The sequence below is a fragment of the Halocatena salina genome (assembly GCF_023115355.1).
GTDB classification, from domain to species: Archaea; Halobacteriota; Halobacteria; order Halobacteriales; family Haloarculaceae; genus Halocatena; species Halocatena salina.
Genome location: NZ_CP096019.1, coordinates 1538894 through 1596564, shown reverse-complemented (window position 1 = coordinate 1596564; position 57671 = coordinate 1538894). Strand labels below are relative to the sequence as shown.

The 57671-nt window shown below is 58.3% G+C and carries 57 protein-coding genes (2 of these 57 running past the window's edge); 21 read left to right on the top strand and 36 right to left on the bottom strand.

The annotated features are described in order from the left end of the window. Positions 1-30 carry the end of a PIN domain-containing protein gene (locus MW046_RS08190; protein WP_247992628.1) on the top strand. It extends 459 nt beyond the left edge of the window, so the window shows 30 of its 489 coding nt (coding positions 460-489); its start codon lies off the left edge, out of view; the stop codon is at positions 28-30. A gap of 71 nt (positions 31-101) precedes the next feature. On the opposite strand, the gene MW046_RS08185 is transcribed toward MW046_RS08190, so the two are convergent. Together MW046_RS08185 and MW046_RS08180 are read right to left on the bottom strand one after the other, a co-directional pair. After that, on the bottom strand, positions 102-314 hold the full coding sequence (locus tag MW046_RS08185) for a hypothetical protein (RefSeq protein WP_247992627.1): 213 nt from the start codon (positions 312-314) through the stop codon (positions 102-104). Between the two features lie 397 nt (positions 315-711). Next, positions 712-1668, bottom strand: coding sequence for a succinylglutamate desuccinylase/aspartoacylase family protein (locus tag MW046_RS08180; RefSeq protein WP_247992626.1), 957 nt, complete (start codon positions 1666-1668; stop codon positions 712-714). Positions 1669-1804: 136 nt separating this feature from the next. Here MW046_RS08180 and MW046_RS08175 point away from each other — a divergent pair, with 136 nt between their 5' ends. Beyond that, entirely contained in the window at positions 1805-2098 is a 294-nt protein-coding gene (locus tag MW046_RS08175) for a DUF7536 family protein (protein ID WP_247992625.1), read from the top strand. A 3-nt stretch (positions 2099-2101) separates the two neighbouring features. Here MW046_RS08175 and MW046_RS08170 read toward each other — a convergent pair whose 3' ends face one another. Further along, positions 2102-3490: a bifunctional metallophosphatase/5'-nucleotidase gene (locus tag MW046_RS08170; protein ID WP_247992624.1), complete on the bottom strand. Its 1389-nt coding sequence runs from the start codon at positions 3488-3490 to the stop codon at positions 2102-2104. A gap of 87 nt (positions 3491-3577) precedes the next feature. On the opposite strand from MW046_RS08170, the gene MW046_RS08165 reads away from it, so the two are divergent. Further along, positions 3578-4048: a hypothetical protein gene (locus tag MW046_RS08165; RefSeq protein WP_247992623.1), complete on the top strand. Its 471-nt coding sequence runs from the start codon at positions 3578-3580 to the stop codon at positions 4046-4048. Positions 4049-4068: 20 nt separating this feature from the next. Here the strand turns inward: MW046_RS08165 and MW046_RS08160 are convergent, their stop codons facing one another. From MW046_RS08160 to MW046_RS08130, 7 genes are all read right to left on the bottom strand, one after another. Continuing rightward, on the bottom strand, positions 4069-4533 hold the full coding sequence (locus MW046_RS08160) for a VanZ family protein (protein WP_247992622.1): 465 nt from the start codon (positions 4531-4533) through the stop codon (positions 4069-4071). Positions 4534-4593: 60 nt separating this feature from the next. Next, entirely contained in the window at positions 4594-5829 is a 1236-nt protein-coding gene (locus MW046_RS08155; RefSeq protein WP_247992621.1) for a potassium channel family protein, read from the bottom strand. An 82-nt stretch (positions 5830-5911) separates the two neighbouring features. Then, complete coding sequence (gene nadC / locus MW046_RS08150; RefSeq protein WP_247992620.1) at positions 5912-6733, bottom strand: carboxylating nicotinate-nucleotide diphosphorylase; 822 nt, start codon at positions 6731-6733, stop codon at positions 5912-5914. Next, positions 6723-8219, bottom strand: coding sequence for an L-aspartate oxidase (locus MW046_RS08145; RefSeq protein WP_247992619.1), 1497 nt, complete (start codon positions 8217-8219; stop codon positions 6723-6725). Before MW046_RS08145 ends, nadC begins: the two co-directional genes overlap by 11 nt. A 6-nt stretch (positions 8220-8225) precedes the next feature. Beyond that, complete coding sequence (gene nadA / locus MW046_RS08140) at positions 8226-9362, bottom strand: quinolinate synthase NadA (protein ID WP_368411321.1); 1137 nt, start codon at positions 9360-9362, stop codon at positions 8226-8228. Positions 9363-9654: 292 nt separating this feature from the next. Continuing rightward, a complete protein-coding gene (locus tag MW046_RS08135) occupies positions 9655-10203 on the bottom strand; it encodes a hypothetical protein (RefSeq protein ID WP_247992618.1) in 549 nt (182 codons plus the stop codon). Positions 10204-10264: 61 nt separating this feature from the next. Then, the gene (locus tag MW046_RS08130) at positions 10265-11791 is read right to left on the bottom strand and encodes an amidohydrolase (protein WP_247992617.1); all 1527 of its coding nucleotides are present in this window, start codon (positions 11789-11791) and stop codon (positions 10265-10267) included. Between the two features lie 197 nt (positions 11792-11988). On the opposite strand from MW046_RS08130, the gene hmgA reads away from it, so the two are divergent. Beyond that, positions 11989-13200 (top strand): hydroxymethylglutaryl-CoA reductase (NADPH), encoded by a 1212-nt coding sequence (gene hmgA, locus MW046_RS08125; protein WP_247992616.1) that lies wholly within the window; start codon positions 11989-11991, stop codon positions 13198-13200. Positions 13201-13219: 19 nt separating this feature from the next. Here hmgA and MW046_RS08120 read toward each other — a convergent pair whose 3' ends face one another. Genes MW046_RS08120 through MW046_RS08110 form a run of 3 tightly spaced genes read right to left on the bottom strand, consistent with a single transcriptional unit; the run spans position 13220 to position 14835 of the window. Further along, entirely contained in the window at positions 13220-13945 is a 726-nt protein-coding gene (locus MW046_RS08120; RefSeq protein ID WP_368411320.1) for a methyltransferase domain-containing protein, read from the bottom strand. Continuing rightward, positions 13942-14301: a nascent polypeptide-associated complex protein gene (locus MW046_RS08115; protein WP_247992615.1), complete on the bottom strand. Its 360-nt coding sequence runs from the start codon at positions 14299-14301 to the stop codon at positions 13942-13944. The genes MW046_RS08120 and MW046_RS08115 overlap by 4 nt, the downstream gene beginning before the upstream one ends. Positions 14302-14340: 39 nt before the next feature. Further along, complete coding sequence (locus MW046_RS08110; RefSeq protein ID WP_247992614.1) at positions 14341-14835, bottom strand: PUA domain-containing protein; 495 nt, start codon at positions 14833-14835, stop codon at positions 14341-14343. A gap of 125 nt (positions 14836-14960) precedes the next feature. Here MW046_RS08110 and MW046_RS08105 point away from each other — a divergent pair, with 125 nt between their 5' ends. After that, a complete protein-coding gene (locus tag MW046_RS08105) occupies positions 14961-15140 on the top strand; it encodes a hypothetical protein (protein ID WP_247992613.1) in 180 nt (59 codons plus the stop codon). 16 nt (positions 15141-15156) lie between these two features. Here the strand turns inward: MW046_RS08105 and glnA2 are convergent, their stop codons facing one another. Further along, on the bottom strand, positions 15157-16488 hold the full coding sequence (gene glnA2 / locus MW046_RS08100; RefSeq protein WP_247992612.1) for a gamma-glutamylputrescine synthetase: 1332 nt from the start codon (positions 16486-16488) through the stop codon (positions 15157-15159). A 114-nt stretch (positions 16489-16602) separates the two neighbouring features. Here glnA2 and MW046_RS08095 point away from each other — a divergent pair, with 114 nt between their 5' ends. After that, complete coding sequence (locus MW046_RS08095; RefSeq protein WP_247992611.1) at positions 16603-18450, top strand: IucA/IucC family protein; 1848 nt, start codon at positions 16603-16605, stop codon at positions 18448-18450. On the opposite strand, the gene MW046_RS08090 is transcribed toward MW046_RS08095, so the two are convergent. The 3 genes from MW046_RS08090 to MW046_RS08080 all read right to left on the bottom strand — a co-directional run bounded on the left by MW046_RS08090 (position 18447) and on the right by MW046_RS08080 (position 21008). Further along, positions 18447-18632, bottom strand: a complete 186-nt coding sequence (locus MW046_RS08090) for a DUF7333 family protein (protein ID WP_247992610.1) — start codon at positions 18630-18632, stop codon at positions 18447-18449. The two genes, MW046_RS08095 and MW046_RS08090, sit on opposite strands and share 4 nt — an antisense overlap. Before the next feature lie 41 nt (positions 18633-18673). Beyond that, a complete protein-coding gene (locus MW046_RS08085) occupies positions 18674-19513 on the bottom strand; it encodes an aldo/keto reductase (protein ID WP_247992609.1) in 840 nt (279 codons plus the stop codon). A gap of 121 nt (positions 19514-19634) precedes the next feature. Beyond that, entirely contained in the window at positions 19635-21008 is a 1374-nt protein-coding gene (locus tag MW046_RS08080; protein ID WP_247992608.1) for a geranylgeranyl reductase family protein, read from the bottom strand. Positions 21009-21387: 379 nt separating this feature from the next. Here MW046_RS08080 and MW046_RS08075 point away from each other — a divergent pair, with 379 nt between their 5' ends. The 6 genes from MW046_RS08075 to MW046_RS08050 all read left to right on the top strand — a co-directional run bounded on the left by MW046_RS08075 (position 21388) and on the right by MW046_RS08050 (position 27316). Beyond that, a complete protein-coding gene (locus MW046_RS08075) occupies positions 21388-21675 on the top strand; it encodes a hypothetical protein (protein ID WP_247992607.1) in 288 nt (95 codons plus the stop codon). A 408-nt stretch (positions 21676-22083) separates the two neighbouring features. Next, complete coding sequence (locus MW046_RS08070; protein ID WP_247992606.1) at positions 22084-23244, top strand: DUF7973 family transport facilitator; 1161 nt, start codon at positions 22084-22086, stop codon at positions 23242-23244. A gap of 39 nt (positions 23245-23283) precedes the next feature. Continuing rightward, a complete protein-coding gene (locus MW046_RS08065) occupies positions 23284-23430 on the top strand; it encodes a hypothetical protein (protein ID WP_247992605.1) in 147 nt (48 codons plus the stop codon). After that, positions 23427-24017, top strand: coding sequence for a DJ-1/PfpI family protein (locus MW046_RS08060; protein ID WP_247992604.1), 591 nt, complete (start codon positions 23427-23429; stop codon positions 24015-24017). The genes MW046_RS08065 and MW046_RS08060 overlap by 4 nt, the downstream gene beginning before the upstream one ends. Positions 24018-24273: 256 nt before the next feature. Continuing rightward, the gene (locus tag MW046_RS08055) at positions 24274-26247 is read left to right on the top strand and encodes a GmrSD restriction endonuclease domain-containing protein (RefSeq protein ID WP_247992603.1); all 1974 of its coding nucleotides are present in this window, start codon (positions 24274-24276) and stop codon (positions 26245-26247) included. A 205-nt stretch (positions 26248-26452) separates the two neighbouring features. After that, complete coding sequence (locus tag MW046_RS08050) at positions 26453-27316, top strand: DUF7351 domain-containing protein (RefSeq protein ID WP_247992602.1); 864 nt, start codon at positions 26453-26455, stop codon at positions 27314-27316. Between the two features lie 11 nt (positions 27317-27327). Here the strand turns inward: MW046_RS08050 and MW046_RS08045 are convergent, their stop codons facing one another. Both MW046_RS08045 and MW046_RS08040 read right to left on the bottom strand, forming a co-directional pair. Next, on the bottom strand, positions 27328-28026 hold the full coding sequence (locus MW046_RS08045) for an archaeal proteasome endopeptidase complex subunit alpha (RefSeq protein ID WP_247992601.1): 699 nt from the start codon (positions 28024-28026) through the stop codon (positions 27328-27330). Further along, the gene (locus MW046_RS08040) at positions 28026-28649 is read right to left on the bottom strand and encodes an Ntn hydrolase family protein (protein WP_247992600.1); all 624 of its coding nucleotides are present in this window, start codon (positions 28647-28649) and stop codon (positions 28026-28028) included. Before MW046_RS08040 ends, MW046_RS08045 begins: the two co-directional genes overlap by 1 nt. 180 nt (positions 28650-28829) lie before the next feature. On the opposite strand from MW046_RS08040, the gene MW046_RS08035 reads away from it, so the two are divergent. The 4 genes from MW046_RS08035 to MW046_RS08020 are packed head-to-tail and all read left to right on the top strand — an operon-like array spanning position 28830 to position 31956. Further along, the gene (locus tag MW046_RS08035; RefSeq protein ID WP_247992599.1) at positions 28830-29378 is read left to right on the top strand and encodes a hypothetical protein; all 549 of its coding nucleotides are present in this window, start codon (positions 28830-28832) and stop codon (positions 29376-29378) included. Between the two features lie 51 nt (positions 29379-29429). Then, positions 29430-30248, top strand: a complete 819-nt coding sequence (locus tag MW046_RS08030) for a lipoate--protein ligase family protein (protein ID WP_247992598.1) — start codon at positions 29430-29432, stop codon at positions 30246-30248. A 48-nt stretch (positions 30249-30296) separates the two neighbouring features. Beyond that, entirely contained in the window at positions 30297-31127 is an 831-nt protein-coding gene (locus MW046_RS08025; RefSeq protein WP_247992597.1) for a deoxyribonuclease IV, read from the top strand. 4 nt (positions 31128-31131) lie between these two features. Next, positions 31132-31956, top strand: a complete 825-nt coding sequence (locus tag MW046_RS08020; protein ID WP_247992596.1) for a class I SAM-dependent methyltransferase — start codon at positions 31132-31134, stop codon at positions 31954-31956. On the opposite strand, the gene MW046_RS08015 is transcribed toward MW046_RS08020, so the two are convergent. Both MW046_RS08015 and MW046_RS08010 read right to left on the bottom strand, forming a co-directional pair. Continuing rightward, positions 31957-33720, bottom strand: coding sequence for a cbb3-type cytochrome c oxidase subunit I (locus tag MW046_RS08015; protein ID WP_368411319.1), 1764 nt, complete (start codon positions 33718-33720; stop codon positions 31957-31959). A gap of 152 nt (positions 33721-33872) precedes the next feature. Further along, positions 33873-34289 carry a DUF6789 family protein gene (locus tag MW046_RS08010; protein WP_247992595.1) on the bottom strand — a complete coding sequence of 139 codons (417 nt, stop codon included), beginning with the start codon at positions 34287-34289 and terminating at the stop codon, positions 33873-33875. Between the two features lie 107 nt (positions 34290-34396). On the opposite strand from MW046_RS08010, the gene MW046_RS08005 reads away from it, so the two are divergent. Then, complete coding sequence (locus MW046_RS08005) at positions 34397-35035, top strand: rubrerythrin family protein (protein WP_247992594.1); 639 nt, start codon at positions 34397-34399, stop codon at positions 35033-35035. A gap of 142 nt (positions 35036-35177) precedes the next feature. Here the strand turns inward: MW046_RS08005 and MW046_RS08000 are convergent, their stop codons facing one another. The 8 genes from MW046_RS08000 to MW046_RS07965 form a co-directional block, all read right to left on the bottom strand. After that, positions 35178-35729 carry a hypothetical protein gene (locus MW046_RS08000; protein WP_247992593.1) on the bottom strand — a complete coding sequence of 184 codons (552 nt, stop codon included), beginning with the start codon at positions 35727-35729 and terminating at the stop codon, positions 35178-35180. Beyond that, complete coding sequence (locus tag MW046_RS07995; RefSeq protein WP_247992592.1) at positions 35726-35989, bottom strand: hypothetical protein; 264 nt, start codon at positions 35987-35989, stop codon at positions 35726-35728. The genes MW046_RS08000 and MW046_RS07995 overlap by 4 nt, the downstream gene beginning before the upstream one ends. Before the next feature lie 245 nt (positions 35990-36234). Continuing rightward, positions 36235-37302, bottom strand: a complete 1068-nt coding sequence (locus MW046_RS07990; protein WP_247992591.1) for a DUF8203 domain-containing protein — start codon at positions 37300-37302, stop codon at positions 36235-36237. 466 nt (positions 37303-37768) lie between these two features. After that, positions 37769-38347, bottom strand: a complete 579-nt coding sequence (locus tag MW046_RS07985; protein WP_247992590.1) for a DUF7090 family protein — start codon at positions 38345-38347, stop codon at positions 37769-37771. 93 nt (positions 38348-38440) lie between these two features. Further along, positions 38441-39220 (bottom strand): DUF7089 family protein, encoded by a 780-nt coding sequence (locus tag MW046_RS07980; RefSeq protein ID WP_247994746.1) that lies wholly within the window; start codon positions 39218-39220, stop codon positions 38441-38443. A gap of 694 nt (positions 39221-39914) precedes the next feature. Continuing rightward, entirely contained in the window at positions 39915-41456 is a 1542-nt protein-coding gene (locus tag MW046_RS07975; protein WP_247992589.1) for a tryptophan--tRNA ligase, read from the bottom strand. Continuing rightward, a complete protein-coding gene (gene endA, locus MW046_RS07970) occupies positions 41453-42487 on the bottom strand; it encodes a tRNA-intron lyase (protein ID WP_247992588.1) in 1035 nt (344 codons plus the stop codon). The genes MW046_RS07975 and endA overlap by 4 nt, the downstream gene beginning before the upstream one ends. Positions 42488-42544: 57 nt before the next feature. Next, positions 42545-43042, bottom strand: coding sequence for an endonuclease NucS domain-containing protein (locus MW046_RS07965; RefSeq protein WP_247992587.1), 498 nt, complete (start codon positions 43040-43042; stop codon positions 42545-42547). A 108-nt stretch (positions 43043-43150) separates the two neighbouring features. On the opposite strand from MW046_RS07965, the gene MW046_RS07960 reads away from it, so the two are divergent. Then, on the top strand, positions 43151-44722 hold the full coding sequence (locus MW046_RS07960) for a right-handed parallel beta-helix repeat-containing protein (RefSeq protein WP_247992586.1): 1572 nt from the start codon (positions 43151-43153) through the stop codon (positions 44720-44722). Between the two features lie 15 nt (positions 44723-44737). On the opposite strand, the gene MW046_RS07955 is transcribed toward MW046_RS07960, so the two are convergent. The 3 genes from MW046_RS07955 to MW046_RS07945 form a co-directional block, all read right to left on the bottom strand. Beyond that, complete coding sequence (locus tag MW046_RS07955; protein WP_247992585.1) at positions 44738-47071, bottom strand: DEAD/DEAH box helicase; 2334 nt, start codon at positions 47069-47071, stop codon at positions 44738-44740. Between the two features lie 73 nt (positions 47072-47144). Further along, positions 47145-48110, bottom strand: a complete 966-nt coding sequence (locus MW046_RS07950) for a hypothetical protein (RefSeq protein WP_247992584.1) — start codon at positions 48108-48110, stop codon at positions 47145-47147. Positions 48111-48201: 91 nt separating this feature from the next. After that, entirely contained in the window at positions 48202-49677 is a 1476-nt protein-coding gene (locus MW046_RS07945) for an MATE family efflux transporter (RefSeq protein ID WP_247992583.1), read from the bottom strand. 90 nt (positions 49678-49767) lie between these two features. Here MW046_RS07945 and lipA point away from each other — a divergent pair, with 90 nt between their 5' ends. Further along, positions 49768-50712, top strand: a complete 945-nt coding sequence (lipA, locus tag MW046_RS07940; RefSeq protein WP_368411318.1) for a lipoyl synthase — start codon at positions 49768-49770, stop codon at positions 50710-50712. A gap of 3 nt (positions 50713-50715) precedes the next feature. Here lipA and MW046_RS07935 read toward each other — a convergent pair whose 3' ends face one another. Both MW046_RS07935 and MW046_RS07930 read right to left on the bottom strand, forming a co-directional pair. Further along, entirely contained in the window at positions 50716-52227 is a 1512-nt protein-coding gene (locus MW046_RS07935) for a flippase (protein WP_247992581.1), read from the bottom strand. 87 nt (positions 52228-52314) lie between these two features. After that, the gene (locus MW046_RS07930; RefSeq protein WP_247992580.1) at positions 52315-53268 is read right to left on the bottom strand and encodes an alkaline phosphatase family protein; all 954 of its coding nucleotides are present in this window, start codon (positions 53266-53268) and stop codon (positions 52315-52317) included. Positions 53269-53493: 225 nt separating this feature from the next. Here MW046_RS07930 and MW046_RS07925 point away from each other — a divergent pair, with 225 nt between their 5' ends. Together MW046_RS07925 and MW046_RS07920 are read left to right on the top strand one after the other, a co-directional pair. Further along, the gene (locus MW046_RS07925) at positions 53494-54246 is read left to right on the top strand and encodes a phosphocholine cytidylyltransferase family protein (RefSeq protein WP_247992579.1); all 753 of its coding nucleotides are present in this window, start codon (positions 53494-53496) and stop codon (positions 54244-54246) included. A 39-nt stretch (positions 54247-54285) separates the two neighbouring features. Continuing rightward, a complete protein-coding gene (locus MW046_RS07920) occupies positions 54286-55455 on the top strand; it encodes a CDP-glycerol glycerophosphotransferase family protein (protein ID WP_247992578.1) in 1170 nt (389 codons plus the stop codon). 29 nt (positions 55456-55484) lie between these two features. Here the strand turns inward: MW046_RS07920 and MW046_RS07915 are convergent, their stop codons facing one another. Further along, entirely contained in the window at positions 55485-56480 is a 996-nt protein-coding gene (locus MW046_RS07915) for a glycosyltransferase family 4 protein (protein ID WP_247992577.1), read from the bottom strand. 141 nt (positions 56481-56621) lie between these two features. Further along, positions 56622-57671, bottom strand: partial view of an O-antigen ligase family protein gene (locus MW046_RS07910; RefSeq protein ID WP_247992576.1) — the 3' portion only. 552 nt of this gene lie beyond the right edge of the window; 1050 of the gene's 1602 nt are visible here — the last part of the coding sequence; its start codon lies beyond the right edge, outside the window; its stop codon occupies positions 56622-56624.

The following is a 57671-nucleotide window of genomic DNA, read 5'->3' as shown; positions in this document are numbered from 1 at the left end:
CACCGCTATGCACGATCGCTCTTCGAGTGAGAGCGATGACCGCATCGATCGTATCAAGGAATTGAAAACGATTAGAACGCCTGACACGATTCCGACCGGTGTTACTTTTTCAATCTGCTGCCAGTGAGGGGAACGACGACATCGTCGTCAGGACCAAACACGCCTCGCTCGCGGTACCGGTCGAGCGCGGTGGGGGCGATAGCGTACGTCGGTTCGACGTAAAAGCCGTGATGACCGAGGGCATTGCGTTCGGTTGCGACCGCCTCCGCACCGAGCGCGATACAGTCGCCGTCGGGCGTCTCGATCACTTCCATGAGCTACTCCTTTCTGACCGGCTTTCGGATGTGATACCGTCGGCAGCCTCGTTCGTGTCGCCGTCAGCCGCGCCACGCAGTTCGCGCGCAATGGGGTCGTAGCCAACGGCTTGCACGCCGAGCAGCCGCGGGGTGATCGATCAGATCCATCTGAGCGAGCCGTCGAAAGCCCCGGTACGCGCCCAAAAACAGCGTGCCGTGGCCCTGTGACATGAGGAGTGCGTCGGGAGCCGACCAGTTCCAGCGGGCGACGATCTCGTAGGTGATGGTCGCAATGCCCTCAAAAAAGAACAGGTTCCACGCGTGGCCCGCGTACCATCCCTCATTCCGTTCGACCGCCTCGATGCAACGCGTCGGTCACGTCGTAGCGTGATCCCTCGGATCAGGGTCTAGGTGGTCAGTACTCATCGAGATTGGTGCCGAGCGAACAGACGTACTCACCGGTTGCGACTTGGGGGAGCCGTCGCGTGCGCCAGAACACGCCGGTCGAATCGGCGGTCACGGTGGATTTGACTCGACCGAACGGATCGGTCACGTCGAAGAGAGGATCACCACTCTCGACACGGTCGCCGAGACCGGGATAAAACGTCACCAGCCCTCCCTTGGGTGAGCCGTACTGTTCGAACCCGTTTGCCCGTGTCTGGGGGTTGATATCGATCGAGCCGTCTAAAAACCCGTAGTATTTGAGCACCCGATACACGCCCCGAAGGCCGCGCTCGATACTGCTGTGATCCCATCCAACAGAGCCACCGAGTTCGGGATCGATCGTGGGCACCCCTTCGTTGGGTGCTGTCCGCGCGAGCTGTCCGTCAGGACCTTTCTGATCCAGGATGTACCCACAATCGAACACCTTGGCGAGTTCGAGACACTCCGTGTGGAGCCGGTGGCGCGATCCACACCTGACGCGGGTCTCATCGATCATGCGGCTGGTCGAGCCTTGGTGGAGATCGAGCGCGAGATCGGCCCGCGTCACGGTGTCGAAGGTGGCATGGGCGATGCGCTCGGTCGACATCCCGTTGGGATCGCCCGGATACGCCCGGTTCAGTTTCGTATCGTCGATCGGGTTGCGGTGTTCAGCGACGTGAAAGCCGTGGTAGTTAACGATCCCTACGACGAGGATCCGTCCGGAAACCTCGCTCGGATCGAGTTGGGGCACCAGCCGTTGGATGACCCCAAGACCGTTGAGTTCGTCGCCGTCGCTCACTGCCTGAATGTACAGGGTTTTGCCGTCATCCGCACCGTTGATCACCGCAACCGGTAGGCCGATGTCGCTGCCATCACGGGCCTCTCCGACAGACAGCCGTCCCGTTGCGATTTCGTTGGGACACGCGGTTGCGGTGCCGAGCGTCGTCATTGTGTATATTCGGTAAATCCATACCCTTAGACCGTTCGATTCAAAGGCGATTTTCGCGCTCCGTCGGGGGAATTACCACGCGGCATACCACGTACCGTTGCGAAGACGATTTCTATTCGCTCGTCCAACCATCGATGTGGACGACAGTATCGACGAGTCCGTGACAGCCGACCGTTCGGGAACGGCGGCGTTTTTCGATGCGCTTCGCGTCGCCCGAAACGGCAAGATCGGTGTAGCGGTGGGTGTCGTGTTCGGCGTGCTGATGTACGTCGTCCGGGTGTTCGAACTGCGCGGCCCAGCTCCGGACGGCGTCGGTGGACCGCTCCTCTTTCTCGCGCTGGCGTTCGTCCTCGCCTTTGGCACCGCTGTACTCGTCACGATCATACTCACAGTGATCTCGGCGTATCAGGCCGTCCGGCGGGTGGAGTGATCGTTATTCCGCCGGGAGGTGCACTGTTTCGAGACCGTGGCGCGTGATGCGGTCCTCGCGCGTCGGCCTAATCCCCTGTGCTCGGGCGTATTCAGCGAGCAGTTCGTACTGTAGCCCGACCGATTCGGTCTCCGCTTCGATGTTGAACGAGCGCACGAGGTTTTCGGGTGCGGCAACGCAGTAGAACGCCGACGAATCGATCGGCTCACTATCCACGGTGGCCGCGGCTAGCTCCCGTGTTTCATAATCGAACGTCACCGACCCACCACTCAGGTGGATATGCCAGAACGCGGGCTGTGCGGGATACACGATCTCTCCACCGGAGGTGAGCACGTCACGAAGTGTCGTTCCCGTGATAGTCGTTGTCACAACCTCCATGTCGAACGGGACGATGCTGATGAGATCCGCAACCGTCACGTCGCCGGACAGGGCCGGGCCGCCTCGCATTCCTGCGCTGTGCTGGAGACCGATCGTCGCGCCGGTGGCCCACCGGTAGGCGTCGGTCACGAAGTTTCCGAGCCGAGATTCGCCGTGAAACCGGTCCGACAGCGATCGATCGATCGGTTCGTCGACCGTGGCAACGGTCTCGTCCACCCCGGCTGTGGTTCGCAGCTCTCGAAAGGTCCGTTCGATATCCGGCTTTGGCGGGAACTCCGCGACAGCGTGGTGGGTGGCCGTCCATCCTTCATCGTACCGCAGTTCGGCGATATCCATCCCCTCGCCAGACGTTCGCACCACCAACGTGCCGTCAACGCGATCGATTCGGGGCTGATCGTGTGTGTGGCCGTCACAGATCACGTCGATGTCGACTGCCACTGCAAGATCGTCCACTTCTCCTAAACCGTGATCCTCTGACTCACCGAGATGGGAGAGACAAACGACGTGATCGACGGACTGCTCCCGTAGCCGCTCAACCGCGTCGACGGCGGCACTGATCGGATCCGTTACCGACAACGATCGCGCTCCAGGTGATTTCTCCGCCGTCTTGGGATGGGCAAGCCCGAACAACCCAACGCGGTGGCCAGCCCGTTCGATCACCGTCCACGGAATGATCCCAGTCTCGTGGCCGAACCGTTCCTCGTCAGCCATCACGTTCGCACACAGCCATGTCTGTGGCGACTGGCGAACTACCGACAACAGCGTCTCCTGTCCGTAGTCAAAATCGTGATTGCCCAGCGTATCGACGTCCGGCTCGATCGTGTCGAAAAACGCGAGTGCCTGCTGGCCCTCGGTACGGAGCGCGAGCGCACCGGGTGCGACGTTGTCGCCAGCACCGAGGAGAAGGGTGGTCTCGTCCCGAAGCGAGGCGATCGCATCCCCCAAACGGGCGATCCGCTCTGGATCGTCGTACGTCGCCTCGATGTCAGCGTAATGAACCACACGAAGCGTCATCGCTACCGTCTGCTAACGATACGACGATAAGTCGTTTGGTCGACCGATCTCCCAAACATATTTATCATTTATTGATAATATGATCGCATGGATCGACGGACGATGCTCGGCGTCGTATCCGGGGTGGTACTACCGATCACGGGCTGTCTGTCGACGTTCGAATCGGAGGCTGAAACGGGAGTCGTCCTGTCGGAACTGTTAGTCGAGAACGCGAGCGACACGGCGCGAACGGTGACGGTGGTGGTGCTGTACGACGGGACCACGGTCCACTCACAAGAGTACGACGTAGGTCCAAAGGAGGGGACGGTGCTCGGTGGGACGGTGATCGACATCCGGCCTCCGGAACAGCCGGTCGATCTCGAAATCCGAGCGGCGATGGGCGAGCAGATCCGACTGTTCGAGCCGGCCGAACCGGACGATACGACGTGTATCAAGGTGCACGTCTGGATCGAACGCAGCGGGAGATTGACGTTCCTATCAAGCAGCGAAGAGGCGAACTGTCTGGATCCTACTCCGACGAAAACGGAACCGGGGGTGTTTCCGGGCGTTCGTGAGTAACACCGTCGAACCGCCAGCGATCACTCGGTTCGAGGGACGAACTCGGCGACGTCGGTCAGCCACCACCAGCAAAGCCCCATCAACGACGCGCCGATCGTGTTCGCCAAAAAATCGACGGTTTCCACGCTGCGACTGGCGACATTCCCTTGGAGGAGTTCAAGCACTGTCCCATACACGACGGCAACGACGACACACCCGACGAGTCGCCGCTGGCTCTCGCTGTCGGTCGGTGCGACGACCGCGTACGCCAACGACGCGGTCAAACCTCCGTACGCCATCCCGTGGGCGTACGTGGCCGTTTCGAACCATCCGAGCGGGCCGATATCGATGCCGAACGGCCCGTGTGAGACCGGTCCTCCGTCCGCCTCCAGTCCGACCGTCGCTGCGTCGGCCACCGTAAACACACAGATGGTAACGGCGATCACTACCACCAACCCGTACCGAACCCACGACGACGCGAGAGGTAACTGTCGCTTTTTACTCATATACCTGTACTATCATAATTAGATAAATATTTTTTGTGTTCAACTGATTATGGTTAGTTGTCACTCGCTCGTCATCGCTTCGAGCCGATCGCTTCCGGCCCGGGTCCCCTTTGCGATGATCACGTCGCCAGCTTTGAGCCGCGTGTCGGGACCGGGCGAAACGATCCACTCGGCGTTCTCGCCGGTGCCGCGCCGCACGGCGATCACCCGCATTCCGGTTTTGGTGCTCACCAACTGGTCGCCGAGCGTTTCGTCGTCGAGCGTGCTGTCGGGATCGATCTCCAGCCGAGTGATGATCTCGACGCTCTCCTCGACGGCGGCAGTAACCACGGGATGGGTGTCCAATCCCCGGAGCACACCGTCGCTGATTTCGAGGGCAGCGTCGGAGATGACTTCCGAAGATTGGGCGAGATGCACCAGCCCACGGAGGCTGACGGTGTCATCGACACGGCTCGCCGCCCGGAGCGTCCACGCCTCGAACCGCGATTGGAGCGCGTCCACTTCGATTTCGAGCTCTCGGACTTCCCGAGCGACCGCCCGGTTGTCGAACAGCACGGCTCCGTAGGCCAGATCGACCGCGAGTTCACTCATGTTCTTCATGAGGACGATAGAATCGACGGCACGCCCGACGTCCTCGATCTCCATCTTGGGAGGATCAGGAGTAGGATACTCCCGGCCAGTCACTTCGGTGTACACCGTATCGATTCCCTCCTCGGGACCCCGAAGCAACAGCACGTCACCGGCTTTAGGCTCCGTTTGTCGGTCGGGGTTCAACAACCACTCCCCCTGACGACGGAGCGCGATGACCCGCACGCCGGTTTCGGTTTCGAGGTTACGGTCACCGAGGGTCCGGCCGACGAGATCCGAGTTCTCGGCGAGTTCGATGCTTACCAACGTCTCGAGCGCTTCGGGCAGCGCCCCACGAACGGCGTCGGGCAGCCCGATTTCCTCGGTAACGATCTTTGCGATGTCCCCTGCCGCGTCGCTGATCTTCTCGGTCGCCGCTACGACGCCGAGCACCGGTGCGAGTGCCTCGGCATCGGAAGGGTTTCGAGCCGCCATCAAGAGGCTCATCCGTGCTTTCAGTTGGAGCACGTCCATCCGCTGTTCGAGCGTCAGCACCTCTTGGGCGACCGACTGACTCCCGAACAACACCGACGAGTACGACAGATCAATCAGCAGTTCTGCCGTGTCCTTCATCTCCGAGAGGAGATGCTTCACCCCCACCGGCTCGTACTCGACCGCACCCGGCTCGACGCCGGTTCGATCCCCGTTTTCGTCCCGATCATCCTCCATGCATGTAGTTCTCTCGGCCGATGCGAAAAAGGATACTGACGAGACGGTCAGCGAAGCGAGATCATCAGGATGACCGATCAGTTCATGACTGCTCGGTCCGGAACGAGAAATCACGGGCTGGCGCGCTGTGGGTCAGCGAACCCATGGAGATGATGTCGACACCTGTCGCTGCGTACGCGGGCACGTCGTCGATCGTGATCCCACCGCTGGTCTCGCTTATCACGTCGTCCGGCAGCGTCGAAACCCCTTGTTCGACTTCCTCGGGAGCCATGTTGTCGAACAGGACGACGTCAGCCCCGGCGTCTGCGGCGCGTGCGCCATCGGCTGGCGTTTCGACTTCCACCTCGACTTGTGTTGCGAACGACGCCCGCTGACTCAGCCGGTCGATCGCCCGCTCCAGTCCCAGCTCGGCGATGTGGTTGTCCTTCACCATCACCATATGGGAGAGATCGAGGCGGTGGGTGTCGCCGCCACCGGCAGCGACGGCGCGTTTTTCGAGTCCGCGTAAGCCGGGTGTCGTTTTTCGAGTGCCGGCGATCCGTACCGAAGAGGACACCTCTCGGGCGGCGTCGACAGCTGCACGGGTCCGCGTTGCGACGCCCGAAGCATGGGCCACGACGTTGACGGCGGTGCGCTCGCCTTGGAGCACCGCTGTGGCCGGCCCGGTCACCGTCAACACGGGCGTTCCGGGATCGACGGCCGTTCCGACTTCGACAGTCGATCGGACGGACAGATCGGTATCGAGATGCTCGAACACCGCGGTTGCGGCGTCCAACCCAGCGACGACGGCGGGTTCGGTAGCAACCAGCCGTCCCCTCGTCTCGCCAGGCACGTCGTTCGTCACGTCGTGATGACCGATGTCCTCGGCCAGCCACGCTTCGATCTGGTTTCGTCTAATCAACATTGGCTGTTGGTTCCTCCGCGAGGTAGTGACAGCCGGTCGATGTCGGGTTGTCGGCGGCGGCACGGGCGATGAGCAGCGCGGTCACGCTTTTCCCTCGGAGTTCGTATAAGTCGCGCGACGTTCGAGTCCGGGTGTAGGCGTCGACTTCGCCCTTCAGCCGCCGTAGCGCTGCCGTCGCTCGTTTGAGTCCCGCATGGGTCCGTTCGAGTCCGACGTGTTCGGACATCACCCGATGGAGCCGCACCGATTTCTCCGCTCCGAATCGCTCGGGGAGTGCCGGATCCCGATCAAGCAGATCGGGGACCTCGATGCGCTGAGGATCGAAACCGGTAGCGGCTCGGCCAGCGCGCAATCCCCACACCAACCCCTCGAGTAGACTCGTGCTGGCCAAACGGTTCGCGCCGTGGACACCGGTCCGGGAGCATTCACCCACCGCGAACAGCCGGTCGAGTGAAGTTCGGCCGTCGCTGTCGACAGCGATACCGCCACAGAGGAAGTGTTCGGCAGGAGCGACCGGAATCCCCGCCTGCCAGTCGACACCGTGGGAGTCACACAGCGCCACGAGATCGGGAAACGCCTCCGAGAAGGCGAGTGGCGACACGTCGAGTCTCACACCTCCCGTCTGCTCGCGCTCGCGGGCAACCGCACGCGCGACAACATCTCGTGGCGCGAGTTCGGCGTCGGCGTGGTAGTCGGGCATGAACCGTTCGCCGTCGGCGTTACACAACAGTGCGCCCTCTCCGCGAACGGCCTCGCTCACGAGGAACGGCTCGCCTTCGGTACAGACCGTCGGGTGAAACTGTACGTATTCCATGTCACGCACGTCCGCGCCCGCGAGCGCTGCCATGGCGATCCCATCGCCGGTTGCGCCGTCGGGGTTCGTGGATTCGGGATAGAGCGCACCGATGCCTCCTGTTGCCAGAACGGTGGTTCCCGCGAAGATGGGTTCGACGTCGCCGTCGGATTCGAGATACGCCCCGTGAACGCGTCCTTCGTGAGTGAGTAGGTCGAGCGCGGCCGTATCCTGATGAATAGTGACCGAATCGAGACCTGCGAGATGGGAGAGAAACGGACCGAGGATGTGACGGCCCGTGCTCGCGTCGACGTGAAGGATGCGCCGCTTCGAATGGGCAGCTTCGCGCCCATACTCATAGCCACTTCCGTTGGCATCGAACGGGACGTCGAGCGTCTCGAACAGCACGTCTTCGATGGCACTGCGGGCGTTCTCGACGAGCACATCGACGGCCTCGGGTTCGGCGGTGTCGTCGCTGGCCGTGCGGATGTCTCGTTTGAACGCGGCGGGGTCCGTCCGCGTAACGGCGATTCCGCCTTGGGCCCACCACGACGTCGCTTCCTCCGGTTCGCTGGCCTTCGTGACCAGCGTGACCTGTGCGCCGTTGCGGGCAGCAGCAAGCGCTGTCGCACAGCCCGCGATCCCGCTGCCGACGACCAACACGTCAGTCATCGATTCGATTGACAACGACATCCGCGATCACACCTCCAACATCCGATCGAGTGCGACCTGTGCCAGTTCCGTCTCCTCGGGCGCGACCGAAATGACGTTCCGCTCGTGGCCAGCCACCAACTCTTCGAGCACCCACGTCAGATAGTTGGGGTCGATCTGGCGCATCGCGTTACAGTCCATACACGCATCTCCACACAACGGCAACACGTTCACGTCGGGATGCCACCGCTGGAGGTGGTTGGTGAGGTGGATCTCCGTCCCGATAGCCCACGTCTCGCCGGGGTCAGCGTTGGCAACCGTCTCACAGATCGTCGACGTGCTCCCCGCAACGTCGGCAGCGTCCACGACTTCCCGGCGACATTCGGGGTGAACGATGACATTAGCGTTGGGATAGTCTTCACGCACCGACTCAACGTGGTCGACGCGGAACCGTTCGTGGACTTGACAGTAGCCGTCCCAGAGAACCACGTCGGCCGCTTCGATCTCCGCGTCGGTGGTCGTGTTCTCGGGATCCCACGGGTCCCACTCCACGATGCTGTCCTCTAGTCCGATCCGGTTGGCTGTGTTCTCCCCGAGGTGTTTATCCGGGAGAAACAGCACCTTGTCGCCGCGTTCTAACGCCCACTCGAAGGCGTGATGGGCGTTCGAGGAGGTACACACTAGCCCACCCTGTTCGGCACAGAACGCCTTCAGGTCCGCATACGAGTTCATGTACGTGATCGGAACGATGTCGGCGTCGGGGACCACATCGGTGATCTGTGCCCATGCCGAATCGACTTGTAAGGCCTCTGCCATCCCTGCCATCGGACAGGACGCCTCCATCGACGGCAGGATCACCGTCTGATCGTCGTCAGTGATGATGTCGGCGCTTTCGGCCATGAACGTCACCCCACAGAACACCACGTACGGCGCGTCCGCGTTCGCCGCGCGCTTACTCAGCTCATAGGAGTCACCGATGAAATCGGCGTGTTCGACGATCTCTCGGCGCTGATAGTTGTGCCCGAGAACGATCACGTCATCACCCAGTTCTGAACGAGCTGCCTCGATGCGATCGGTCCGGTCTGCCTCGGACAGATCACGATACGCCGGCGGGAGGCGTTCGAGGTTATCGTATTTGAACAGACTGAGTTCCGTCTCGAACCCCGTAGTTTCCATTTCTGCCATTGGTCGGCACCGAAGTTACTAGTTCAAGGATGGTACGTATTGATAAACTTTTTTCTTCAAAAGCAAGGATCGTAGGCGATCCTTTCCAATATACCTGTTGTTTCAACTGTATAAATCTTCTGTTGTGAGTGCAAACGACGGGCCAGTTGCTCTGTTTGTGACACCGGTAGCTTTGGTGTGAAGCTAACAGCGTGTCCGTCTCGTATCGGAGTCTCAGTCGTTAGAAGGAGGCAGTGGCGAGAGCAATGCTCTCGCCGTCAGCGTCGAACGCTCCACCTCCCTGACCCTACGTTTATGAGTTTATGTGATCGACAGCCCGTCGTGTGCCAGCTCCGATAGCGACACTGACACCTATTCCGAAGGCGACTGTGATGAGTAGTGGCACAAAATCGATTCCAGCTGGGTTATAACTAGGAACTAGATTAAAATAGAGCCAGATACTCAACGAGAGTTTCAGTCCGAGTACGGCCATGACAGGCAGTAGGGCACTCACGAGGAGACCGTCGTTGAGGTAGGCGCTGACGAGTGCTAGGGTGTCTGCCATGATCGGGATAGACGGCACAATCAACAGAAACGTGAATGGAAGACCTTCGTACACCGGAAAGCTCGTGTACACCACAAAACTCGCGAAGAAAATAGCACCAGCGAGGACGAGAAACCGTCGTGTCAGCTGTCGGTCGCGGCCGAAGAGAACTGATGAGTATGCAGTAGCTTCATCCGGCCTCGTTTGACTCAACCTCTTTAAGAAGAAAAGCCGGTTCTGAACGGTCGTCCTCCTCCCCGATGTATTCGATTCGACAGGAGGACGAACCCCGTACATCATAATCTCGCGGTCAGTCACAAAGACCGCTCCCGACACTGGAGCAAAAATACGGTCGAGTTGTCCACGAAACACCCCTGCCTTAGCTGTAGACGACCCGACCGTCCACGATCGTGTGAGTAACCGCAATATCAGCGATCGCGTCGGGAGCGATCTCCCACGGTGACCGGTCGAGTGCGACGAGATCGGCGCAGTTCCCGGGTTCGATGGTGCCCAGCCGATGCTCGTCGAAGCCGGCGTACGCCGCGCCAGCGGTGTACGCCCGGAGGGCTTCGGTGATGGTGAGCCGTTGCTGTTCGGCGGGAGCCGTGACGGTTTGCTCGACGCCAAAGAGCGGATCGAGCGGCATGCAGTCGCTGCCAAACGCCAGCGGAACTCCTGCATCGAGTAGCGCGCGATACTGATTTGTCCGTCGGGTGCGCTCGCGGCCGATGCGGTCCTCGTACAGCCCGTCCTCGCGTGCCCATTTGAGGAAATTCGGCTGAACTGAGGCGACGACACCCATCTCGGCGAACTGTTCGAGCAGCGGCTCCGACAGGAGTTCGGCGTGTTCGATACGGTGGCGGCTGCCGCTGGGATCGTCGGTCGCCTCGTAGCTGTCGAGTACCGTTTCGACGGCTCGGTCACCGATCGCGTGGACACAACACTGGTGGTCTCCTTCATTCGCGCGCGTGACGATCTCTCGGAGCTGCTCGGGACCCGTGACCCACTGACCGGTGGCCCCGTTTTCGTACGGCTCGGCGAGTTGGGCAGTTCGACCGCCGAAACTCCCATCCGTGTAGCTTTTGACACCACCCACACGGACGAACTCGCTGCCGTGGTTCGTGACGGTGCCGAGCTCGTCCAGTGCGTCGAGGTGATCGCTCCAGTAGTTGATACGCACACGGAGTTCGAGTTGGTCTGCCCGATCGAGTTCCCGGTACACCCGTGGGGCGGCCGACCAGCGCACCATGTCATGGACGCCGGTGACGCCGAGTTCGTGGGCGCAATCCCGGGCCGCCGTGATGAGATCGTGCATCCGCTCACGGCCGGGCGCGGTGTCGCGGCGAACGACCGAAAGCGCATCCTCTACGACGACGCCCGTCGGTTCGCCTCCCGACCGCCGAACGTCGTCAACCGGCATGTCGGATCCGTAGCGTTCGAGGGCGACCGAGTTGAGGCTCCCCGTGTGGAGGTCCTCGCGGAACGCGACGACCGGGCGCTCCTCACTCACACGATCGAGATCGTCGCGGCACAACAGTCGGTCCTCATTCCACGCGCTTTCATCGTAGCCGTAGCCGAGCACCCACCCCGTCGCCGTCCGCTCGCGTTCCTCACACAACAGCGCGACAGCCTCCTCGATGGAATCCGCAGCCGAGAGGTCCGCGTGAACGAGTCGGCAGCCGAGCTGCTCCATGTGCGTATGGGCGTCGATGAATCCCGGCAGGAGTACATCGCCATCGAGATCGATGACCGTTGTGTCGATCCCTTCGAGAAAGCCGATCTCATACTGACGCCCGATGCGGACGATTTTCCCGTCGCGGACGGCGAGCGCTTCATGGGTCTCGTCGGGATCGGTGAGCGTGTGGATCTCTGCGTTGGTCACGATCAGGTCTGCGGAATCGGTCATACCACCACGGTGGGGGGAACGAGCAAAAATATGAGGGGCAGTTCACGACAACAGTGTATCTCTTTCGACCAGCTCGATTCGGTATGGACCGAGAGGGAAACGTGATCTCGAACAGGTGTGTCGGTGTGCTTGCTGGGGAACTGCTCGTTCGAAGCGACAACAACGGGTCTTAGTCACTCGGGAGATAGAATTCCGGTATGTCTGCACCAGAAACGCTCGCGGATCGTGTGCTGTCGGGTGACCTCGCGTTACACGAACTCGAAGCCCACGCGGACGCCGACACCGCGGTCGAGGCGCGCCGTCGGCTCATCGCACAAGAGACCGACACTGATCTCTCGGCGCTCGGTGCGTACGCCTTCGACGCCGGTGATGCTCAATCGAACATCGAGAACATGGTCGGCGCGGTACAGATTCCCGTCGGCGTAGCCGGGCCGCTCACCGTTGATGGGTCAAGTGCGAGCGGAACGGCGTATCTCCCGCTCGCCACCACGGAAGGCGCGCTGGTCGCCTCGGTGAACCGGGGCTGTTCGGCGATCCAGGCCGCCGGAGGGGCCAATGCCCGGGTGTTCCAGTCGAAAATGACTCGTGCCCCCGTGTTTCGTGTCGAGAACGTCCACGAAGCCGGGACGGTCGCCTCGTGGGTGCGTGAAAACGAAGCGAAACTTGCGGCGGCGGCGGCCGAGACGACCGACCACGGCGAGCTGCTAGATGTGACGCCGTACGTCGTCGGCGATTCAGTGTTTCTCCGGTTTGGCTACGACACCAAAGACGCGATGGGAATGAACATGGCCACCATCGCAACGGAAGCGGCCTGTGAGCTACTTGAAGAAGAAACTCCCGCAGATCTGGTAGCACTCTCGGGCAACCTCTGCTCAGACAAAAAGCCCGCTGCGATCAACGCGGTCGAGGGTCGGGGCCGCACGGTCGGCGCGGACGTCGTGCTCACCCGCGAGCAGGTCGAAGACCGGTTCGGCACGACGCCGGAAGCGATCGAAGAAGCCAACACCCGCAAAAACCTCGTCGGCAGCGCCAAGGCGGGGAGTTTGGGATTCAACGCCCACGCCGCAAACGTCGTTGCCGCCGTGTTCCTCGCAACCGGACAGGACGCTGCTCAGGTCGTAGAGGGTGGCAACGCCATCACGACCGTCGACGTGCGCGGAGACGAACTGTACGCGAGTGTGACGATCGCCAGCCTCGACGTCGGGACAGTCGGCGGCGGAACGAAGCTACCGACTCAGAACGAAGCACTCGACATCCTCGGCGTGCGCGGTGGCGGGGATCCCCCCGGAACGAACGCCGACGCGTTCGCAGAACGCATTGCTGTGGGCGCGCTCGCGGGTGAGCTCTCGTTGCTCGGCGCGCTCGCCGCCGACAACCTCGCGTCCGCCCACGAACAGCTCGGACGGTAACCACATAACGTGGACTAGTTCAAGCGCGCGCGAACACGAGATACCCGGTGTGGCCGACGCCAGCCGTCGATGGGCGGGTTCCGCGGTCGTCGATATCCATCGTTCGTTGGATCGTCTCGTAGGTTTCGATGTTCTGAAAGCCAGCCGATCGGGCGGTCTCGACGACGTTTCGGGTTCCTTCGACGAAAGGAACGTACGCGGAAACGAATCCTCCCGAGACGAGCAGCTCGGGCGCTCGTCTGATGACGCTGGGTGCGTCGCGGGTGTCGAGTGTGATGAGATCGAACGGATCGCCGGCACACAGATCATCGATCGCCTCGGTCACGTCCCCGGTGCGAACGTCGACGGCGTCCTCGACACCGGCAACCGCCATGTTCTCGCGGGCGACGTCGGCGAAGTCGGGATCCGTTTCGTAGGTGACGACGGTCGCACCCGCCCGGGCGAGGTAGGCGCTCAGCACGCCCGTCCCTGTCCCGGCGTCGAGCACCCGATCGCTGCCACTGACGCCGGTGTGACCCATCACCAATCCGATGTCGCGGGGCATCATCGGAGCCCCGGTGCGCTCGAAATGCGCGAAGAGATCCGGTCCACGGAGTGCGCGTGCCTTAAACGCCGTGCCGAGATGTGTCTCGACGGTGTCGCCGGGCGAGACATCGTCCGGCACCTCCAGGACACCGAGGTCGGTTTCGAGCGTCTCACCCGGTGCGAGGAGGTACTCCCGATCCTCGTAAACGAGGAGGATCACTCCAGTCGGGACACCGCAGCCGCGAGGTCACCGTCCTCGGCTTCGAGTGCCTCACGGGCCTCATCCGTGCTGACGCCCGTCCGCTGGACGACGATCTCGACGTCGTCCTCGGGAATCGCCTCACGACCGTCCTCGGCGGTGTCGTCTGAGGTATCGCGGGTATCGGGTTCACCGACGATCTGGTACGTGGCCTGGCCCTGCGCAGAAATGCGCTGTACCTCCGGCGACGTAAAGACGAGGTCCTCATCCGCCGTTCGAATGATTACCTCTTCAGCGTCGATATCTGACGTGTCGATTCCCATCTGTTCCATCATCTGTTGCATCTTGCGCGGATCGAGACCGCCTCCACCAAACATACGTAGTTCGAACGGCGGAAACGGCAAAAGCGTACTGCTCTATGGTTCCGATCGGATCGCTTGCTCCGAGAAACTATCACGAACCGAAACGGCGACACCGGTGTGAAAATCCGTCATGGCGCTGGCAGACAGTTCAGCCCGACCGACGGCGAGCAGCGTCTCAGCACACGTGATGAGCACCTCATCGCCGGGGCGGACGTCGTCATCGACGTCCCGGACGAACTTCGCAAACGCGTTTTTCCCGTCTGTGACGAACGGAACGCTCTCGTCTCCAACCCGCACGATCGGCCGTCCGAGCGCCGCAAACAGCCGGCGTCCACCCTCGATCCCGAGCGTGAATCGACCGTCCACACCGTAGGAGACGATCCGTCGACCCTCGTGGGGACCCCCGTCACACGTTATCTGTTGGGGCCGCCCGGAAGAGGTTCGGACCACCGACAGCGTCTCAGCAGCCGGAAACAGCGCTCGCCCAGCACCGCTTCCAAACTGGTAGTCGGCAATAGTCCGAAGACGCTCGCGTTCTCCCCCGTCCATACCCACCATCCGACCCGGCGAATGAAAACCCTCTCGACACGAGGAGGGGACGAACATCACGAACGACCCTGTCGTTTCGCTTGGTTTGATGACGCTTATGGGGATGTGGACGATAGTTAGCGGTGATGAAAACGGAGAAACAACGATTAGGAGTTGGGGGACTCCTTCTGGCCGTCAGCACCGCCCTGATCATCGGTATTGCCATGACGAACGCCATCCCGTCGGCGTTCGCGGGCGTCGCTTCGCTCACGATGGCGGCTGGCGCGCTCATCGTGGGCCTTTCCGAAGACGACGCTGGCGTGTGAATCGCCTGTAAACCCCTCAATACACGTTTCTGAGTCGATCGCGCTCCCACGTAGCTGCGCTTTCTGTAAACGCTTCCCAATGGCTCCGTTTCACGTCGAGATACGTTTGGTACAGTTCCGCTCCGAGAGCGTTTCGCAACACGCGATCGTCCGCCAACGCGGTAAGAGCCTCTCGAAGCGTCGTCGGAAGGCGTTCGATCCCCCGTCGATCCCGTTCGTCCACGGATAGATTTCCGGGATCACTGTCAAGCGGTTCGGGCGGTGATAGCTCGCGCTTGATCCCGTCGAGACCGGCAGCGAGCAGTCCTATCAACGCGATGTATGGATTCGCGGTGTTGTCTGCGGCCCGGTATTCGATGCGGACGGCGTCGGTGGCACCGGCAGCGTGACCCGGGACCCGCACCAACGCCTCTCGGTTACCGTACCCCCAACACGTGAACGCTGTGGCACCGACCTGTGGACGGAGCCGGGCATACGAGTTGACCGTGCCCGCCGTCAACGCCGTCAGCCCGGGAGCGTGTTCGAGTACGCCCGCGATGAACGACGCTGCCGTCTCACTGATCCCGTCCGAACCGGCAAACCGATTGTTCGATCCGTCCCACAGCGAACAGTGGATGTGACAGCCGTTCGTCGAGTGCGTTGCCGGCTTGGGAAGGAACGTGGCTTGATACCCGTGGGTCGCCGCGACGCTCTCGACGGTCTCTTTGAACAACACGTGTTCGTCGGCAGCGGTGAGTGCCGGTCCGTGATCGAGGACGATCTCGTGTTTCCCGGCACCCCATTCGGGGTAATACTTCCCGACGGAGATCCCTTGGTCGGCAAGCGCGTCTCGGACAGCAAGCACGAACTCGTGGGTGTCGCGGGTAGACGCGGTCGCGTACGCGCCGCGTCCGTCCGTCGGAACGAGTTCGTCCTCCTTCTCGGCGAGGAGATGAAACTCGCTTTCGAACGCGACTGATGGGACGAGATCCGCCGACGCTATCGTCTCAATGAGCGAGCTGAGGGTGGTTCGTGGGTCGGCGGCCCATGGACTGTCCGCAAGCGTCCGCACGTCACAGAGCATTCCCCCACACCGATCCGCGTACGGTAACGTCCGGAACGTCGCCGGGTCCGGACGGAGCAACACCTCTCCAGCGGCATCGAACCGGCCGTCTTTCTTTCTAAAGCCGAGTGCGTTGTACGCGTGTACCAGCTTTGACGCTGGAACTCCCTCGTCTATCGCGGTTGCAATGTCGTCCGCAGCGACCGATTGTGCGCGGACCACGCCGTTGGGAGTGACGAACAGCAACCGGACCAGATCGATGTCCTCGGTCTCACACCGCCGTGCGATGTCCGAACTCGTGGGCATGTGACGAACAAACGGGAACGACACGGGAGGGTATTCCGAAACGTACGGGGTATAGCACCGTTCTGGTCGGGCGAGACTCAAGAGCAACCGCGTTCAACACGTTTCATAGATACCATGAACGTACCAGACACGATCCGAGATGAAGACGTGTGGATCACGGTGAACCGTCGGCTGCTCCGGAAAATGCTGTCGGAGTTCATGTACGAGGAGCTGATCGATCCGAAACCGATCGAATCGATCGGGACCGAGTCGGGAGGGACGCGCTACCGGCTATCGTTGCGGGGAGGCGTCGACTACCGATTCGACGCCGAACGACGGCTGTTCGACAGCTACAGGGTGCTTCCCGGCACCGTGTTTCGTCGCGAGAATGGGGCATGGAGCCGTCCGGACGACGCCGTGAAACTGCTGATGGACGCACAGACACACATCGGCGTCTCCGATCGCACGCTGGGGTATCTCGTCCGGGAGTACAACAACACGCTGCTCGCAGACGCTACTCTGGAACGTCGAACCGCCACGCGAGAGGACGACGAACGGATCGTCGACATGGAGTATGCAGCGATCGAAGGGGAGATGACCGGCCATCCGTGGTTCACGTACAACAAAGGGCGGGTCGGATTCAGCTACGAAGAGTATCTCGACTACGCGCCCGAGATGAAACGGCCACAGACGCTGTCGTGGATCGCTGCTCACCGCGACCGCGCGACGTTCTCGGCGCTCGATCCGATCGATCACGAGTCGTTGCTCCGCGCGGAACTCGGCCAACAGTACGCAGTGTTCGCTGATCGACTGCTCGAACAGGGACTCGACCCAGCGAACTACTACTTGTTCCCCGTCCACGACTGGCAGTGGACACACAGCATCGTGCCGTTTTTCGCGGGCGAGATTGCCACTGACGCCATCGTTCCGGTGGGCAAGGGACTGGACGAGTATCTCCCACAGCAGTCGATCCGAACCGTGACGAACGTCGACGCACCCGAGAAACATCACGTCAAACTCCCGCTTCGCATTCTAAACACCAACGTCTACCGAGGGATCCTTGGAGAGCAAGCTAGAGCCGCTCCAGAAGTGACGGCGTTCGTCAAAGACGTACGCGATCACGATCGATTCCTTCGCGAGGAGTGTGAGCTGTTGCTCCCGGGGGAAATCGCTAGCGTCTGTTACGACCACCCGGCGCTCTCAAGACTCGACGACGCACCCTATCAGTTCCACGAACTGCTGGGCTGTGTCTGGCGGGAAAGCGTCGAAGGGATGCTCGAACCGACCGAGCGACCAGTGACGCTGGCCGCGTTGTTCCACGAAGACATCGATGGAACGCCGATTCTCACGGAGTTCGTCGAACGCTCGCCGCTCTCGATGGAGTCGTGGCTGGAGGAACTGTTCGAAGTGCTGTTGTTTCCTTTGTGTCATTACCTCTATCGGTACGGAACCGTGTTCATGCCCCATGGGACGAACGTGGTGCTCGTGCTCGAAAACGGCGTTCCGACTCGGATCGCGCTCACAGACTTCGTTGATGAGGTTGCGATCACCGATCGGCCGCTTCCGGAACTGGACGAGCGATTGGACGAGACGCTCCGAGCGGACGATCGGTACAAACACCACATCCTCCATCAGCTCCCACCCGAAGACCTCTGTCAACACATCTTCGGAACCCTGTTCATCTGCGTGCTTAGATACGTCTCGGAGCTACTCGAACGACAAGAAGGATACGACGAACATCGGTTTTGGACGCAGGTCCGGGCGACGATCGAGAGATATCACGCTCGATTCCCCGAACACCGAGCTCGGTTCGAAACGTTCGATCTGTTCAAACCGGAGTTTACGAAACTCTGTCTCAACCGAAACCGAATCCTCGATCACGGCTACGACGATTACACCACGCGCCCGAAAGTGACCGGACACGGAACGGTGTCGAACGCGCTGTACACCGTCGCCGAGCGTGAACGACCAGGCAAGGATTAACGCGTCGCGCGGAACTCCCCGTGTTTGACGCCGATATAGAAGGTGAGAACACCGAAGACGATGAGGCCGACACTGACCATCGCCGAGACGTTGGTCGGCATCGGACTGGTGAACGTCCCACCGAGTAGGACGACCAGTAGTATGACGAACGATCCGATCGCTTTGGGCTGATCGAATTCCATACGAACCGTTCGAACGAGACCGAAATAACGGTTCAGGGTCGTTACCAGCTATCGGGAGCGAACGAAGGATTGATCTGTCGCTCTTTTCGGTCGATGTCGTCGATGGTTTGGACGTCCGCAGGATCGAGATCGAGCGTGGCTGCCCCTAGGTTGTCGCGGAGGTGGTCCGGGCCGGTCGCTTTGGGGATGGCGGTAATCCCGTGTTCGTTCAACCACGCGAGGCTCACTTGGGCTTCGCTGACGCCGTGTTTCCGTGCCACTTCCTCGATTTCGGGAACGTCAAACACGGCTCCACGGGCGAGCGGTGAGTACGCGACGAGTTCGATACCGGCGTCCGCACAGTACTCCCGCAGCCGTTCTTGCTGGAACAGGGGATGACACTCGACCTGAAGGGCGAAGATCGGCACGTCGGAGACCGAACGAGCCTCCTCGATCAGTTCAGGGGTGAAGTTGCTCAGGCCAACCCGTTCGATCGCCCCGGTATCGACGAGTTCAGCGAATCCGTCCATGGTTGCCTCGGCATCGTACGATCCGGCAGGCCAATGGGGGTACAACAGATCGACCGAATCAACACTGAGTCGATCGAGACTAGCTTGGGTCGATTCGACGATGGTATCGCGGTCGAGTTGGTCATACCAGAGTTTCGTTGCAAGGAACACCTCGTCTCGATCGACGGCCGACGATCGAATCCCTTCGCCGACGCTCGTCTCGTTGTCGTAGGCCTGAGCGGTATCGATGTATCGGTAGCCCATCTCTAAGGCCGTACTGACGGTCTCGACACACTGGTCGGGATCGTCGTTCTGCCAGGTGCCCAGTCCGAGCATCGGCATCCCGTTGGTGGTGTCGACGCTCTCGGGGGTGAGATTCGATTCCTCAGACATATACGACTCTTCGACGGACTACTCAAAAGGAGTTGTGGACGCGAATGCATCCACATCCCACGGGACCGATGACCACGAACGGGTCAAACCACCGTACTCGAAACAGCTCGAAACGAGCGGCTCAGTACTTAGACTCGGCACCGGTGATCTCGTACACTTCATCTAGCAACTCATCACGAGTCTGGACCCACTGATCGAAGTCGTCGATGCTCGTAGGATAGTCGTCGTACACCTCTTTGAGTTCGCTACTCTTTCTGTTTACACGCCACAGGTCGTACAACATATCCCAGTGGCCGACCGTCTTTGCAGCGGTTTTGACCTTCGTAACGAGACCCATCGACGTCGAGCCGCTTTTGGCGACCGTTTCAGCGAAGTGGCCAGCCGGAAGTTTCGTGATCACGTCGAGGATCTCGTCCAGATCAGTCGCACCACCCCAGATGTTGTACAGATCCATCGCGGCAAACTTCTTCCCGAAGTCGGTCATGACACGGTGGTTGTACTCCCACAGCGCGTCTTCGTCGTCGGGCACACCATCAGAAATCGCCTCAACGGCTGCTTGTGCAGCCCAGTGACCGGCCTTAGCCGCGCCCGGAATGCCACCACCTGTGATCGGATTGACGTGGCCAGCAGCGTCACCGACCGCAAGATAACCGGGGGCGACCGCCGAATCGTACGGCCGCCGGGTCGGAAGCGCCGCTCCGAGTTTGTCCTTGACGCGGGCACCAGCGAACTCCGCCCGTTCTTTGAGATCCGATTTGAGTACTTCGACGAGCTTCATCGGCGGCTTGTTCATCTGAAAGCCCAGTCCAACGTTGATCTCCGTGGCCGATCGCGGGAAATACCACAGATAGCCGAGCTCTTCTGTCGGTTTGAACACGAGCGTGTCGGTCCACTCAACCGGCTTTTCGAGCTCAATGACCTCGCGGTAGGCCGAACAGAACTGCGAATAATTCACGTTGGTGTCGAACGACGTGTTCGAAAAATCGGCCTTGTCCTGCAGCAACGAGAGAGCACCCGCAGCGTCGATCACGATGTCAGCCTCGTAGTTAGTTACGGAGCCGTTCCGGGTGGCTTTGACGCCCTGAACGACCGAATCCTGAATGACGTCGTGAACGACCGTCTCGTACTGTACGTCCGCGCCGATCCGGGAGGCCTCTTCGAGGAGTACCTCTCCGTAGCGTTTGCGATCAACGACGGCACCCGTTACACCACCGAATCCGATGTCCATCGATTCACCGCTCTGGGGGTTCTCGAACCGAGCTCGGGTGATGCCATCGTTGGTAAACGACTCCTCCCGGAGATACTCCAAGTCGATCGTGTTCGGGAACGAACTTTTTCCCTTTATCGCATCGCCACACGCGATGTGGCCGGCGTCGCCCTCGGATTTGCGTTCTAGCAGTGCAACCGAGTGGCCCTCGTTAGCAACGGCCGCTGCAGCGAACGCACCCGCCGTCCCACCGCCGACGACGACCACGTCGTAGGCTTCCGCAGACATGTATCCCGATTACGGGCCTCTCCATAAAAATCGGTCGTATACAGCCTGTTCGTGGCCCATTACCCAAACTTACGTTCCAAACACATCACCAACGATACAAACCAATCTATTGATATTATGTTATAGGGTGAGCACACTGATCAGTACAGAGGTTATTCTCCGAACGAGCAGCGCGGCGCGAGGGGATGATCCGATCGCTCCGCTCGTATTTCCACTCAGAAAATTTTATAACTAAAGATATGTTTATATAACTGAGAGCTGTCTAAGAGACAGCGTCCCGACCGCCACGAAGCAGAGTGACAGCTGCGCCACCTCAAACGACTACTTCAGCTGTGAGTAAATTATTTCCCCTTGGAGTGCAGAGGGTGATGGTATGTGTGTGCGGGTCAAACTGAACGGTGTGTTAACGTTGCGCGCTGGCGTCGAGGAATCGAGCGTCCACATCTCCGAGCGCGCGACGACCATCGATGTGGTCGAGGCGTTATCACGGGAGTGTGGGCCACAGGTACGGCCAGCGCTGCTCAAAGGCGACCGTCTCCGGTCTGACACCGTCGCTGTTCGTGAATCTTCAGAATCGATACAGCGACTGTCGAGCGATAGCCGCGTTGAGCCGGGCGATACGCTCCGGTTCCAGTTCGAAGATCCCGATCAGCAACTCTACGCGTGATCGATCGTTCGATCAACCGCTTGTTCTGACCGACAGCAGTATTACGCAAACACGAAATTGACATCCTTGTCCTGAGGCTGCGCAGAAGGACGTTTATTAACTGTACTTACGATCGAAGCCCAGAGAGTCGTCATTTCCTCGATATCAAACATTTGTTTGATTCTTCAAAAAAATAAATGCGTGTTCGTTCAACATTCTAACGCAGCACATTCCAGAGACGCCAAAGCGGTACGTATGCGTTAGCGGTGCCGTATCCCACTGCTTGCGCTTTGGCGCTCATTAAGGAAGGACACGCACCTTCAATCGAATGATCGAAACTACGCAACCAGTATGATCGAAACCACACGACGCCACAGAAGACAGCTGGACAGTTCACAACGCGACCTATCGACGACGGAGGTGCCGTAGATGCCACTCGAAGCCATCGGAACGTTGGATCCACCGACCCTACTGCTTCCGTTTCAGGCCCCACCGATCGATCCGTTTGCACCCCCATCGGAGAGCGGATACAGCGCCGTACTCATCGTCGTAATCGCCGTGATCGCCGCGCTAGGTGGTGGTGCCTTCGGGGCGTCGATCGGTGCGCTCCCGGCATTCGCCTTTTGTGGGTTCATGACGATCGCGGGAGCCGTCGCCACAGCGATCGGTCTCGAAGGTGCCTCAGCATCGCTGTACGTCGCGGCGTTCGGTCCGTTGTTCGGACCACACGTAGCGTTCGCCGGGGGTGCAGCAGCACACGCGTACGCGGCAAAATACCACCCAGAACTACAGGAACAAGACGGATGGGGATACCACCCTGCGAAGAACATCCTGATTCCGACGGGGACCAATCCGAAAATACTCGCTGTTGGTGCGCTGTTCGGGGCTGGCGGCCAGCTGTTGAAGATGGGAACGGACTTCGTGACCGGCACGCAGGCAAACCTCGGGTTCGCACACATCGCTTGGGTCGTCGTTTTCTCGGCGTTCGTCCACCGAGCCGTCTTCGGCTATTCACTCGTCGGTGATCGTCAGAAGGTAGCCAGACGCGTCGGGTCGACCGTTGGGGGAACATCGTGGCTCTCGTTCGACATCGATGAAGCAGAGCCACACCTTCCCTGGCAGTTCAACTGGGGAGAGGTACTTTTTATCGGGGGACTCCTCGGTCTCATCAGCGGATACGTCACTGTCATCACACAGAGCCCGTGGGTGATGTTCGGTATTTCTGCGGCGACGTTGCTCTTTCTCTGTAATGACTATGGACTGCGCCCTAATACCGACCGTTCGGGAACGCCTGTGACGCACCATATCACGTTGCCAGCCTCGGTCGCAGCCCACGCCGTGTTCTTTCATATGCAGAGTACACCGGTGAATCCACTCGTGTACGCGACGTTCTGGGCACTCGTATTCGGCGTCGTCGGTGCGTTTTTCCGTGAACTCACGGAACGGCTGTTCTATGCATGGGGTGATACCCACCTCGATCCGCCCGCCTTTAGCATCACCATTACGGTCATTCTCCTCGTGCTCCTCTCGAACCTCGGGATCATCGGCGCACCTAACGCCTACCAGAGCATCCCGTTCCATCCCTTCTGAACTCGAAACAGCCACGTCACGGCGAGACTTCCGTTCGACGTGTCTCGAGTTCACAGAGCTACGCTGGAGACGCTGACTGTCGATCCGCTGGCCATCGGTGATTCGGCGTTGGAGATCGATCGACAGCCATCAGATTTCACGGAGATCCAAAATTATTTCGAGCCACCGACTGACCGACGAATGTGAGTGAGACGAGGATTCAAATCGTTCTCTTCGATGGCTTCGACGAGTTGGATGCGATCGGTCCCTACGAGGTGTTCGACACCGCAGCCCGACTGGGCGCGGCGCTGACAGTGGAACTCGTCACGCTGGCGAACACGGAGACGGTGACAGCCAATCACGGGTTGCGTGTCGAACCAGATAGGACACTCGGGAAGCCAGACCTGTTGCTCATTCCGGGTGGGGGTTGGAACGACGACCGAGGTGGTGTGCGCGAGCAGGTCGCTCGCGGCGAGCTTCCGGAGGTGGTCGCCGAATTGCACGCTGCGGGGACGACAGTGGCGTCGGTTTGTACTGGGAGCATGATTCTGGCCCACGCAGGCGTACTCGATGGTCGGCCCGCGACCACCCACGCGGGAGCGATCGACGAGCTAGACGAATCGTTCGAATCCGTCGAGAGCCGAACGGAACGCGTGGTCGACGATGGATCGGTGCTCACCTGTGGCGGCGTCACGTCGGGGCTTGATCTCTCCTTGCAGCTGGTCGAACGGATCGCGGACGAGGGAACCGCCGACAGAGTGGCAACGAGGATCGAGTACGATCGCTCGGACTGAGCATAATCGCTCGATTGGTATGGGCTGCCCGCAGCCATCTGGATGGTTGGGGACATGAACACGTGTGTGCTCCATGCTGGCGTTCTCATACATCCACTCACAGCGTATACTACAATTCATAATATCAATGAAACACATTATAGATGACGGAAAATATAAAATAGTAATGTAATAATGGAATATAATACTATAGATATAAGATGGGATATGGTAATGATATAGAAAGAAATAAAAAGTTAAGTAGCTAGTCGAGTCTATGGACGGAAATCCCGATGATAATTTCTCTCTTTCGTCTGTTTTTAGTCAATCGTACTTTATTATCCCAGATTATCAGAGAGACTACGCATGGGAGACATCGCATGTTAACGATCTTCTTGAAGACATTGAATTCATATATAAACAAAACCAGAATAATGGAGATGGAGAGAAGGTTAGTCATTATTTTGGTACAGTTGTACTAGAAGAGCGTGAATCAGTCGAACCTACGGATTTTGAAGATTATACTAAATTTGCAATAGTTGATGGTCAACAGAGGCTTGCGACGATTACCATCGTTATCTCAACTATTATAGAGGAGATGAAAAGTATCGTATCGGACGATATTAGTGATAATATGATATCAGATATTAATGAGCGCAGTGACGATATCCGGAATAGTTATGTGGAATATGAAAATATACCGAGACTCAGACTCGGAGGATTAGCTGAAGATGTATACAAGAAAACTATTATAGATGGTCAGAAAATTAATGAGGTATCTCAGAATTCTGACTTGGTAGAGACAGAGAGAAGGATACTCAATACAAAGAAGTCAACTATTTCAAAGATTTCTGAGTGGAAAAACGAAAAATGTAACGGGGGTGAAAATCCTGCATCCTATTACAAATTCCTCAAGAAAATTATAGGTATAATGACAAATAGGTTTGAAGTGAATGTAAAAGTGGTAGAAGACGTGGATGAAGCAGCTAGAATGTTTAAAGTGATAAACAATAGAGGGAGAGGGCTAAACCTACATGACAAGGTTCGTAGTCATCTTGTCTACTGCGCATCCCAGTCCCACGATATCAAGTCCAAACGCATATATACCATATTTAATAATATTATAAGGAATATTACAATACATGATGGTTTTTCTGATGCCGATATTGATAAGCTTGTGAGGCTGCATTGGGCAGTATTCACAAGTGAGCGATCAGATACGCGCTCAAAACGTAAAGGACCAATAAAGATACATAGAAGACTCTCTGATCTAGACGACTACGCAAGTGTCCAGAGAGATAGCTTTGAAAAATTCATAAAGCCATATGTTAAATCATTAGAAAACTTTTCAAAACATTACCCGTATCTGACCGACAGAGATAAATTCGCTGAAAAATATTCCAGCAAATCAAATACGAAAGATAATAGACTGGGAGAAACATCTAAAAAAATACAATTGCTGTTCATGCGTCCGGCACAAACTGGGGTCGCACCTTTACTCATAGCAGCAGCCGAAAAATTCGGTGTTGGTTCAGAAGAATTCGCCAATTTAACATCTGAACTGGAGAAGCTTGTGTTCAGGTACAGTCTTGTAATGTCTAATGGCCATAATAGGTATTCAAATATGCTGCAATCGATAGCTAATGATTTATACTGGTCAGATATAAGTGATAGAAATATAGAGAGAATTTTCGAGTCAGATTCACAAAGATATTGTGGATACCAATCTAAAGAATTAGGAATAACAAAGGCAGTTGATCGTATTGTGAAAAAAAGAGAACGAATGGCATCTATTGATGATGTTATTTCTGAGTATCTCTCGGAGGGGGATATATTAGACGGAGAATTCACATCTGGCTGGGGTGGCATAAGAAATAATGAGGTTGTAAAATATATTATGTATGAATATGAATGGTCACTCAGACAAAAGTCGGGACGATTATCACTATCGCCGTACCATGAATTTCGACGGAACTTTCAAGTGGAGCATTTGGTTCCGAAAAATGCAGAAGTAGGCCACAAGTTAGATAACCACGAGCAGAATAAGAATAGAATTGGCAATTTAGCCATTCTTAGTTCAGAAGAAAATAATGAAAAAAATAACCAGCCATATAAAAATAAATATCATAGCATATATAAAAGATCGTCACTAAAGGTATTGCGAGACCTCAACGAAGACAAATTCACTATAAATAATATCGAGCATAGGGAAGAAAAGATTTTTTCATTTATTCGGAGTAGGTGGGGATAGACACACTAATGTATTAAATTCACACTATACTATATCCATAAAATTTTAATTTTGTTTTGCTTGTATACGAGTACATGGCAGAGTATCTCCAACTGTACGGTGGGGCCCGGAAGCGACTACACCGCCCTCCAAGCAGAACGAATGGTAAGTATGACTACTGATGCAAAAAAGCGGACTTAATTCCTGCCAGCGTCGTAAGGGTGGTATGGCCGACACAGCCCTCCCGAGCGAAGCGTTCCAATCTCTCGGGAACGAGATCCGGACGCGGGTACTCACGGCGTTGTTGGAGGCGGACGGACCGGTGACGCTATCGTTTTCGGAGCTATCCGAGGCAAGCGGCGCTGACACCACGGCGGGATTCGCCTACCACCTCCGGCAGCTCACGGATCACTACCTCCGTGAGACCGAGGCTGGCTATACACTCACCGACGCAGGAATCCGGATCGCCCGCGCGATCGAATCGGGGATGTACACCGAAAGCGTCGACCGCGATCCGATCGAAATCGAAGATCCCTGTCCGTTCTGTGCGGATCACGCGCTCGTCGCCACCGCGAGTGACAACACCGTCACGATGCACTGTCAATCGTGTGAACGGAAAGTACTCCGGCTGCCGTTCCCGCCGAGTGGCCACCGAACTCACCCTGACGAGGTGTTTCCGGACGCGCTAGATCGGCTCTACCGTCATCGTGTTTCCCTGATGAGTGCCGGAAGCTGTCCGGAGTGTGGTGGCAAAACGAACGCTCGGGTCGGATACGCGGACGTCGACGTCGATCCCGAGACCACCGAGCCGGACCGAGCACAGCTCCACCTCGACTGTGCGGGGTGTGGGTACACGCTGGACTGTCCGGTAACGCTGGCCGTGCTCGATCATCCCGCAGTCGTTTCCTTTTATCACACCCATGGTGAGGATGTCCGCGACCGTCCGATCTGGAACGTCGGTCAGGAGTGGCGAGAGACAGTTCTGTCGGACGATCCGTGGTGTGTGAGCGTTTCGGCTGAAATCGACGAGGAGGAGTTAGAACTGCTCGTCGGACGGGATGGAACAGTCGTTTCGGTGTTCGAGCGGTGATCTCGCTTCCCTCACAGGAGATCTTCGATTTCCTCTCGATCAAGCGTTCGGTAGCCGTCGTCGTCGATAACGGCGACAGCGACGGTTTCGGGATCGTCTTCTTCCTCCTCGGTGAGCACCGAAACGGCCAGTGACGACGCCGCATCGAGCGAAATCTCGGGATCGTACTCCGATTCGAGCGTCTCCTCGATCTCGTCACTGTTGCCACCGATCGCGGTCGCTTGCCACTCGTAGGACGTGCCAGACGGATCAGTTTCGAACAGTTGGGGCGTTCCATCGACGTAGCCGCCGACGAGAAGCGCTGCACCGAACGGGCGGGTGTGACCCGCTTGTGTGTACTCTTGGACGTGCTCGCTTACCTCGCCCGTGAGCTGTTCGGGGGTAATCGGCTGATCGTAACTGAGCTGTTCGATCTGAGCGGTCTGACGCGCCTCTTCGACGAGTTGCCGTGCATCGGCGACATGACCGGCGCTGGCGACGCCGTTGTGCTCGTCGATCTGATGCAGTTTCTCGATGCTTCGGGCTTCGAGCAACGACGATCGGATTCGTCGTTCCGCGACGAGCACGACACCGTCGGTCGCTCGCACACCGACGCTCGCACCACCGCGTTTGACCGCCTCGCGTGCGTACTCGACTTGATACAGCCGACCATCGGGGGAGAACAGACTCGTCCCACGATCGTACGCCTGACGGTCGTCTTGTCCCCGCATCAGTGCACCTCCTCGCTGGTACTGTCTATATCGATCATCACGTCCTCGGAAGTAATACGCGCAACTGTGATACCATTACCGCTTGCGGTATCGCGCTCGATCGCGCTCTCGACCGCTTGCGTGGCGACCGACACACCTTCTGAGAGGGTGAGTTCCTCCTCGTACAGCCGTTCGAGTGCGCCCGTTGCGAGTTGGGTACCGCTGCCGCTCGCGGTGTACGTGTCCTCGAGAACGCCACCCGCTGGATCGATCTGGAACACGCGCGGACCATCCTCGTCGACACCACCTAACAGCGGCATCGATCGCGTGCCCCTGAGGAGTCGACCGGCCGTTCGAGCGAGTGCGTCCATGCTCATCGACTCACCGCGGCGCGCTTCGTACAGATTCGCTGTGCTCCGGAGCTGTCGGATGAACGCCTGTCCAGCACCGACAGAACCGGACAACGTCACCGCCGCGGTCGGATGAATCCGTTCGATCTTGACCGACTGTTTGTTCGAGACGAACTGGCCACCAAGACTGGCCCTGCGATCGGCCGCGAGCACCACCCCCTCGGTGGTGACGAGACCGACCGTCGTCGTTCCCGTTTTCTGAACGGTCATATCCTGTCCTGTTTCTGTTTCCATACGGGGAATTGGAACTCGGGCCGAATAAGCGCTCGCTAAAACATTCCTTAGCCGTGATGCCACACGCCTCTCGATCATCAGAGAGGAGAATGGAATAGAGCATATTCCGTTTGTAACTATGAATATCGGTGAGATAATAACGTATATATATGGAAACCAACTGCAGTAAAATACGAATCAATGATAGGGCGGGACGGTGTCTTACTTCAGGTAGGAACCATCAGCGGGATACTCGGACTCGTGCTCGTCGCTGGACTAGCGATCGTAGTGGGACGGTACGGTGTCTCGTTCGTGTCTCGTGGTGCGACCCACGAAACGGAGGTGGACAACAACGAACTGGGGTTCGACTTCACGAACGAGGACGTCCAACAGCTGTTACGCGACGACGAGGAACTCTTGGCGAACCTCGACGGACTGATCGCCAACGATATGGCCCGTCTCGTGTACGAAGACGAAGAAGAATCACACTACATCGTGATCGATATCTGGTGGAGTCAGATCGCTAAAGAGCTCGGGTACGAAACACCCACGAGCAACGATATGGGGGCGTATTTCATCACAGTAGCGACCACATCGGCCTATCAGAACCACTCCGAGCGCGTCGGGGAACAGCCCGAGATAGCGAACAATAACGGCGGAACGTCCCCGTTCGTCGTCGAACACCGAGTCGATCGGGAGGAACCGGGGTTACCTGATACTCAGACCGAACGTACGTTGGTAAACGAGTAATCGTTTACTATGAACGGTCGCTCTTTTGTCGGTACCCTCCGAAGGGCCGGTATGACCGATGTCGACCGCACCGAACGGGAGTGGCGGTTAGTCCGTGAAGAATCATTGCCCGGGCCGCTGTGTATGGCGCTCGATGTAGTAGCAGCAGAAACGGCCGCCGACGGTGGTCCACGAACGGTTCGGGTGTATCGATGGCAGCCATCCACGCTTTCGTTGGGTTATCACCAACGACCTGAAGACATCGATTGGGCGTTTTGTGAACGAGAAGGGATCACGGTCACCCGTCGACCGACCGGTGGCGGAGCGATCTACCACGACGAGCACGGCGACATTTCCTATTCGATCATCGCACCGGCTGCTGAACTTCCGGGTGATCTGATGGCGAGCTACGAGCGGCTCTGCCAACCACTGCTCGATGGTTGCGCTGCGATGGGTGTAGCCGCCGATTTCGCTCACGAAAGCGCCGATGCACTCCACGAGCCAGCCTGTTATCTCAGGGATATCCATCCGGCACACGACATCATCTACGAGGGTGGTAAACTCAGTGGCAACGCCCAGTACCGACGACGTGACAGCGTGATCCAACATGGATCGCTCACCTATCACGCGACACCCGAACGCACCCGCGCGTGTTTTACCGATCCGGACGTTTCGCTCGATCGGATCACGGACCGTATCACTGCGATCGACGAGCACAGCGACGTCTCTCGAGGGGAGGCGGTGCGAGCACTCGAAGACGCGCTCCAGAAGTGGGCCGACGCCGAAGTGGGAACGTGGACCGACCAAGAGCTGGAACGAGCCGAAGAGATTGCCACCGAAAAGTTCGGTGCCAAAGCGTGGAACCGTACCGGTGAGGACCCCATCGCGTAGGATTCCCGAACTCCAAAGCCCTATCCTCACCGGCCTGAAAGCACGAACATGGCACGAATTGGAGCACATGTCTCTATCGCTGGCGGCGTCGACAACGCGGTAACGAACCAACTCGACGTCGGCGGTAACTGCGGACAGATCTTCACTCACTCGCCACAGGTGTGGCAAGATCCGAACATCGGAGCGGAAGAGGCGACCCAGTTCCAAAACGGGACCGCCGAACAGCTCGCGGGACCGTGGGTCATTCACACCTCGTATCTCGTGAATCTGTGCACGCCCAAAGCGGATCTCCGCGCGAAGTCGATCGACAGTTTACAGCGAGAGATCGATGCGGCACAGACGCTCGATATCGAGTACGTGAACGTGCATCTGGGAGCTCACACTGGGGCTGGCGTCGAAAACGGACTCACCAACGCTGTGAGCGCGCTCGATGAGCTAAACATTCCCGACGACGTGACGGTGCTCATCGAGAGCGATGCAGGCAGTGGAACGAAGCTGGGTGGAGAGTTCGAACACCTCGCAACCGTTCTCGACCGCTCGAAACAGGATCTGGATGTCTGTCTGGATACGGCCCACGCGTTCGCAGCGGGATACGACCTATCGACCGAAGACGGCGTGAACGAGACCGTCGCGACGTTCGATGACGTCATCGGACTCGAACACCTGCGGTGTATCCACCTCAACGATTCGAAACACGGGTGTGGCACGAACAAGGACGAACACGCCCACATCGGCGAGGGACGGATCGGTGTGGAGGGAATGACGGCGATCGTCAATCATCCGGAGCTTCGCTCCGTGCCGTTGGTGCTCGAAACCCCAACCGAGAACGGGAAGGGTTTCGAATGGAACATCGACCGGGTCAAAGAACTCAGGACCTAAGATCGTGCGCCGCTTTTCCGCCGACTACCTTGAGGAGACGAGACGCGGCATGTGGGACCACTCCCGAGCAGCGCTCGCTCCGCTCGAACTCGAAGACCGAGAGCTGATCCTCGATGTGGGGTGTGGAACGGGCGAGCTGTCAGCAGTGCTGTCGGAGGAAACGGATGGAACGGTCGTCGGCGTCGACCGAGACCGCCAGCTCCTCGAAGAGACGACCGTTCCGACGGTGCGCGCTGATGCGACCGATCTCCCGTTCGAATCGGGAATCGCCGATCTCGTGGTCTGTCAGGCGCTGTTGATCAATCTTCCAGATCCGAGCCGCGCAATCGCCGAGTTCGTTCGGTGTTCGACGGACCTCGTGGCCGCGATCGAACCGGACAACAGCGCTGTCACCGTCGAATCGACGGTCCCCCTCGAACGCGAACTGGCTACCCGGGCACGCACGCACTACATCCAAGGGGTGAACACCGACGTCACGCTCGGAACCGTTCCCGAACTCCTCCGGAGCCACGGCCGACCGGACCGAGAAGTGACCGATATCCACACGCGACGATACGACCACGTCCGAACGATCGAACCACCGTACGACCGACGCGCGGTCGAAGCCGCAAAGCGAAAAGCGACCGGATCGCGGATCGCACAACAACGCGAAACCTTACTCGCCGGTGGCATGGGTCCGGACGAATACGACACGTTCCGGTCCTCGTGGCGAGAGATGGGTCGGTCGATCGTCGATGACATGCAAAACGGAACGTATCGACGAACGGAAACAATTCCGTTTTACGTCACTGTTGGCAAAATAAAGCGGACGGAGAGACGATCGTCGTGACTACTCTTCTCGGAACCTCTGTCTGCGCTCTTCGAGTCGTTGCTCGAACCACTGCCATTCGGGTGTGAACTGATCGATCGGTTTGAGGTTCCAGACGTCAGCGTCCAACACGACAGGACCGATGCGATAGGACTGGATCATGTTGTACAGCCAAAAGATGACGCCAGTGAACAGGATGAACGCACCGATAGAGGAGACTTGTTGAAGTTCGACGAACTTCGAGGGATATGTCGCGTATCGACGGGGCAACCCATCCATCCCGAAGATGAGCATCGGCCCGAACGTGGCTATGACCCCGACGATACTGAGCCAGGCGTGGACTTTCGCCAGCAGCGTATCGTACATCCGGCCGGTAAGGATGGGATACCAGTAGTAGCTCGCAGAGAAGGCGGCGAACGTGATAATCCCCATCACGATGAAGTGGAAATGACCGACCACGTAGTAGGTGTCGTGAACGAGCATATCGACCGGGATCGACGCGAGAAACACCCCAGTCACGCCGCCGATGATGAACATCCCAACACCGGCGACACAGAACAACATCGGCGCGGTGAGTCGGACGTGGCCGTCCCACATCGTCGTCATCCAGTTGAACGTTTTCACGGCGCTCGGAATGGCGATCGCCAACGACACCGCCATGAAACTCAGTCGGACACGAGGGTCGATCCCTGTCGTGAACATGTGGTGTGCCCACACACCAAAGGAAAGCACGCCGATAGCCAGCGTCGAGTAGACGATAAACTTGAAACCGAACAGCTTCCGGCCCGAGAACTTCGGGAGGATGAGACTCACCAGTCCGAACGCCGGTAACACGAGGATGTACACCTCAGGATGGCCGAAGAACCAAAACAGGTGTTGCCACAGTAACGGCCCACCGCCGTCGACAGCGAAAAACGTCGTCCCGAAGTTCCGATCCAACAGCAGCATGATCAACGCGCTGCCCAACAGCGGAAACGCGAACAGGACGAGACCGCTGGTCGTGAGCATCGTCCACGAGAAGATGTCGAGTCTGGCCCAGGTGACGTCTTCCGCGCGACCGGTGAAGATCGTGACGAGGAAATTGATCGCTCCGAGGGTGGTGGCGATGCCGCTCAGATGCAATCCAAGCAACATCAGATCGATCTGTGGATTCACCATCTCCGCTGTCAGCGGCGTGTACATCGTCCAGCCCGTTGCCGGTGGTGTCAGGGCGAACAACGACGTGAGTTGGATGTTAATGGCTGCGAACGCTTTCGCTATCACCTCAGTGATGAGTCCCGCGCGGACGAGCAGATACGCCGGCGGCAGGACCCAGAACGCGATCGCGTTGATCCGGGGATAGGCCATATCGTCGGCCCCGAGCAACAGCGGGAGGAAGTAGTTCCCGATACCGAAAAAGGCCGGTGTAACGAAAAACAGCAGCATCGTCAATCCGTGAGTGGTAAACAGGGCATTGTACGTTACCGGATCCCACGGTCCAGCCGTCGGCGTCAACAGCTCCGTTCGGATCATCATCGCGTCAGTCCCACCCCAGAGGGCAGTCGCCGTCGCAAACACGATGTACAAGATTCCGATGTCCTTGTGATCGACCGTGGTGAACCACCGGAATAGCCCGCTGGGCTTCTCGGTCTCCATCTGTTCGGCTGCCTCACCACCGACAAAATGCCCTCCGTCCGGGAGTGCAAGCGTCGGCGGCCACCCGTTCCGAAGGGTGAACGCCACAGCGACAGCAAGTAGCAGTCCACCGACGAGTACGAGGCCCGAGAAAGGAACTGTCGGTAACATATGTGGTGAAATCAGTGGCGGAGGATACGTCTCCACGATAGAAATAGGTGGGTGGTATCGGTGTTATTGTTGATTTTTCGTGTTATTATACATCACAGGGACGGTAGTGGATTGGGCACCGAACGACACGGAACGGTGTGCTGTCGGATACACTACGTGGAGTCCCGGAAATAGGTGTACACCGCGCCGAGGGTGAACCCGTATGCGAGATGCGCTATCAGGGTCAGTCCGGCGTACACGATCACGAGCGGCCAGCCGATCGATCCGCGGCCGGTGATGACGAACACGATCCAGAGCGCGACCGCGAGCACGATCCCCCGTTGAGCGGGATCGGGACCGCCTGGGATGTACGGCTCCAGCGCGACGAACAACAGGGGCCACGCGAACACGCCAGCAGCCACAAACAGCACGAATCCGATGACGACGTGTCCAGGCAGTCCGACGAACCGGGCGATCACGTCGAAGATCCGGATCTGGCTCCGTGTCTGCACCTCGGTCAAGATCATCAGCAACGACAAGATGGCCGTGCCGGCAACTCCACCGGCGACGGCACTGAGCGGACGGTTCATGTCGGAGTGAAAAACGACGGCCGCCATCAAAAGACTGACTTCCGACGACGTTGGTCGAACACCGCTGTGCCAGAGGGTACAAGCAACCCGCCCAAGTAGAGAGACGTATGACAGGTTCGGAGTTTATCGAGACTGTCCGAGATCGAAACAAAACCGCGCTGTCGCGGCTGGGTTCCTCGAAGGCGTTGTACGCCGACACCGAGGGCGAACTCGAACCGGAGGCGGTGCTCCGGGCGGTTGCGACGGCCGAACACGCTGCGATGGAGACGTTCGCGTCGTGGGGCGACGAGGAAAGCGGAACGGCCGCCGAGACGTTCGCCGAGAGCGCGAGCGAAGAGCAAGATCATTATGAGACGGTCGCCGGACTGCTCGACAGCCCCGACGACGATCACGCTCCCGAAGAGACCGTTCCGGCGATCCAGTCGTATCTCCGCGATCGAGAGGAGACGGTCGAACGGATCGGTGCCTTCGTCGGGCGGACGATCGCTGCGGAGAAATCCAAAGAGCAGGTGACCGCGTTTTTCGTCGGGCAAGCCGATCCCCAGACTGCGGGGACGTTCCGAGAACTGAAATCGGATCTCGAAGAACAACTCGACCGGGCGAGCACACTCGTGGAGGCGTACTGTGAGACCGACGAGGAGCGGGAGCAGGCGCGTGAAGCTGCCTCGGGCGCGATCCAAACCGCCTACGAGGAGTACACCGATCAACTCGAATCGATGGGTGTGAACCCTAAGCCTGTTTGCTGAACCCCCACTTTTTTTACGCTCGGGTGAGCGAAGCTCACCCTCGCGCAAAAAACCTGGACTAAAAAAAGCCGCGAGCTTCGCTCGCGGAGAGTGACCTGCCCGCCCCGCCTCCGCAACGCACCGCTCCGTCGCCTTTGTGTTCTCAGTCGTCGGCGTGGACGACGGGCGGCTCGCCAACGACGCGTGCTACGTCGGGGTAACAGGCCCGTAGTCCATCGAGATCCCCACGCTGGCGATAGTGACAGTATTCCGCCAGCGCCGTGACCAACGCGGCTGGGGCACTCTTCGCCTCGGGTTGTTCGGTTACCTCGGCTGGCTCTCGATCGCTTTCGGGTGTGTACACCGACTGGGCAACGGTGCCATCACGCTGCTCGTGGTAGCGCACCCGACCGCCGTTCTCGAACCACCCGGTGACGACCAACTCCTTTGCCGCGTCGTAGCGCGTGACGTTCGCAATCCCGGGCAAGTCGTCGTACTCCGTCCGTGACCGGCCAAGTCCGGCCGTCGCTAGTATCCCCTCGATCTGCGTGGCGTGCGCACAGCCCGTACTCCGACACGGTCTGCACCAGACGCCTTGCCCCACGTCCACGATGTGGTACAATTCCGCTTTCGAGATTGTCCCTCGATCCTCCACTGTTGAGAGGTTCACCGACTCGCCCAGCCGATCCCAGAACTGAAACACCGGTAACGTCATCGGCGGCCCTCCAGCAGTGGACACCCCATCCGATGCGCGTACCGCGACTGAACCGGCCGCCCACAGTTCCGACAGCGCTGGCGCTGTTTGTTTTTCTGATACGATTCGACACCGTTACATGTCTCTGTTGCGTTCCCAATCATGGGTTTCTCTGTCGTGAGAACCCAGCGTCGGGTGGTATGGACACCCGGCGCGTTCAAGACGAACGCACACGCCCCGCGGCGCACACCGGCGTTCTCGTTTATCGTTGCCTCCGCCATCACACATAAAGGTACTGATGAAATGAATAATATCGTGTCGCACTGACAACTGGTCTTGTCGGAATCCTCGCTGACTAACAAGATTGATGTCTGACCTACTTGGTCGATAGTAGCTGGGTGGCTTAAACACAAAATTTTTATGCAGGTAAACCCATACTTGACGACAGAGTCTTTGAGAAAAGGCTAATTCCTTGGGTCTCCCGCCGGAGACCCTGTACTAATGTTCTTTGTAGTTGTTACGCTGTTTACAGAACTAATTCAGGAGGAACCTCACTGGATAAGTATTCTAAAGCCTCTGTTCGATCAAGAACTTGCGCTGAATACTTAGAGTTCAATTCTTCATAATCAGCAAACGAGTCTGATGAGTTGTCAAGACAAATAATCAAATCATCACCTGATAAATGGTTGCGATCATTCGATTCGTCAAATAGCTTTACACATCCAGAGTGTTGTTGGGCGTATAGACACCCATAATCAAACAGATCTAACGTTTTCAGCCTGTCTTTAGATAGCCCATTCCCTGTATAGAAATGAACTGTCGGGTCTGGTCTGAGTAAATCAGTTCGGACATCATCCGTCTTATAAGGTACAATTTTATCTAGGTCGTCTTGGCGAACGCTTTCAGTTTCCACGTAGGCAGGGGTATCATCTTGTATATATTCTTGAATTTCTTTTCTTCGTAGTGGATAGACCTCTTGTTTTAACAATCCGGTGACCAAATCGGCCATCGAAAGGGCAGGATAAGTCATGTCACCATATGGTATCGCATCGAATCTGTCACAGTAGTCACCAACCTCTTCATATGCTCTACATACGCGTCCCGAAAAGTCGTCCGTAAGGACCCTAGTGTATGCTGAACCGCTACTGCTGTATCGTTCAAAGTATTTCCATATCGATATAATATCATAATATTGGAATAATATGTTTTCAACAAAGTCATGTGATATCACCCTCCGAAACTCATTATCCTCATCCCCATATAATTCCACCCAGAAAGGTTGAAAATATGTTTCTGTCACGTAGATCGTGTCTAAAGCATCTATGGATAGAAGATTCAGTACAATATCTTCCCTTGCTTTTTCTTGCTTCCATAGAGACACATATCTATTGATGAGTTTATCTTTGATTATCGGTGTCGGAGATTTTATCCCGTACTTATCTATTTTATCTTTTATTATCTCAAAATAGGCTTCGTTGAATTCATCTTGATCTTCAATAGCGATCGCTACCGAGATCGCGCTAAACCCATTAGGGTGTTGATCATGAAAATCATTCTTAGTAGCGTCTGATGCGATAACTCCCTCAGATGTCATTATCTGCTATTCTGAAACTGATTAAATAAGCATTTGGACGTTGAGTTCGTACGATAATATATTTCAGAATTCTATATTCATGCAAATAGATATTAAACGATGTGATTGAACGATTCAAATGAGCCACCGCGCCAGACACCCACCCTCTATTCAGTACATCTTCACCCAACCCATCAATAGAACAGTTTTATAATATAATATTCTTTTCAACAGTAGATACTCTTAGGACGATATTAAGACATCAACAGTAGGTATTACCAGTATGTCATTAACTTAGATCTTCTGTCCGTCGATCAGACCACACAGCACCGAGAGATCACCGTCGCAAGCGATGCACTCGCGGAAGCGGAGCTGTGCGGCGGCGGAGCGGGCAAGACGCAGCACCGCCAGCGAAGCTCGCGGCCTTTTTTCCCCACGTTTTTTGCGCGAGGGTGAGCGAAGCTCACCCGAGCGGAAAAAAGTGGTTTTAGAACTCGCAGCTCACGGTGCCGTCACCGTGGAGATCGATGATTCCATCGAACAGCTCTCTGTACCCATCAAGTACGTCTTGGGAGTGGACCGCGCGGGCGACGTGGAAGAGACCGACAGCGTCGTGGGTGTCGATGAGATCCACGATCTGCTCGACTGCTTCGCGGGTGCGCTCCTCGTCGGCGTAGTACGCCATCTCGGTGACGGAGTCGATGCTGATGCGCAGTTTCCCATCGTGGGTTTCGAAGAACGTCCGAATGGCGTCGATCATGCCGTCGAGATCTTCCGGAGAAGGAACGTACCGAACGTTGCTGCTCGACCGCCGGGAGTAGCCCCGTTCGATCGACAGGGTATCGAGGATGACGGCTTTCGACGCATCGACGTCGTAATGATCGAGTTTCTGTTTGACCTCGCGCGCGGTCGTTCGCGTCGAAAGGATGAACAGGTGATCGGTGTCGGTTTTGAAGAAATCAGTGTCGAGTCGATCGGTCTCTCCGGTACTGGTGTGGAGAAGCATGAGACAGGTTCCGGCTGGAACGGTCTCAGGTGCGTTCTCGATGGCGAGGCGATAATCCATAATATCGTACCCAGCCGGGGCACTATTAACTTTTCAGGAAGCGTGCAGCACTCACCAACGAGGAACGAAGGGGAAACGAGGTCCTGATGTGGATCAGTCAGGAAGCTCCTCGAAGGTCTTTCTAGCCCACACGATGGCGTATTCGGGACCGCTTTCCCGGTAAGCTGCCGTATCGAGCGCACCGAACGGCGTCGGGAGATCACACCCGTGTTTCAATGCGTTGCAAGCGAGCTCTGCGGCCGCAGCGAAGCTGGTTTCGCCCGTTGCGACCTCCGATGTCAGCCCGGATAGCCGAGGGGTGAGCCGCTCACCAGCATCGCGCCACGCGGCGTGAAGTGCCGGGATGGTCTCCGCCCACGCTTCAAAGATCGGTCGGGTGTGGAGTCCGAGGTACGCCGCGTACAGGGCAGTCGCCAGCTGATACGTGTCGGCCGGTGAGAGCGGCGTTACGGTGTCTAACGTGGAATACTCCGAGCGGAAAAACCCGGTGAACTGCTCGGGAACGCCGAGCCCGGCCTGCACCAACGCCTCCGCGATGAGAAAGTCCACGAACGAATCTGGTGATCCCTCCATCCGGTTTTTGACGAACACCGTGGGCGGCGTCGTCTGTGTGGTCCACGTCACGCCGCCGTCGCCGGGGAGACCGATCGTGAAGTCAGGGCCAACGTACGCGCGGAGCTGCTCGGGACAGTCCGAAGGCAACCAGTCGTCGGGATGAGCGACCGGGTCGAGCGCGTCGACGAGAAGGCCGAGTTCCTCGGCTTGCGTGGAGGGCAGCGTCTGAAAGTCGGTCGTGTCGACGACGAGCGCCTCTGGCGCATGCTCGTCTCGGACGGTCGTGAGCGGTTCGGAGAGATCACGAGCGGTGAACATCCCACTCACACGGCAACGACCGCGATGATTGCGAGCGCGGCCAATGCGGAGCCACCGACGGTACCAATGACGATCTCTGTTGCAGTGCTCATACGTGTATACGGGTATCTCACCGACGAACGTTTAACCTTGTTGTGTTACCCCACGAATGCGTTACCGCTACTCGTGAGGGAGATACGAATAAAAAAGTAAGAACCGCGCGGCCTTAGTCAGTTATACCCGAAGGGGATGTTTCCGTCATTATCCTTCAAGTATCCAACCGCTCGTTCGACGCTCACGAGGCGGATGTTATTGCGTCCGCCCCCGCCGTAGCCTTCGATCGGGGAGGACGCGTTTTTGAGCATCTCGTTGATGAGGGTCTTGCCCCGTCCTGCTCGTGTGAGGGCAGGTATTTGTCGACAGCGCTGTCGATGGTAGTCTTGTTGCTACCGATGATGAGGCCGTCCAAGAGCGTTTTTTCCACGATTCGGTTCCGTATCGTTTGGTCGTGCATGTCTGGGCATCTCACCCAAGTCAGCCAACTATCGAAAGGATGGCTCACAGAGCGTTCGTCTCAGCTTATGAATCCGTTCGAGTGACCGCCGAACGCGAGCGCAACGGCGACATACCACTCTAAACCGACCGTCAGCGTCGCTCCGATCCATCATAACGATGCAAATATGTAGTTGGGATTGCATCACCCGTTCGTCGACACCTACACGTCTACCGCTACGTCCAGCGATTCGAGCAGTTCCTCGGCTTCCTCGCGTTTCTCTTGGTGGTCTTCGAGGAACGCTTTCATCAGCTGTGCGGCTTGTTCCTTACAATCACCACAGAGGCGCTCGCCGTTGACACACTCATCATACACCGTTTTGGCTAGATCGTCGTCGTCACCAGCGAGCAGGTAGGCGTACAGCTCGTATACGGGACACTCATCGGCCTCGCCGCCGAGTTTCCGGTGGAGTTCGGCGGTTTCTCGTCCTGCTGTGGTTGCGGCGTTGACTTTATCGTACCCGTCTTCGGGATCGTCGAGCAGGCTGATGTGGCTCGCAGGAACCGAGGATGACATCTTGCCGCCGGTCAAACCGGTCATAAACCGGTGGTAGATCGAGGAGGGCGGATAGAAGCCGTAGCCGTCGTGTTCGATCTCGATCTCGCGGGCCAGCTCGGTAGCCGCCTCGCGGGAGTACTCGAACGCGTCGATGTGACCCTCATACACACGCTTTTCGCCGTCAATCGCGTTGATGAGCGCCGTGAACGCATCGTCGCTGGCGTTCCGATCGAGAAACCGAACGCGGGGTCGAATCGGTTCTTTGCCTGCCGCCCGGAGGCTTTCTTCGAGATCGGGTGCGTCGCGGTGGTCGGCGATCCAGTCGGCGGCCTCCACACACCGGATCGGCTCCTTCGTATCCCCACCACCGAGCGCCTCGTAGGCCGCCTCGATGAGTTCACGCTCCTCGGAATCGGCCTCGAAGCTCGCGTACGCCTTGGTAACCTTGAACGACCGCATCCGAGCCGCGAGATCGCGCGCGAGCCGAACGTGTGGATCCTGATCGGGACCCACGGGGATCACCGTCGGTTTCGGCTCCTCGAGTTGGGGATAGAGGATGTCCGCCATCTGGGTGACGACGCTCTGCATGTGAGAGACGTCGGTCTCTCCATCGAAGCCATAAATCGCCTGTAGCTCCGAGGCGTTCGTTTCGATCCCCAATTCGAAGGCGAGATCCTGTACGGCACGGTTCTCCGATTGGCGGTACAGCGTCCCCTCCTCGGGATCGAATCCGAGCGCGAGCAGTGAAAGCAAGTAATCACGGGCGTGCTGATCGATCTCGTCCCAGTCGAGTCCCCGAGCGGAATGAGCTTCGAGATCCGCGATCAATCCGTAGGCGTCGGCCCCCTGCCGTTGGTGCCAGATGATCTCATCGAAGACGAGCTTGTGACCGATGTGTGGCTCACCGGTCGGCATGAATCCCGACAGGACGGCCGCCTCCCCCGTCGCTAACCCGTCGAGCACCCGATCGTACTCCCGGTGGCCGAAGATGACGCCCCGTCGCATCAGATAATGAGGGCTGGAAACGTCGGGCAGCACCGACTCGAACGATTCGATACCGAACTCCGAAAAGAGTTGCTGGTAGTCTTCAACGGTTGCCGATCCCCACGGGTCAAGCGTGAGATCGTCTGCTTCAGCCGTTCCGGAGTCCATCTCGGTCGTTCGTTCGTCGGTGTCCCGTTCGGAGTCGTGATCGTGCTCGCTCATGGTGTGAGTCGACGGATCGACCGCCAGTCTATTGCGCCTGTCGCGTCGGTCAGCGCAAAAACCATTCGTTTGCGGACGCCGTGAGCCAACCGGCCGTCGAGCGCGAGGTCACGCGGTGAGAAGGCGTGATTCCGAGAGACCACCCTGATGAGCTGTTCGGAGTGATCGAGTTCGTCGATGTGTTCAATGCTCGCGTACGTTCGGAAGTCGGCACCGAACTTGTATCCGGTTTTGGGAACCACGCCCTGCTCCCGAAGCGTACTGTAGACGGCCCAGCGGCGATCGAACCGGTCACCCTCGACGACTCGCCCACGATCGACGATGCCATCTAATCCCGCATCGATCCGAACGATACCGCGATCGGCGAGATGGGCCGCCTCAACGAGCGAACACTGGATCGACATCGACGGCTCTGAATCGGACGACATGTCGCGTGCATCCAGTGGTTGGCCGTAGAACGCGCGTTCGTAGAGCACCGTGGGGGCGTCCCACAGCACGACGCGATCAGCGAGCAACATCCCGGGAACGTCCTCGGGAAGGTCGTGGTCGGTCGAACCGGTCACGTCGGGGGTGTCGACCGAGAAGTAGGTGATTTCGCTCTCTTCGTCAACGACTGCAAGCGTCTCCGTGAGTGATGACGCCGGTACCGACTCGCGCTCACCGACCACCCGGACGCGGTACTCCGTGACACCATCCCACGGACCGTTTCCCCGCGGATAAACCACGAAATCGACGTCGTCAGTCGCATCCGATCCGACCCATCCATCACGCGCCGGCGACAGATAGAACCCCCGCTCTCTGAGATCCTTGTACACCAGAAACCGAACGAGTGTGTCCGTCGTAGCGAGGAAGGACCGAAATCCCATCCCGTCAACCGCTTCGAGATCACCGCGAAAGAGGAGATGAGCCGCCTCGACGGGCGAGAGTGCGAGGGCGTCGCCGCGCGGATGGCCGTACCCCCGACTGTCGTAAAACTTCTCGCGGGCGGGGGACGGAACGTGTACCGTATCGCCCTCCATCGAACCGTGCATACATCTATTCACGGAGCGACGGACAAAGCGGCTGTGGTTGGTCATCGAGCGTGTGGCTCATCCCGACCGCCCACACCGAGGATCGAGGCAGCGAACACCCGTGGAGTCGATGCGGATCAACGGCAACCCACACGTACACGACCGATCGAGTACGGTGGCCACTCGATCGATCGCGTATCGATCACCGGTCGTTACGTCCACGACCGAGTCACGACGCCGAACGTATCGACCCATCCTGTCCGCCGTATCCGACGGCCCGACAGGGATACCGGCGATGCCGACGGAATACGCGCCCCTTTCATCGAGATGGTGGAACCGAACGGTGAGACGTTGGTCGCCGTCGACAGCGGTAATCCGTGGTTGCCCGTCGTGGTCGATGTCGACCGACGTGGCGCGGGTCAGCCACACGGCCGGAGAGTAACCACCGCGATCGTGGACGAGCACCGTATCGTCGGGTTTCACCAGCGCTACGACGTGCCCACAAGCCGTCCGGTCCACCGGCCCATCGTACTCTGCCGTACATTCGCCAGCGTACACACGAATCTGATCGGTCATTAGCGGCGTTGGATCCGGCTTCGCGTATAAACCTTCAGAGTATCCACGGAAGGAGTGCCCGAGACGCCGGGCCACAAAACCCTTGTCCCCAACAACGAGTGTTCTGTCATGACAAAAGGACAAGGATACGGTAGGCGAACGGTGTTACGTGGAACGGCGGTCCTCGGTGCGGGATCGCTCGCTGGCTGTTCGATGTTTTCGGAGGAGACGCAGTCCACCCGATCAGCAGAGCCACTGCGGGACGCCCCTCGATGGATCGGACCGCTGGAGGCACGTCCAGAGAGCGGCGATCGGGCTGGTCACGAGTATCTCGTCGACCGGGGGCCACAGCAGGGGACGCTGTACATCTGGCGAGACGATAAGTGGCGCCGGATAGACGAACACGCCGAGAGCAGGGATCGATTCGCCGCCCAGTCCGCAACCGACGGGAGTGGAACACCAGACGATCCGTGGACGCTCGAAAACGACGTGGTACCGGAAGGAGGCGTGGTGTATTTCCAGCCGGGAAACTACACCGCTTCGGCGTTGGCAACGCCTCCCGCTACTGATTATGAACAGACGGCGGTGTATCTCAGGGGCGCCGGCGTTCGGACCACCACACTGACTGACGACGCCACCGACGGATCGCTCATCACGTTTCAGAGCGATTCGTCGGGCAACTTCGGTGGCGTCAGCGACATGAGTGTGCTAGGTCACTTTCCCGATAAAAACAAACGTTCGAAGGGGCATCTCATCCACGGAACGGGGAAAGTCATCGATACGCTGTATGAGAACCTCATCGTCCGGTATTCTTGGGGCGATGGACTCCATCTCGAAGCCTCTACTTCGGGAACGCGGCTCCGCAATAGTTGGATCGAGAACAACTTCGGGTGGAACGTGTATCTCGGCGGCGGAACGCGGCTGAAACTCTCGAATTTGCACATCGTTTCCGGAAAGAACGGTGGGATCTATCTCAGACCGAGCTACAGTCAAGTGTCGGACGTCTCGATCGTCAACTGCTCGCCCGGTCTGGAACTCGCCGGAGCCAACAACACCGTCTCGAACGTGTACGTCACGGACGCAGAGGAGGGACCCGCGATCCGGGAGGGCGACGTGACCGGGAACGTGGTCGGCAACACGACGATCAAAAAGTCCGCAGTGGGCATCGCTACCGACGGAACCCGATCGCAGTACACGAACGTCGGCGTTTTCGACGCGAAACGGGAGGCTATTCGGCTGAACGGCACAGGCGTGTCAGTGACCGGTCTGACCGTCTCGGGATTCGGGAGCGCATCGAAAACGCCGGCGATCGACTGTTCTGGCAGCAATTGTCGTCTCACGGGCGTCTCGCTCGCCCAGTCGGACGGAAAGACTGTGGCGGCTCGGATCTCGGGGTCGCACACCACGCTGTCGAACGTCGTTTGTCACGGCTCGAAACCGTGGCAACTGATCGTGGACAACGCGGTCGAAACGGTGCTCGATTCCGTTCAGGGCGTCACGTTCGGGACCCTACAAGACGGGGGAACGCGAACGCTGCTCAACCGACAAGGGACGAACGCGGGTGATCCTCGGTCGACGGGCGAATGGAACGGACACGGCGGCTACGCCAGCGCGATGGGTGCCACAGTGTGGAACACGAATACGATGCCGTGGACCGCGTTTCGGGCCGACGGTGCAGGAAACTGGATCCGGACGGGGTAGTCACATCCGGAGTGCTCACACGACACGCACCGTTTTCGATTCCGTGATCGGAACGAGGGGCAACTCGGGAAACGCCACGGTGATAGTGTACTCCAGTTCGTCCGCGTCGCCGCCGAACACCCCGACAGGAACGGAGGTTTCCCCGAGATACGTGTTCGTATCCATCATCGACACGCCGTTGACGGTGACCGCGACGGTCGCCCGGGCGGTTCCGGCGGTCGTCTTGACGGTGACCTCACGAACGTCGTTCTCACCGGCCGGGATGGCGTCAGGAAACGCACCCCACTCGATGACGACAGCAGGAAGCTCGCGGGCGCTGTCGAGGACTCGTTTCGCAACCCCCTCCGAGAGTCCGGCGTCGACGAGTCCATCGACACCCATCTCGACGACATCCGCTGGTGTCGACAGCCCTGCCCGCGCGAGGGTCTTGGCCCGTCCGGACCCGACGCCGTCGATCGCGGTCAACCCGACGGCCTCGGTGCTGATCGCGTTCTCGACGCGTGCCTCAACACGACGCGCCACGTTCGCCGCAGGCGGATCGGCGAACCGATCGAGAAACGTCCGAAGCGCCCCCAACAGCCGGAGCGCATTGTGGCGGATCACCCACGCGTCGCTCTGTAGTTCCGATGGCGTCGAGCCGGTCGTGCTCGATTTGAGGATTGCCAACACCTTCCGATGGCTGGGTTCCGAAAGCGACGTGCGTCCCGACACAACAGCAGAGATTGCCTCTCGCTCGCTCTGTCGGGCACTGACGCTGTCGAACTCCGTTGCGCCAGCGACCGTCTCTAGCACGTCGGCTTCGGTCACCGTGTCGCGCTCACAGAGCGCGTCAAACCGGGCTGCGGTGTCGAGCCGGAGGTAGTAGCGGGAAGTGAGCTGCCCCAGCGGCGTGGGTTCGACGTGACGCTCGTCGGTCTCCACGAACCCATCAGCGACGAGTACAGACAGCGTCTCGCGTGCGGTGTCCCGCAGTTGCTCTCCCGAATCATACGCCGATGCGCGCTCGGCGCGCACGAAGTAAAACGTGGTTTCGAGCCACTCCATCACGTCGTCGAGATCGCCGATCGTGCCCAGCGCGATTTCAGCGTTGAGATGAGATGCGAGATCGTCCGCCAGTCGGGATTCGATCGGCGTTCCGTCCTGCAGCAGCGTACGATAGCTCTCGGCGTCCGCTCGGTCACAGACCACGTAGGCGTAGCCGGCGTCGTCGTAACCCGGCCTGCCCGCACGCCCAAGCATCTGGAGCACGTCGAGCGGACTCATGTCGACCTCGCCTTCGAGGGGATCGTGGAGCTTCGTGTCCCGAATGACGACACAGCGAGCCGGGAGATTTACGCCCCATGCGAGTGTCGAGGTCGAGAACAACAGCTGTATATCGCCCCGCCGAAACCACTTCTCGACGTGGGTTTTGTCCTCGCGGGACAGCCCGGCGTGGTGAAACGCGACGCCGTCGAGTACGGACTTTCGAAGGGTCTCATTCGAGAGGGTTTTGGTTTCGGTGTGAAAGTCGTACTCGCCGCGTGCGCCGATCGGAACGTCCCGAGACGCCAGTTCGTCTCGGGCTTTCTCCGCGGCTTGACGCGTGTCTTGCCGAGAAGCGACGAACACGAGCGCTTGTCCGCCGTCGCGGATGTGTGGCTCGGCCAGATCGAGCGCGCGGTACAGTCGACGATACTTGTCGGCGAACGGATTGTCACCGTGTGTGTACGTTCGAACCTCCGCAGAGAGGGGGATCGGCCGGTAGTCCTGACCGAACTGGAGCGTCGTTTCCGGGACGGCGTCGAGCCAGCCAGCCACGTCGTCGATGTTCGGCATCGTGGCCGAGAGGGCGACGATGCGCGGCTCACAGAGCCGGCGAAGGCGTGCCACCGTCACTTCGAGGACGCTGCCCCGCCGGTCCGAATCGAGCAGATGCACCTCGTCGATGACACAACAGTCGACGTTCCGGACGAACTGGTATCTGGATGAATCGTGTTTCCGGGTGGCAGAATCGGCCTTTTCCGGCGTCATCACGAGGATATCAGCGCGCTCGGCTTTCCGAGAATTGAAATCACGCTCGCCCGTGACGACGTACACCGAATAGCCGAGATCTTCGAACCGTTCCCATTCGCGTTCTTTCTCGTTGGTGAGCGCACGAAGCGGAGCAAGAAACAACGCCGTACCCCCCGTTTTGAGCGTCTTGCAGATGGCGAGCTCAGCCAACGCGGTCTTTCCCGACGCCGTCGGGGCACTGACGACGACGTTCTCCTCGCGTTCTAAAATCGCCGGCAGCGCCTCCGTCTGCATCCGATTGAACGAATCGAAGGGGAAGGCGTCGGCGAACTCCGGGATCCGCTCTGCGACGTTCACAGCGAAGGACGGATCCGACGGACCAAATGGATTTCTTTCTCTGTCTGGCGGACGGAACCCCGTCGTTCCACTGCTATGGGGTGTAGCTGACCGATGCAACGCCGTACTCCGCGTCGGTCGAGACATCCTTGCGGACCTCGCCGTCCTCTAGAATCTGAACCGTGAGCGTCTCAGAGCTGTCGTCAAGTTTCTGTGCGTTCGCGGAGATCACGACCGGGTGATCGTCCTCGATAGCGATCGTCTCCATCCCAGTCCCGTCTACAGACTTGGTTTGCTCGTCACCACCAACGACACCGCTCCATTCCCGTTCGTATCGAATCCGAACCGCAAAGCCGGACGCTACTGAGCCTGAGTCGGAATCACCGTTCCCCTCACCCTCTCCGTCGCTTCCCTCATCCATCCCGTCGTCTCGATCAGCTCCGTCCTCGCTCTCATCTGTATCTGCATTCGACCCTCTAGTCCCCGGTTCCGTTTCGGATTGGGGTCTTCCCGTCGTTTCGTCCGGTTTGTCGATCGTTTCGAGTAACGCCTCGTGTGAGAGCTGTCCATGGAGATACTCGCGGGCGATGTCGTCAGTGAGTTCCCATTTGTACCAGACGTTTCCGGACGTTCCAACGACAAAACGCATATCCCAGCCGGACCCACCCGTCCGGCGGGTCAACTCGATGAACGCATCGGCAAATACGTTCATCAGCTGTTCGTGATTGGAGTCATCCGCCGGATACAACACCTCGATCGTTTCTTCGCGAACGTTGGACGCCCACTCTACCTGAAGATCCTTTGACCGCAAAATCTCCTCGTACATACTGATGAACGCGTTTGCTTCGAGCGGTGTCGAGCGCTCGGTTTCGGTGAACGAACCGTCTGAAACAGGGGTGCGTTGTTCGACACGCAAGACGTTCAGCTGTGTCGACTTTGAACCGTTCGGCGTCCGCGTGGTCGATGAATCATCAGACACCTCAGAGCTATCGAGCCAGAGGCAACCGGATGAAACCGTCGAGAGTGAAATCATTCCAACAATGAACCGCCTTCTCCTCATTATCTGAAAGGAATGTCTGTAAATGATAAGCTTTGTGTCGTTACTACAGTGAGAGATGACTGAGAACACACAAGAGAGAGAGACCGTACAGTCAGTCCGCGGCTGCGGCGTGGGCCGCTCGATCGAGCATTCCATCCGTGATCGAATACCGGTAGTAGCCAGCCAATCCGACGGCGGCGACGACGTTCGAGATCGTAACAGCCCAGAAAACCCCCGAAGCCTGCAACGAGAGGACGATCCCACCGACGACGGCGATCGGAAGTCGCACACACCAATACTGGAAGAAGCTTGCCGCGAAGCTCGTTTGAGTACGTCGCGCTCCGTTGAACCCGGCTTGAAAGAGATACATAGCACCAATCGCTGGATAGCCGTACGCGAGTATAGCGAGATACTCGACGGCGAGGTGCGTTGCCGTCGACGACAGTGAGGGAACGAACAGGGTGGCGATCGTTTCGGGAACCATCAGTTGAGCGAGGCCGATGAGGGTGAGCGTGCCGCCAGCGATTCCGACGCCGATCCACGTCGTTCGACGCGCGCGATCAGTCGATCCCGCACCGAGATTCTGCCCGATGATGCTCTGGGCGGCCTGTTGGAGGCTTCTCGAGGGGATGACGGCGATGCTTGCAACCCGGTAGCCGACGATGTAGGCCGCAAGCCCGGCGCTTCCAGCCGCACGGAAGACGACCAGAATTAATGCCAACTCTACGCCCTGCTTCAAGATGGACTGACCACCAGCCGGGATACCGATGTCTATGAGTTCTCGAATCGTGTTCGTATCGATACCGACAGCAGCCCACGAAAGCATCCCGTCGTTGCGACCGCGCGCGATCAACGTCAATCCAACCACCCCACCGACCCCGTATCCGATGAGCGTCGACAGCGCAGCGCCCGCGATGCCGACGCCACTGAACTGCGTCATCGACGACAACACGGACTGGAGACCACCCAACCCGAGTCCCACGAACAGCGGATTGTCGTGAAATCCGAATATCATGATCGGATCGAGAACGATGTTCACCGAGAGGGCAATGACGTTCATGTACAGCGCCGCCCGAGAATCACCCCACCCGATGAACGCGGCTTCTGTCGTATCAGAGATGCCAGCGATCCACACACCGATGGCGAAGACACCGAAATACGTCACCGCGAGATCGACGACCTGAGACGAAACGGAACTGGGACGAACACTCATGAGCAGTTCGAAGAACGGACGCGCTCCGGCGAACGCGATCACGCCGAGTACGAGTCCGGTAACGACCGAAACGACCATTCCCGTGAACAGTCCCCGACGAGCACCGGACAAGCGCTCGCTGCCGACGCGTTGTGAAACCAGCACCTGCGTTCCGACGAACGGCATGACCAACACCACAGAGGAAACGATCGAGATGAGCGGCATCGTAAAGCCGATCGCCGCCACCGCATCGCTGCTCAACCGTCCGACCCAAAACAGATCGACCACCTGCTGGATCACTTGCACTACGTTCTGGACCAACAACGGGGCTGACAACACCAACAACCCCCGTACCAACGATCCTTGCGTTATATCTTCAGTGTTGATATTGAACATTAAAATAGTGTTCATCTAATACATTGATAATATTTATGTAATTTAATTGTTATGAAAGATATGAACCACAGGTTTTAATCGTGGAAGGTCGTGCTTTCGGGTATGAGCCGCGCGCGCAAGCCCGATTGGTTGAAGATGCATCCACCGTCGGGTCGGCGCTTCACCGAGATCAAGGAGGTGCTCCGGGATCACGATCTCCACACGGTGTGTGAGGAGGCAAACTGCCCGAATCTGGGTGAGTGTTGGAGCGGTCGTGAGGGACCAGGGACCGCGACGATCATGCTCATGGGCGATCGGTGCTCACGCGGATGTAACTTTTGTGACGTGAAGACCGGTGGGATGGAGCCGCTCGATCCAGAGGAGCCGGTGAACGTCGCCAGCGCGATCGCGGAGATCGGATTGGAGTACGTCGTACTCACCTCCGTCGACCGGGACGATCTTCCCGATCAAGGAGCTGGACATTTCGCTCGGACGATCGAGGAGATCAAAACCCGACACCCCGAGACGTTGGTCGAAGTGCTCGTTCCCGATTTCCGGGGAGAATCCGACTGCATCGAGAAGATCATCGATGCCGAGCCGGACGTGATCGCCCACAACGTCGAGACGGTCGAACGACTTCAGTGGCCGGTTCGGGATCGGCGGGCGGGCTACGAGCAGTCGTTGTCCGTGCTCGAACAGGTGAGCGAAACGTCCGAGATCCACACCAAGACGTCACTGATGCTCGGTATCGGGGAGTACGACCACGAGATATACCAGACGATGAGCGATCTCTCGGAGATCGATGTCGACATCGTGACGTTCGGTCAGTATCTCCAACCGTCTCGGAGCCACCTCGAAGTGAGCAACCACGTCCATCCGGCCAAATTCTCCACGTGGCGACAGGTTGCTCACGAGGAGTTCGGCTTTCTCTACTGTGCAAGCGGTCCGCTCGTGCGTTCTTCCTATCGCGCTGGAGAGCTGTTCGTCGAAGCCGTTCTCCGCGAGGGGGAGTCTGTCGAAGCGGCCAGACAGGCCGCTGATGTCGACGCCCGATAACGCTCAGGACAGCACGGATTCGAGCGCAGGGACCGACTCGACGAAAAACTCCTTGTCCTCCTGTTCGATTCCGAGAGCGAACAGCCCGAGCGCAAAGACGAGTGCACCGACGGCTCCACCGATGACGAGCAAGAGATACCCCGAGAGGAACGTTTTCAGGCCGAACATCACAGCACCAGCCCCGACGCCAGCAAAGATCGGTTTGAAGAATTTCAGCGAGTACGGCACCAATCCTTCGAGATACCACACCTCGACCACCCGAACGAAATTGATCACCGATAGGACGCTCACTGTCGCAAGCGCAGCACCGACGAGACCGAACCAGCTGATGAACAGGTAGTTGAGAACGACGTTGAGCACCCCGAGCACCCACTCGTTGACCATCGATACGTACTGGTGGTCGGTCATGATCAGCATGTAATTACTCGGACCGGCGAGGGCGTTCATCAGCTCTCCGAGGACGAACAGCAAGAGCACGGTAACACCGGTCGTGAACGCGGTCCCGAATATCCCGAGCAGTTCCTCCGCGTAGACGAGCGTGGCAGCCGCGGGAAGCAACGAAATCGTGAACGTCCACCGAGTTACCATCGTGTACATCGATTGGAGTTCCTCGATCTCTCCGTTCGAATACAGGCGAGAGGCGATCGGCGGAAACAGCTGGTTGAAGCCGGTGAGTGGTAGTCGAAGCAAGCTTGCGAGCACGGTTGCGATGTTGTAGACGCCGACGCCACTGCTCGCAGAGAGCAAAAACCCGACCATCAACACGTCGATCCGCCGGTACAACAGCCGTCCTGCGTCCAAAAACGTCAGTGGGAGTGAGACGTCGTAAAACTCCCGAACGTCTCCGCGCGACCCTCCAAGCGTCGGGCGAAACGAGGTACGGGAGAGAAACACCGCGGCCGCGATCCCGAACGTCAGGACGGTACCGACGATGATGGCAGCCGTAACGCCGACGACGGACGCCCCGACGACGAGCGCGGTTCCGGCGGAGAGAATCCGGAGCGTCTGTGTGGTTACGTTCTCCAAGAGCATCTTGTACGCCTGTCGCTCGACGCTCTGAAACACGCTGCTGACGGTTCTCGTGAGTGTGTAGAAGACGATGAAGACGGCAAAGATGCGCAAAACGTCGGCGAGCAGCGGATCGTTCAGCGTCAACTCGGTTATCGTGGGAGCAAAGACATACAGGCTGCCGCCCAACAGGAGACTCCCACCGAACGACGTTAGATACGCGAGCCCGAGCAGTCGATTCTGCTGGAGAAGATCGTCCTCGTATTGGGGGATGAACTTCAGAATCGCCTTGCTCGTCCCGAGATCGGCGAAGTTGACGACGAACATGGCGAGCGTAAACCCGTATGTGTAGATACCGTACAGTTCGGCTCCCAATCCACGGGTTAGCAACACCTGAAACACGAACCCCAGCGCCTTGCTGAGACCAGTCCCGATAGCGAACACCGACGCACCACGCGTAACGGATCGAAGTGAGGAATAGAGACCCGAATCAGATCGAGACGGCATCTGTACATGGACGTGGGCGAGATCTGTTGATTATCCTTTTCGTTTCGATCTCGACGGCGCAACCACCGGAGTGCCATCGTGTGCGACTCACACGTATCCGAGATCCCGCAGTCGATCGGTTACCGTGTCGTCGTCATCGATCCCTTCGCTGCGGTCGAGCGTTGGCTCGTACTCGCCATCGTCCACACCGGTCGTTACGCTCCATGGAACACGTCTGATAGAGGGAAGCAGCATGTGAGAGGGATGGCCCCAAAATCCGAACTCCCCGAAAGCGTTGGCGTGATCGGCAGAGATCACGACTCGATTCGCATCGAGGTTTTCCAAGAGCAACTCGACGTCATCAAGCGCGTATCGGAGGTTGTCCCGGTAAGCGTCCCACACACGATCCGCGGAGAGCGTGTATCCGGCCTGATCCCAGAGGTCGTTGAACCCATCGCCGAAATCCTCCGGGCCCTTGTACGAACCCAGATCCGGTTCGGTCACGAACGGCACGTGGGGTTGCATGTAGTGGACGATCATTCGATCCACGGATTCGTTGCGCCAGACGTCGATCGCCGAATCGGTCAGCGGCCGTGCTGGGATCGTATGGAGGTCGTCGTCCCACGCATACCGCCAGACCTCATCGAAATACGCGAACTCCGATCCCGAGAACATTCTCGAAAACGGATTGCCAGTCACGTAGGCGGTACTGGCCGTCTCGTCCGCGTATTCGCCGTCGAAATTGCGCTCCATCCACGTCGATGATTTACTTGCGATCGAATAGAACGTCTCTATCTCCCCGAGAAATTCGTATTCGTCGGCGACCTCCCGAAGGAGATCGACCCGGCACGCATCCAAGACGACGAGGACGTCCCACTCGCGTTCGTAAATCGAATGGCCGGGATTGCCGATCCGACGAATGTACTGTTCGTTTAGTTCGTGGAACACCGCCCTCCACGTGGTCACTGCTCCCTCTCGAGCCCCCGCAAGTCCGTTCTTCTGCCACTCTTCGTAGCCGTATCGGATCCGTCTTCGGAGCCAATTCGTCAGTGAGGGAGACACGTGGTAATGCTGATGACTGAAGTACAATACCGTTTCGTTATTCCACTGTCAGTGGATACTGAGCCACCGATACACGTCTTGGTCGCGACAATGAGGAAAAACGATAGTGACGAGACTTTCCACCTATTATCAAACCCTCTCAAGATGGTTTTAAGCGCTAAACATCTAGAATTTCCCTGTAATAGAATCCAAGCGTTAATATGTACCGTTGATACAAATCCATCCATGAATAGCCATCGTGCAGATGGTCTCGGTGGGGATCCGAGTACGCAAGCGATCATTCTCGCCGCCGGTCAAGGACGGCGACTCCAACCGTTAACCGACGACACACCCAAGACGCTACTGGACGTCGGTGAGCAGGCTATCCTCGAACATATCCTCCAAGCACTCGAAACGAACGGATATGAGCGAGTCGTCATCGTGACGGGGTTCGAAAGCGAGCAGATCAGAGACCACTGTCGCTCCCGAGAATCGCTGGAGATCGAGTTCGTTCACAGCGAGCGGTTCGACTCGACCAACAACATCTATTCGTTGTGGCTGGCACGGGACTACGCCCTAGATGGATTCACGCTAATAAACTCTGACACTTTGTTTCCAGCATCGAGCCTCTCGAAGCTACAGCAAAACGATGGGAGCGCCCTCCTTGTCGACCCAGAAACCGAACAAACGGGCGAGGAGATGGTGGTGGCGTTCGACGGTGACGACATCGAAGCTATCGGAAAGGATCTCAGTGGTGGGGCCGCCGAGTACATTGGTCTCTCGAAGTTCACCGCCGAAGACGCGAGCGTGCTGTTCGAGCACATCGGGGATTTCATCGAACAGGAGGAGGTCAACGGATGGTACGAAGGAGCGTTCGATCGCCTGTTCGACGACGTGAGCGTCGGGTTCGTGGAAACTGACGGTCCGTGGATCGAGATCGACACCGAAGAAGACCTATCAGAAGCAAGAGGGATCTACGGACGGATCACAGTCGAGTGACGGAGAAACGATATGGATTTTAACGGAGTTGTTTCTCGTGTGAGTGCTGGTCTATCGTACCTCTGGCTCGGGTTGCTGTACGTTCTTTCGTTCGTCTGGCCGAAAGACGAAACGCTGTGGGTGTTCGGTGCCAAGGAAGGTTCAGCGTTCGTCGACAATTCGAAGTATCTGTATCTTCACACGGCCGAAGAGCGTCCGAATGTACGGGCGGTGTGGCTGTCAAGAAACGAGACCGTGGTCGAGACGCTGCAATCACGAGGGTACGAAGCGTACCATGCTGACTCGTTCCGTGGGACGTACGCGAGCCTCCGGGCGAGTGTCGCGTTCGTGAGCCACGGTACACAGGACGTGAACGTATGGTGTGCCGGTGGCACGACGATCGTCGGGCTGTGGCACGGCATCATGCTGAAGCAGGTCGAATGGGATGCTCATCGACAGATCGATCACCCCATCGTTGGACCGATCGAGCGGGGCAAATACGCCCTCTTCAAACAGTTCGACTGGCTGACCGTGACGAGCGAGGCGATGGTCGAACCGTTCGCGTCCGGCCGGAATATGGATCCATCACAGGTCGTCGTCACGGGGTATCCGAGAAACGACCTTCTCGATGGAACGTTTCCGGACGGACGAACCGAAACCGAGGCGGACATCTACGAGACGGCGGCCAAACGCCACGAGGAAAGCGACGTGTTCCTGTATGCGCCCACCTTTCATGAGGAAACGGGCCAGCACGTCGGGGAACATCTCGATCTGTCGAAGCTTGACGCAAAGCTCACCGAGATTGATGCGTACCTCATCGTCAAACCCCACCCGCGAGACCGGATAGACGTCGATCGAGCTGAATGTTCGCGGATCATCTCGATGCCGTCCGCGCTGGACGTGTACCCGCTGTTGCCGTCAATCGACGCCCTGATCACGGATTACTCCTCGTTGTATTTCGATTACCTGTTGCTCGATAGACCTGTCGTCTTTTATCCGTTCGATCGAGAGCGGTACCGCGAGACACGAGGGTTCAATCTGGACTACGACGAGGCGACGCCCGGTCCGGTTGCGACGGAATTCGACGAGCTACTGGTCAGCATCGAGTCGGTACTCGAAACCGACGAGTTCGCGGCCGAACGAGACGCGGTCCGAGAGGAGTTCCTCCAACCACCAGGGACGAATCGGTGTGAGGCCGTTTGTGATCGGTTCGATCCCGCCCGGGAGTGAACGATCGATCAGTGGGGGCGTGATCGCTGTCAACTCCAGTCCTCAAGGACGTTCTCCCAGAATGCGATGTGTCGGTGTGCCTGCCGCCGGTTGTGTGTGGTCATCCGTTCACGACCAGCCGTTGCGAACGATGCACGTAGGTCGTCGTTTCGAACGAGCGTCCGAACGGCGTTCGAAACGCCCTCCGCAGTGGACGGACAGACGATTCCCGCATCACCCACCGCTTCGGGAACACCACCACAGTCACCGGCAACGACCGGCAGGCCAGCAGCCTCCGCTTCGAGAACCGTCATGGCGAGCGAATCGAGGTAACTGACGTACACGAACAGATCCGCCGATGCGAGTAGGTCGGGAACGTCATCGCGGAAGCCGAGCACGCTAACGCGGTCAGCGTAGGGGTAGTCCGAAACGATCTCTCGAAGCTCATCGAGTTGCTTGCCCCCTCCTGCGATCCGATATCGGAGATCGTCGTGGGTCGCAAACAACGGTTGTAATCCGTCGAGAACGGTTTGAACGCCCCGCAGCTTCTCCTGATACCGAAGGTTCGTCACCGTCAGTAGCTCACGGGCGTCAGTAGTCGAAACATCGGTATCCTGTATATCGGATTTGTAGCTGTCGACGTCGAACACCGGCATCGAATACCCATACCGGTCGAACGAGAGCGGAAACCGATCTTTTGTTATCTGTGTGACGTACAGAACGCCCGCGATATTCTGGCGTGAGATGATACTGAGAGTCCGGATCAGCGCGTGCATACGCCGGGTGTACTGACCGTGAGTGTTCGCATAATCGTCCCATCCCTGTAGATGCGTCGTGACCGGAACGTCTGCGAGGGTGCCAGCGCCAACGGCACTCACCCCGTACCGAAGCAGTTCGTCGGTTTGGAGCAAATCGTACCGTTTCGCGTATGCGAGATCGGACAGGGTTAGAACGTCAGCCGTGTAGTCGACCGGAAGCTGGTCGAGTGTCTGCGCGAGTGCATGAGCGTACTGCTCTTTTTGATACAATAGCCCAACGCGTGTCATTTACTGATAACCGACGTCATCGTTTTATCGATCGTTTCGAGGGCAAGGCGGATCGCATCGGTGGCGTGAAAGAGCCGATAAGAGGTTCGCATACTACAACACAGTTCAGGAGTCGGGTATAATTCTGTTGTTGTGTATTAGTTATTTCGTGGACCCGACGACCGCGCCGGCGAGCATCCAGAACGTCATGTACGCGACCTTCCCGATTTCGCCCGCGGCGATCCAGAAGTTGATGGCGTGGAAACCGAGCATGCCACAGGCGATCATCGCCCAGAGCAGCCGGTCCTCGTCGATCGCCGTCACAGCGTTTTTGACCGCTACGACGAGAACTGCGAGAAGGCTGGTGACGAACAGGAGTATGCCCGGTATCCCGGTTCCAACCAGAAAGGACAGGTACACGTTGTGCATCGAGATCGCACGCGAGACGCCGTAGCTCTGTGCGACGAGCGAAAAGTTCATCCCACCGATCCCGAACAGGGGATTGGTGATGCCGATTTCCAGCGCCGCGACGTACTGCTGGACTCGTATCGAGAGGTTCCCCGTGTTTATCAACGGAACGGCGTCCAACATCGATATGATTATCTCGGAATCGATTCGAGACAACATTCCGGAGCCGTCCACTGGTTCCGGAGCCGGCTCCGGCTCCGGCGCTTCCTGACTGGCGGTTCGTGAGAAAAACAGGAGGCAGCTCAACAGGCCCGCACCGACAGTAGTGGCGTATCCACGAGCGTAATCGTACAGCCCGAGTCCATCTTCCTCGGCCGTGCGGTGGATGTACGCCACCGAACCGATCATCAGCGGGACGGTAAGCAAAAACGCGGCCCAACCGGAGTCGGTTGCGCTGACCCGAAGGAGAAAGACGCCGCCGGTGATAAATCCGAGAGAGAGCACTTGCTGCCAGTTTGAGCCCCTGATGACGCGCTCTACCGCGATCGGAATCACGAGTAACAACAGCGCGGTCAAAATCCGAGCGATACCAGCGAACCCACCGGCGTACGTCGAGGCCGTGACTGCGATGGGTCCGATATAGAAGGTTTCAAAGCCGTAGCCGCTTGCTTCGCCGAGATAGCTGAGACCGAATGAGCCTCGGTTGAACACTTCGGCGATCGCAAACAGCACGTGTCCACCCACTGCGATGAGCAGCGAATACGTGACGGTTCGGAGTCCAACGTACCGTCCAATGACCATTGC

Excerpts from the sequence above, each read along its gene's own strand:
- MW046_RS07990 (WP_247992591.1), bottom strand. The coding sequence starts at position 37,302 with ATGACATCTGAGGGAGTTATCGCATCAGACGCTACTAAGAATGATTTT.
- MW046_RS08010 (WP_247992595.1), bottom strand. The coding sequence starts at position 34,289 with ATGAACCGTCCGCTCAGTGCCGTCGCCGGTGGAGTTGCCGGCACGGCC.
- glnA2 (WP_247992612.1), bottom strand. The coding sequence starts at position 16,488 with ATGCCCACGAGTTCGGACATCGCACGGCGGTGTGAGACCGAGGACATC.
- MW046_RS08045 (WP_247992601.1), bottom strand. The coding sequence starts at position 28,026 with ATGCGGGGACAAGACGACCGTCAGGCGTACGATCGTGGGACGAGTCTG.
- MW046_RS08085 (WP_247992609.1), bottom strand. The coding sequence starts at position 19,513 with ATGTCTGAGGAATCGAATCTCACCCCCGAGAGCGTCGACACCACCAAC.
- MW046_RS08130 (WP_247992617.1), bottom strand. The coding sequence starts at position 11,791 with ATGACCGATTCCGCAGACCTGATCGTGACCAACGCAGAGATCCACACG.
- MW046_RS08005 (WP_247992594.1), top strand. The coding sequence starts at position 34,397 with ATGACAGGTTCGGAGTTTATCGAGACTGTCCGAGATCGAAACAAAACC.
- endA (WP_247992588.1), bottom strand. The coding sequence starts at position 42,487 with ATGCACGGTTCGATGGAGGGCGATACGGTACACGTTCCGTCCCCCGCC.
- hmgA (WP_247992616.1), top strand. The coding sequence starts at position 11,989 with ATGTCTGCACCAGAAACGCTCGCGGATCGTGTGCTGTCGGGTGACCTC.
- MW046_RS07975 (WP_247992589.1), bottom strand. The coding sequence starts at position 41,456 with ATGAGCGAGCACGATCACGACTCCGAACGGGACACCGACGAACGAACG.
- MW046_RS08155 (WP_247992621.1), bottom strand. The coding sequence starts at position 5,829 with ATGGAGGATGATCGGGACGAAAACGGGGATCGAACCGGCGTCGAGCCG.
- MW046_RS08040 (WP_247992600.1), bottom strand. The coding sequence starts at position 28,649 with ATGGAAACAGAAACAGGACAGGATATGACCGTTCAGAAAACGGGAACG.
- MW046_RS08165 (WP_247992623.1), top strand. The coding sequence starts at position 3,578 with ATGGATCGACGGACGATGCTCGGCGTCGTATCCGGGGTGGTACTACCG.
- MW046_RS07980 (WP_247994746.1), bottom strand. The coding sequence starts at position 39,220 with ATGTTCACCGCTCGTGATCTCTCCGAACCGCTCACGACCGTCCGAGAC.
- MW046_RS08050 (WP_247992602.1), top strand. The coding sequence starts at position 26,453 with ATGGCCGACACAGCCCTCCCGAGCGAAGCGTTCCAATCTCTCGGGAAC.
- MW046_RS08095 (WP_247992611.1), top strand. The coding sequence starts at position 16,603 with ATGAACGTACCAGACACGATCCGAGATGAAGACGTGTGGATCACGGTG.
- MW046_RS07995 (WP_247992592.1), bottom strand. The coding sequence starts at position 35,989 with ATGGCGGAGGCAACGATAAACGAGAACGCCGGTGTGCGCCGCGGGGCG.
- nadA (WP_368411321.1), bottom strand. The coding sequence starts at position 9,362 with ATGGCAGAAATGGAAACTACGGGGTTCGAGACGGAACTCAGTCTGTTC.
- MW046_RS07960 (WP_247992586.1), top strand. The coding sequence starts at position 43,151 with ATGACAAAAGGACAAGGATACGGTAGGCGAACGGTGTTACGTGGAACG.
- MW046_RS08185 (WP_247992627.1), bottom strand. The coding sequence starts at position 314 with ATGGAAGTGATCGAGACGCCCGACGGCGACTGTATCGCGCTCGGTGCG.
- MW046_RS08145 (WP_247992619.1), bottom strand. The coding sequence starts at position 8,219 with ATGTCGTTGTCAATCGAATCGATGACTGACGTGTTGGTCGTCGGCAGC.
- nadC (WP_247992620.1), bottom strand. The coding sequence starts at position 6,733 with ATGTTGATTAGACGAAACCAGATCGAAGCGTGGCTGGCCGAGGACATC.
- MW046_RS07950 (WP_247992584.1), bottom strand. The coding sequence starts at position 48,110 with ATGAGGAGAAGGCGGTTCATTGTTGGAATGATTTCACTCTCGACGGTT.
- MW046_RS08070 (WP_247992606.1), top strand. The coding sequence starts at position 22,084 with ATGCCACTCGAAGCCATCGGAACGTTGGATCCACCGACCCTACTGCTT.
- MW046_RS08110 (WP_247992614.1), bottom strand. The coding sequence starts at position 14,835 with ATGGACGGGGGAGAACGCGAGCGTCTTCGGACTATTGCCGACTACCAG.
- MW046_RS08115 (WP_247992615.1), bottom strand. The coding sequence starts at position 14,301 with ATGTTTGGTGGAGGCGGTCTCGATCCGCGCAAGATGCAACAGATGATG.
- MW046_RS08025 (WP_247992597.1), top strand. The coding sequence starts at position 30,297 with ATGGCACGAATTGGAGCACATGTCTCTATCGCTGGCGGCGTCGACAAC.
- MW046_RS08105 (WP_247992613.1), top strand. The coding sequence starts at position 14,961 with ATGAAAACGGAGAAACAACGATTAGGAGTTGGGGGACTCCTTCTGGCC.
- MW046_RS08180 (WP_247992626.1), bottom strand. The coding sequence starts at position 1,668 with ATGACGACGCTCGGCACCGCAACCGCGTGTCCCAACGAAATCGCAACG.
- MW046_RS08030 (WP_247992598.1), top strand. The coding sequence starts at position 29,430 with ATGACCGATGTCGACCGCACCGAACGGGAGTGGCGGTTAGTCCGTGAA.
- MW046_RS08080 (WP_247992608.1), bottom strand. The coding sequence starts at position 21,008 with ATGTCTGCGGAAGCCTACGACGTGGTCGTCGTCGGCGGTGGGACGGCG.
- MW046_RS08035 (WP_247992599.1), top strand. The coding sequence starts at position 28,830 with ATGATAGGGCGGGACGGTGTCTTACTTCAGGTAGGAACCATCAGCGGG.
- MW046_RS07915 (WP_247992577.1), bottom strand. The coding sequence starts at position 56,480 with ATGACACGCGTTGGGCTATTGTATCAAAAAGAGCAGTACGCTCATGCA.
- MW046_RS08090 (WP_247992610.1), bottom strand. The coding sequence starts at position 18,632 with ATGGAATTCGATCAGCCCAAAGCGATCGGATCGTTCGTCATACTACTG.
- MW046_RS07985 (WP_247992590.1), bottom strand. The coding sequence starts at position 38,347 with ATGGATTATCGCCTCGCCATCGAGAACGCACCTGAGACCGTTCCAGCC.
- MW046_RS08170 (WP_247992624.1), bottom strand. The coding sequence starts at position 3,490 with ATGACGCTTCGTGTGGTTCATTACGCTGACATCGAGGCGACGTACGAC.
- MW046_RS07935 (WP_247992581.1), bottom strand. The coding sequence starts at position 52,227 with ATGCCGTCTCGATCTGATTCGGGTCTCTATTCCTCACTTCGATCCGTT.
- MW046_RS08160 (WP_247992622.1), bottom strand. The coding sequence starts at position 4,533 with ATGAGTAAAAAGCGACAGTTACCTCTCGCGTCGTCGTGGGTTCGGTAC.
- MW046_RS07925 (WP_247992579.1), top strand. The coding sequence starts at position 53,494 with ATGAATAGCCATCGTGCAGATGGTCTCGGTGGGGATCCGAGTACGCAA.
- MW046_RS07945 (WP_247992583.1), bottom strand. The coding sequence starts at position 49,677 with ATGTTCAATATCAACACTGAAGATATAACGCAAGGATCGTTGGTACGG.
- MW046_RS08015 (WP_368411319.1), bottom strand. The coding sequence starts at position 33,720 with ATGTTACCGACAGTTCCTTTCTCGGGCCTCGTACTCGTCGGTGGACTG.
- MW046_RS07965 (WP_247992587.1), bottom strand. The coding sequence starts at position 43,042 with ATGACCGATCAGATTCGTGTGTACGCTGGCGAATGTACGGCAGAGTAC.
- MW046_RS08055 (WP_247992603.1), top strand. The coding sequence starts at position 24,274 with ATGGACGGAAATCCCGATGATAATTTCTCTCTTTCGTCTGTTTTTAGT.
- MW046_RS08000 (WP_247992593.1), bottom strand. The coding sequence starts at position 35,729 with ATGACGTTACCGGTGTTTCAGTTCTGGGATCGGCTGGGCGAGTCGGTG.